The organism is Mesorhizobium sp. L2C066B000 (genome assembly GCF_000502335.1).
GTDB lineage: Bacteria > Pseudomonadota > Alphaproteobacteria > Rhizobiales > Rhizobiaceae > Mesorhizobium.
In genome coordinates, this window is record NZ_AYWZ01000004.1 from 57,672 (window position 1) to 113,945 (window position 56,274).

Annotated in this window: 54 protein-coding genes and 3 pseudogenes (2 of these 57 running past the window's edge); 30 read left to right on the plus strand and 27 right to left on the minus strand. The window is 63.6% G+C overall.

Annotated elements, in window-relative coordinates:
• Both X733_RS153530 and X733_RS153525 read left to right on the plus strand, forming a co-directional pair.
• Positions 1–950 carry the 3' portion of a M23 family metallopeptidase gene (locus X733_RS153530; protein ID WP_023818541.1) on the plus strand. The gene continues 1,447 nt to the left of window position 1, outside the view, so only the last 950 of its 2,397 coding nucleotides appear in the window; its start codon lies beyond the left edge, outside the window; it ends in the stop codon at positions 948–950.
• A gap of 265 nt (positions 951–1,215) precedes the next feature.
• Complete coding sequence (locus X733_RS153525; RefSeq protein WP_245274414.1) at positions 1,216–2,829, plus strand: caspase family protein; 1,614 nt, start codon at positions 1,216–1,218, stop codon at positions 2,827–2,829.
• Positions 2,830–2,917: 88 nt separating this feature from the next.
• On the opposite strand, the gene X733_RS153520 is transcribed toward X733_RS153525, so the two are convergent.
• Positions 2,918–3,454 (minus strand): OmpA family protein, encoded by a 537-nt coding sequence (locus X733_RS153520; RefSeq protein WP_023732205.1) that lies wholly within the window; start codon positions 3,452–3,454, stop codon positions 2,918–2,920.
• 229 nt (positions 3,455–3,683) lie between these two features.
• On the opposite strand from X733_RS153520, the gene X733_RS153515 reads away from it, so the two are divergent.
• A complete protein-coding gene (locus X733_RS153515; RefSeq protein ID WP_023732206.1) occupies positions 3,684–4,247 on the plus strand; it encodes a hypothetical protein in 564 nt (187 codons plus the stop codon).
• 58 nt (positions 4,248–4,305) lie between these two features.
• On the opposite strand, the gene X733_RS153510 is transcribed toward X733_RS153515, so the two are convergent.
• From X733_RS153510 to X733_RS153500, 3 genes are all read right to left on the minus strand, one after another.
• Positions 4,306–5,562 (minus strand): caspase domain-containing protein, encoded by a 1,257-nt coding sequence (locus tag X733_RS153510; protein ID WP_031193225.1) that lies wholly within the window; start codon positions 5,560–5,562, stop codon positions 4,306–4,308.
• A 44-nt stretch (positions 5,563–5,606) separates the two neighbouring features.
• Entirely contained in the window at positions 5,607–6,713 is a 1,107-nt protein-coding gene (locus tag X733_RS153505; RefSeq protein ID WP_023818544.1) for an OmpA family protein, read from the minus strand.
• Between the two features lie 139 nt (positions 6,714–6,852).
• Positions 6,853–7,494 (minus strand): ThuA domain-containing protein, encoded by a 642-nt coding sequence (locus X733_RS153500; RefSeq protein WP_023818545.1) that lies wholly within the window; start codon positions 7,492–7,494, stop codon positions 6,853–6,855.
• Between the two features lie 257 nt (positions 7,495–7,751).
• Between X733_RS153500 and X733_RS153495 the strand changes: the two genes are divergently transcribed.
• Positions 7,752–8,396 carry a YjbE family putative metal transport protein gene (locus tag X733_RS153495; protein WP_023667912.1) on the plus strand — a complete coding sequence of 215 codons (645 nt, stop codon included), beginning with the start codon at positions 7,752–7,754 and terminating at the stop codon, positions 8,394–8,396.
• Between the two features lie 13 nt (positions 8,397–8,409).
• Here the strand turns inward: X733_RS153495 and X733_RS153490 are convergent, their stop codons facing one another.
• A complete protein-coding gene (locus X733_RS153490) occupies positions 8,410–9,795 on the minus strand; it encodes an FAD-binding oxidoreductase (protein WP_023818546.1) in 1,386 nt (461 codons plus the stop codon).
• 226 nt (positions 9,796–10,021) lie between these two features.
• On the opposite strand from X733_RS153490, the gene X733_RS153485 reads away from it, so the two are divergent.
• Positions 10,022–11,086, plus strand: a complete 1,065-nt coding sequence (locus X733_RS153485) for a LacI family DNA-binding transcriptional regulator (protein WP_031193226.1) — start codon at positions 10,022–10,024, stop codon at positions 11,084–11,086.
• On the opposite strand, the gene X733_RS153480 is transcribed toward X733_RS153485, so the two are convergent.
• The 3 genes from X733_RS153480 to X733_RS153470 all read right to left on the minus strand — a co-directional run bounded on the left by X733_RS153480 (position 11,067) and on the right by X733_RS153470 (position 14,234).
• Entirely contained in the window at positions 11,067–12,005 is a 939-nt protein-coding gene (locus X733_RS153480; protein WP_245274415.1) for an alpha/beta hydrolase, read from the minus strand. The two genes, X733_RS153485 and X733_RS153480, sit on opposite strands and share 20 nt — an antisense overlap.
• 64 nt (positions 12,006–12,069) lie before the next feature.
• Positions 12,070–13,218: a Gfo/Idh/MocA family oxidoreductase gene (locus tag X733_RS153475; protein ID WP_023818549.1), complete on the minus strand. Its 1,149-nt coding sequence runs from the start codon at positions 13,216–13,218 to the stop codon at positions 12,070–12,072.
• Between the two features lie 254 nt (positions 13,219–13,472).
• Positions 13,473–14,234: a DeoR/GlpR family DNA-binding transcription regulator gene (locus X733_RS153470; RefSeq protein ID WP_023818550.1), complete on the minus strand. Its 762-nt coding sequence runs from the start codon at positions 14,232–14,234 to the stop codon at positions 13,473–13,475.
• Positions 14,235–14,397: 163 nt separating this feature from the next.
• Here X733_RS153470 and X733_RS153465 point away from each other — a divergent pair, with 163 nt between their 5' ends.
• The 9 genes from X733_RS153465 (at position 14,398) to X733_RS153425 (ending at position 23,252) form a co-directional block, all read left to right on the plus strand.
• Positions 14,398–15,198, plus strand: a complete 801-nt coding sequence (locus X733_RS153465; RefSeq protein ID WP_023682642.1) for a class I fructose-bisphosphate aldolase — start codon at positions 14,398–14,400, stop codon at positions 15,196–15,198.
• Positions 15,199–15,201: 3 nt separating this feature from the next.
• Positions 15,202–16,152 (plus strand): PfkB family carbohydrate kinase, encoded by a 951-nt coding sequence (locus X733_RS153460; RefSeq protein ID WP_023818551.1) that lies wholly within the window; start codon positions 15,202–15,204, stop codon positions 16,150–16,152.
• Positions 16,153–16,241: 89 nt separating this feature from the next.
• The gene (locus tag X733_RS153455; RefSeq protein ID WP_023686996.1) at positions 16,242–17,387 is read left to right on the plus strand and encodes an ABC transporter ATP-binding protein; all 1,146 of its coding nucleotides are present in this window, start codon (positions 16,242–16,244) and stop codon (positions 17,385–17,387) included.
• 115 nt (positions 17,388–17,502) lie between these two features.
• A complete protein-coding gene (locus X733_RS153450; protein ID WP_023818552.1) occupies positions 17,503–18,750 on the plus strand; it encodes a sugar ABC transporter substrate-binding protein in 1,248 nt (415 codons plus the stop codon).
• 140 nt (positions 18,751–18,890) lie between these two features.
• Entirely contained in the window at positions 18,891–19,787 is an 897-nt protein-coding gene (locus X733_RS153445; protein WP_023818553.1) for a sugar ABC transporter permease, read from the plus strand.
• A 4-nt stretch (positions 19,788–19,791) separates the two neighbouring features.
• A complete protein-coding gene (locus tag X733_RS153440; protein ID WP_023818554.1) occupies positions 19,792–20,634 on the plus strand; it encodes a carbohydrate ABC transporter permease in 843 nt (280 codons plus the stop codon).
• Positions 20,635–20,672: 38 nt separating this feature from the next.
• Positions 20,673–21,494, plus strand: a complete 822-nt coding sequence (locus X733_RS153435) for a sugar phosphate isomerase/epimerase (protein WP_023818555.1) — start codon at positions 20,673–20,675, stop codon at positions 21,492–21,494.
• A gap of 4 nt (positions 21,495–21,498) precedes the next feature.
• Entirely contained in the window at positions 21,499–22,224 is a 726-nt protein-coding gene (locus X733_RS153430; protein ID WP_031193227.1) for a ribulose-phosphate 3-epimerase, read from the plus strand.
• Positions 22,224–23,252, plus strand: coding sequence for an ROK family protein (locus tag X733_RS153425; protein ID WP_023818557.1), 1,029 nt, complete (start codon positions 22,224–22,226; stop codon positions 23,250–23,252). Before X733_RS153430 ends, X733_RS153425 begins: the two co-directional genes overlap by 1 nt.
• 77 nt (positions 23,253–23,329) lie before the next feature.
• Here the strand turns inward: X733_RS153425 and X733_RS153420 are convergent, their stop codons facing one another.
• The 3 genes from X733_RS153420 to X733_RS153410 form a co-directional block, all read right to left on the minus strand.
• Complete coding sequence (locus X733_RS153420; protein ID WP_023818558.1) at positions 23,330–23,665, minus strand: hypothetical protein; 336 nt, start codon at positions 23,663–23,665, stop codon at positions 23,330–23,332.
• Between the two features lie 78 nt (positions 23,666–23,743).
• Positions 23,744–24,019, minus strand: a complete 276-nt coding sequence (locus X733_RS153415) for a hypothetical protein (protein ID WP_023729215.1) — start codon at positions 24,017–24,019, stop codon at positions 23,744–23,746.
• 96 nt (positions 24,020–24,115) lie between these two features.
• Positions 24,116–25,027 (minus strand): LysR family transcriptional regulator, encoded by a 912-nt coding sequence (locus X733_RS153410; RefSeq protein ID WP_023818559.1) that lies wholly within the window; start codon positions 25,025–25,027, stop codon positions 24,116–24,118.
• A gap of 102 nt (positions 25,028–25,129) precedes the next feature.
• On the opposite strand from X733_RS153410, the gene X733_RS153405 reads away from it, so the two are divergent.
• The 3 genes from X733_RS153405 to X733_RS153395 all read left to right on the plus strand — a co-directional run bounded on the left by X733_RS153405 (position 25,130) and on the right by X733_RS153395 (position 27,327).
• Entirely contained in the window at positions 25,130–25,768 is a 639-nt protein-coding gene (locus tag X733_RS153405; protein WP_023818560.1) for a DsbA family protein, read from the plus strand.
• A gap of 52 nt (positions 25,769–25,820) precedes the next feature.
• Positions 25,821–26,429: an NAD(P)-dependent oxidoreductase gene (locus X733_RS153400; RefSeq protein ID WP_023738386.1), complete on the plus strand. Its 609-nt coding sequence runs from the start codon at positions 25,821–25,823 to the stop codon at positions 26,427–26,429.
• Between the two features lie 166 nt (positions 26,430–26,595).
• Entirely contained in the window at positions 26,596–27,327 is a 732-nt protein-coding gene (locus X733_RS153395) for an SDR family oxidoreductase (protein ID WP_023818561.1), read from the plus strand.
• On the opposite strand, the pseudogene X733_RS1000000167925 reads toward X733_RS153395, so the two are convergent.
• Both X733_RS1000000167925 and X733_RS01000000166150 read right to left on the minus strand, forming a co-directional pair.
• A pseudogene (locus tag X733_RS1000000167925) lies at positions 27,278–27,755 on the minus strand (LysR family transcriptional regulator substrate-binding protein). The gene X733_RS153395 and the pseudogene X733_RS1000000167925 overlap by 50 nt on opposite strands.
• Before the next feature lie 56 nt (positions 27,756–27,811).
• Positions 27,812–28,402, minus strand: a pseudogene (locus X733_RS01000000166150) (LysR family transcriptional regulator); the annotation flags it as partial.
• Between the two features lie 180 nt (positions 28,403–28,582).
• Here X733_RS01000000166150 and X733_RS153390 point away from each other — a divergent pair.
• The gene (locus tag X733_RS153390) at positions 28,583–29,491 is read left to right on the plus strand and encodes a dihydrodipicolinate synthase family protein (RefSeq protein WP_023818562.1); all 909 of its coding nucleotides are present in this window, start codon (positions 28,583–28,585) and stop codon (positions 29,489–29,491) included.
• Positions 29,492–29,659: 168 nt separating this feature from the next.
• Here the strand turns inward: X733_RS153390 and X733_RS153385 are convergent, their stop codons facing one another.
• Complete coding sequence (locus X733_RS153385) at positions 29,660–30,052, minus strand: serine protease (protein ID WP_081740637.1); 393 nt, start codon at positions 30,050–30,052, stop codon at positions 29,660–29,662.
• Between X733_RS153385 and X733_RS153380 the strand changes: the two are divergent.
• The 3 genes and pseudogenes from X733_RS153380 to X733_RS1000000167930 all read left to right on the plus strand — a co-directional run.
• Positions 30,009–31,052: pseudogene (locus X733_RS153380) on the plus strand (ABC transporter ATP-binding protein); the annotation flags it as partial. The gene X733_RS153385 and the pseudogene X733_RS153380 sit on opposite strands and share 44 nt — an antisense overlap.
• The gene (locus tag X733_RS153375) at positions 31,052–32,938 is read left to right on the plus strand and encodes an ABC transporter ATP-binding protein (RefSeq protein WP_023818565.1); all 1,887 of its coding nucleotides are present in this window, start codon (positions 31,052–31,054) and stop codon (positions 32,936–32,938) included. The pseudogene X733_RS153380 and the gene X733_RS153375, both read left to right, overlap by 1 nt.
• Positions 32,939–33,299: 361 nt before the next feature.
• The gene (locus X733_RS1000000167930; protein ID WP_023667887.1) at positions 33,300–33,464 is read left to right on the plus strand and encodes a DUF3309 family protein; all 165 of its coding nucleotides are present in this window, start codon (positions 33,300–33,302) and stop codon (positions 33,462–33,464) included.
• Positions 33,465–33,804: 340 nt separating this feature from the next.
• Here X733_RS1000000167930 and X733_RS153370 read toward each other — a convergent pair whose 3' ends face one another.
• Together X733_RS153370 and X733_RS153365 are read right to left on the minus strand one after the other, a co-directional pair.
• Positions 33,805–34,986 carry an MFS transporter gene (locus tag X733_RS153370; RefSeq protein WP_023804414.1) on the minus strand — a complete coding sequence of 394 codons (1,182 nt, stop codon included), beginning with the start codon at positions 34,984–34,986 and terminating at the stop codon, positions 33,805–33,807.
• A 102-nt stretch (positions 34,987–35,088) separates the two neighbouring features.
• Positions 35,089–35,316: a hypothetical protein gene (locus X733_RS153365; RefSeq protein WP_023692229.1), complete on the minus strand. Its 228-nt coding sequence runs from the start codon at positions 35,314–35,316 to the stop codon at positions 35,089–35,091.
• A gap of 255 nt (positions 35,317–35,571) precedes the next feature.
• Between X733_RS153365 and X733_RS153360 the strand changes: the two genes are divergently transcribed.
• Together X733_RS153360 and X733_RS153355 are read left to right on the plus strand one after the other, a co-directional pair.
• Entirely contained in the window at positions 35,572–37,089 is a 1,518-nt protein-coding gene (locus X733_RS153360; protein WP_031193231.1) for a winged helix-turn-helix domain-containing protein, read from the plus strand.
• 552 nt (positions 37,090–37,641) lie between these two features.
• On the plus strand, positions 37,642–39,138 hold the full coding sequence (locus tag X733_RS153355) for an aldehyde dehydrogenase family protein (protein WP_023818567.1): 1,497 nt from the start codon (positions 37,642–37,644) through the stop codon (positions 39,136–39,138).
• A 25-nt stretch (positions 39,139–39,163) separates the two neighbouring features.
• On the opposite strand, the gene doeB is transcribed toward X733_RS153355, so the two are convergent.
• The 10 genes from doeB to X733_RS153305 all read right to left on the minus strand — a co-directional run bounded on the left by doeB (position 39,164) and on the right by X733_RS153305 (position 49,257).
• The gene (gene doeB, locus X733_RS153350) at positions 39,164–40,168 is read right to left on the minus strand and encodes a N(2)-acetyl-L-2,4-diaminobutanoate deacetylase DoeB (RefSeq protein WP_023818568.1); all 1,005 of its coding nucleotides are present in this window, start codon (positions 40,166–40,168) and stop codon (positions 39,164–39,166) included.
• Between the two features lie 5 nt (positions 40,169–40,173).
• Positions 40,174–41,352, minus strand: a complete 1,179-nt coding sequence (gene doeA, locus X733_RS153345; RefSeq protein WP_023818569.1) for an ectoine hydrolase DoeA — start codon at positions 41,350–41,352, stop codon at positions 40,174–40,176.
• 129 nt (positions 41,353–41,481) lie between these two features.
• On the minus strand, positions 41,482–42,474 hold the full coding sequence (locus X733_RS153340; RefSeq protein WP_023749144.1) for a cyclodeaminase: 993 nt from the start codon (positions 42,472–42,474) through the stop codon (positions 41,482–41,484).
• 232 nt (positions 42,475–42,706) lie between these two features.
• Positions 42,707–43,693, minus strand: coding sequence for a hydroxyectoine utilization dehydratase EutB (gene eutB / locus X733_RS153335; RefSeq protein ID WP_023818570.1), 987 nt, complete (start codon positions 43,691–43,693; stop codon positions 42,707–42,709).
• Positions 43,694–43,698: 5 nt separating this feature from the next.
• Entirely contained in the window at positions 43,699–44,478 is a 780-nt protein-coding gene (gene eutA, locus X733_RS153330; RefSeq protein WP_023818571.1) for an ectoine utilization protein EutA, read from the minus strand.
• 8 nt (positions 44,479–44,486) lie between these two features.
• On the minus strand, positions 44,487–45,146 hold the full coding sequence (gene ehuD, locus X733_RS153325; RefSeq protein ID WP_023818572.1) for an ectoine/hydroxyectoine ABC transporter permease subunit EhuD: 660 nt from the start codon (positions 45,144–45,146) through the stop codon (positions 44,487–44,489).
• A gap of 34 nt (positions 45,147–45,180) precedes the next feature.
• Complete coding sequence (gene ehuC / locus X733_RS153320) at positions 45,181–45,840, minus strand: ectoine/hydroxyectoine ABC transporter permease subunit EhuC (protein ID WP_023667875.1); 660 nt, start codon at positions 45,838–45,840, stop codon at positions 45,181–45,183.
• A 206-nt stretch (positions 45,841–46,046) separates the two neighbouring features.
• Positions 46,047–46,898 (minus strand): ectoine/hydroxyectoine ABC transporter substrate-binding protein EhuB, encoded by an 852-nt coding sequence (gene ehuB, locus X733_RS153315; protein WP_023818573.1) that lies wholly within the window; start codon positions 46,896–46,898, stop codon positions 46,047–46,049.
• A 63-nt stretch (positions 46,899–46,961) separates the two neighbouring features.
• Positions 46,962–47,747: an ectoine/hydroxyectoine ABC transporter ATP-binding protein EhuA gene (gene ehuA / locus X733_RS153310; protein ID WP_023682675.1), complete on the minus strand. Its 786-nt coding sequence runs from the start codon at positions 47,745–47,747 to the stop codon at positions 46,962–46,964.
• Between the two features lie 124 nt (positions 47,748–47,871).
• Entirely contained in the window at positions 47,872–49,257 is a 1,386-nt protein-coding gene (locus tag X733_RS153305; protein WP_023818574.1) for a PLP-dependent aminotransferase family protein, read from the minus strand.
• A gap of 82 nt (positions 49,258–49,339) precedes the next feature.
• Here X733_RS153305 and X733_RS153300 point away from each other — a divergent pair, with 82 nt between their 5' ends.
• From X733_RS153300 to X733_RS153285, 4 genes are all read left to right on the plus strand, one after another.
• A complete protein-coding gene (locus tag X733_RS153300) occupies positions 49,340–49,828 on the plus strand; it encodes an Lrp/AsnC family transcriptional regulator (RefSeq protein WP_023818575.1) in 489 nt (162 codons plus the stop codon).
• A gap of 129 nt (positions 49,829–49,957) precedes the next feature.
• Complete coding sequence (locus X733_RS153295; RefSeq protein ID WP_023732238.1) at positions 49,958–51,451, plus strand: NAD-dependent succinate-semialdehyde dehydrogenase; 1,494 nt, start codon at positions 49,958–49,960, stop codon at positions 51,449–51,451.
• 32 nt (positions 51,452–51,483) lie between these two features.
• Positions 51,484–52,863: an aspartate aminotransferase family protein gene (locus tag X733_RS153290; RefSeq protein ID WP_023695233.1), complete on the plus strand. Its 1,380-nt coding sequence runs from the start codon at positions 51,484–51,486 to the stop codon at positions 52,861–52,863.
• A gap of 8 nt (positions 52,864–52,871) precedes the next feature.
• The gene (locus X733_RS153285; RefSeq protein WP_023695232.1) at positions 52,872–53,975 is read left to right on the plus strand and encodes an alcohol dehydrogenase family protein; all 1,104 of its coding nucleotides are present in this window, start codon (positions 52,872–52,874) and stop codon (positions 53,973–53,975) included.
• A gap of 12 nt (positions 53,976–53,987) precedes the next feature.
• On the opposite strand, the gene X733_RS1000000167940 is transcribed toward X733_RS153285, so the two are convergent.
• Positions 53,988–54,164: a hypothetical protein gene (locus tag X733_RS1000000167940; RefSeq protein ID WP_023818576.1), complete on the minus strand. Its 177-nt coding sequence runs from the start codon at positions 54,162–54,164 to the stop codon at positions 53,988–53,990.
• A 178-nt stretch (positions 54,165–54,342) separates the two neighbouring features.
• On the opposite strand from X733_RS1000000167940, the gene X733_RS153280 reads away from it, so the two are divergent.
• The 3 genes in view from X733_RS153280 to X733_RS153270 are tightly spaced (at most 1 nt apart) and all read left to right on the plus strand, a layout consistent with a single transcriptional unit that may run on beyond the window.
• Entirely contained in the window at positions 54,343–55,014 is a 672-nt protein-coding gene (locus X733_RS153280) for an amino acid ABC transporter permease (RefSeq protein WP_023695231.1), read from the plus strand.
• The gene (locus tag X733_RS153275; protein ID WP_023818577.1) at positions 55,014–55,685 is read left to right on the plus strand and encodes an amino acid ABC transporter permease; all 672 of its coding nucleotides are present in this window, start codon (positions 55,014–55,016) and stop codon (positions 55,683–55,685) included. The genes X733_RS153280 and X733_RS153275 overlap by 1 nt, the downstream gene beginning before the upstream one ends.
• 1 nt (position 55,686) lies before the next feature.
• Positions 55,687–56,274, plus strand: the 5' portion of a protein-coding gene (locus X733_RS153270; protein WP_023699816.1) for an amino acid ABC transporter ATP-binding protein. It continues 147 nt past the right edge of the window; only the first 588 of its 735 coding nucleotides appear in the window; its start codon is at positions 55,687–55,689; the stop codon falls past the right edge of the window.

Here is a 56,274-nt window from a genome sequence, read left to right on the forward strand (position 1 = left end):
CGATCCTGGGCGTTGTTCGCATCCATAAGGGCGTCGACTGGGCAGCACCCGTGGGGACGCCGATCGCCGCAGCCTTCGACGGCGAGATCATCTTCCAGGGCGACGGCGGCGGCTACGGCAATGTGGTCAAAATCGCCCATGGCGGCGGCCGCGAGACGCGCTACGCGCATATGTCGAAATTCGCCATTGCCAGCGGTGTCGGCACCAAGGTGAAGGCCGGCGACATCATCGGCTATATCGGCACCACCGGCCTGTCGACCGGGCCACATTTGCATTTCGAACTCTATCAGAGCGGTCAGGCGATCGATCCGCTCGGAACAGTGACCGCTGCAATCGCCGTCACTTCCAGCGATCCCGCCGTCGAAACGCTGACCGACCGTATCGTCCACGTCGAATCGGGCGGTAGCGCGCGGGCCAAGAACCCGCTGTCTTCGGCAACAGGCGCCGGCCAGTTCATATCCAAGACCTGGATCCGGATGATGAACACCTATCGTCCCGAACTGGCGCGCTCGCTGTCGACCGCAGACCTGCTCGCTTTGCGCTACGACGCCACCATCTCGCGTGAGATGGTGCGCAATCTGGCGCGCGAGGGCGAAGCCTATCTCAAGGCGCGCGGCCATCAGATTACCGCCGGCCGGCTCTATCTCTGCCATTTCCTCGGCATGGAAGGCGCACATCAGGTGCTGGCGTCGCCGGGATCGGCGCAGTTGAGCGCCGTGCTCGGCTCGTCCGTTATCCAGGCCAACCCGTTTCTTGCCGGCAAGACCGCCAGCTACGTCGTCGACTGGGCGGAACGGAAGATGGGCCGCAAATTGCCGACGCCCGCCACCACCGATGCGGGCCAGCAGACGACGACGGAAGTCCGCCAGACATCGCCGGAGTTCGAAAAATACAAGCAGGCGATAACGGCACTGGTCGGCTCGATCCAAAATACTCTTGAGCCGGGCTAGAGCTGGCAGTTCGCCCCGGCTTTCGCCAAGCCGATTGGTTCTGAGGCCGGCGAATGGTATGTTTGCGGATATTTGGGAAGGTTTTTGGGTCCTTGTGAACCAAAACTGTGGCTGGGATCACATACGCCCAACAGCCATTTTGGCAGAAGCGATACAGTCGCTGGTGAAATTTAGCATGCGCAGCCATCAATAACGCGCCCCATTGGGGCGGAGGGCCGATCCCATGAAAGCGTTTGCCGTCCTTTTGAGCGGATTTTTTCTGTTAATGCTGACCGCGCTTGGCACCGTCCAGGCGGCGGCGCCGGATGCCGGGGGCGTCAAACGCGTCGCGCTGGTCATCGGCAACAGCAAATACGTCCATGCCGTCGAATTGCCCAATCCGGCCAATGACGCGCATCTCATCGCATCGACGCTGCGCAATGCCGGCTTCGAGGTGATCGAGGGCGTCGACCAGGACAATGCCGGCATGCACAGCCTGATCAGCAAATTCACCGAGCAGTCCTACGATGCCGACCTCGCCGTCATTTTCTATGCCGGCCACGGCATGCAGGTCGACGGCAAGAACTTTTTGATCCCGGTCGACGCCGAACTGACGTCACCTGCCTATCTCAAGACCCGCACCGTCCAGATCGACGACTTCATGGCCGCATTGCCACCCGACCCGGCGGTCGGCGTCATCATCCTCGATGCCTGCCGCGACAATCCGCTGGCACGCACACTGGCGGCCGCGATGCCGAAGACCCGCTCCACCGCACTGGGCACCGGCCTGGCGCCGATCGACCCTAAATCAGAGGGCGTCGGCACCGGCGGCATCCTGATTGCCTATGCCACCGACCCGGGCGCCATCGCCTTTGACGGCAACGGCGTCGACAGCCCCTACTCGACCGCGCTCGCCCGGCACCTGACCGAACCCGGCGTCGAGATCCAGAGTGCGCTGACGCGGGTGCGCGGCGAAGTGGCCGAGACCACGCAAGGCCGCCAGCGGCCATGGCACAACGCATCGCTGGGCCGCGAGGTTTTCCTTGGCAAACCGGCCGCCGAAGCCGTGCCGGTGGCAAAACCGGCCGCCGACGACGCGAACGCCGCGACAGCGCCCGCCCCCACTCTCGTCACCAGCGAACCGCCTTCGTGGGAAGTCGAGCAGCGGCTTTGGGACGAGGCCTCGAAGCGCAACACCGCGCCATTCTACGAAGCCTATCTCGAACAGTTCCCGAATGGCCGCTTCGCCACGGTGGCGCGGCTCAACATCGATGCGCTGAACGATCCGAAAGCCCAGGAACGGGAAGTCGCCGCGCTTGCTGCCGAAGAAGCGAACTCGGGTTCTGCCGTGCGCACCTCGGTAGGCATTTCGGACGACATGAAGAAGGTGCTGGGCACCGAGGCGACGGAGAACGCGATCGGTCTCGATCGCCAGGGCCGCATCGACCTGCAATTGCGCGTCGAGGCGCTGGGCAACGAGCTTGGCCGCGTCGACGGAAATATCGGCGCCAAGACCCGGCAAGCGATCGGCGACTGGCAAGAGGGGAACGGGCTGCCTCCGACCACTTTCCTGACGCGCGAGCAACTGGCGTTCCTGGTTATCCAGACGGATCCGATGATGGAGGCCGTGCGTGCCAAGCATGAGGCCGACCAGGCCGGCGTGGACAAGCCGAAAAAACAGGTGGTGCAGAAGGCCCGCACGCTGAAGCCGGTGGCGGAAAAGCCACGCAAGAAGCAGTACGCCCAGAAGCCGCGCCGACAACAGCAGTTCGTGCAGAAAAGGCGCAACCGGGAGGTCGTGCGCGAGGATGAGCCGCCGCCGCGGGACAACAATGATTTCCTGACCAAGGCGCTGATCTTCGGCACCGGCGTAGCGGTCGGCGGCGTGCTCAAGAACTGATCGATCATGTCAAACAATAAAAACGCCGCGTGTCCGTTGGACGCGCGGCGTTGTGTTTGACGACGGCCGGAAGACGCAGCCGGCGAAGCTACTGCGCCTTGATCCGCATCTCGACCCGCCGGTTGACGGGATCGTAGGGATCGGGATTGCGTGGATTGGCCTCGCCGAGACCGACCGCCTTGATGCGGGTGGATTCGATGCCGTTGGATTCGAGGAAGGCGGTGACCGATTGCGCCCTGCGCTGCGACAGCCCCTCATTGTAGGTCGCCGAGCCGGATGCGTCGGTATAGCCTTCGACGACGAAGGACAGCTTGCTCAGCCGATCGTCCTTCAGCGCCTTGGCGAATTCGTCGAGTTCGCTGCGCGCCTTGGCGTCGAGCTCGGACGAATCCAGGCTGAAATTGATCAGCATATCGAGGCCGGTCTTCTCCGGAGGCTTTTCTTTCTGGCCGGTCTTGCTCTTGCACTCGTCCTCGGTGCCGACACAAATCCCGCGTGCCGCGCCGTGATCGATCGTGCCGGCAAAGAACTTCACAATGTCTTCCGATTTCTGAAGTGGGTCGGCATAGACGTGGGTCGAGAAAAGCACGGTCGCCAATGCCAAGACTGAAATGTGCCGCTGCATAACGGTTACTCCCGTTTCGAGCATCCGATTTTCACTCAGGCCCGATCCATGGATCCGGGCCAACTCTTCCTGTTCGACAATGATCTGTCGAGATCACGGTCGGCTGTGGAATATACCAAACCGTGAGGCGTTTGTCTGTGAACAACGTCATGGACATGTGGTGGTCGACAGACTTGACCCGCGCCTCGCAGGCGGGTTGAGTGAGGGCTTGGGGAGGATAACAGCAGCGATGGTCAACGGGCTTCGATTCCAGACCGCACGCGATCTCTTCGCCGCGACCACGGCTGTCGCCCGGGACATGACGGCCGTTCCGACCGACCAACCCTCGCTCGAGTTCTGCCGCCGGCTGATGGCCGGGCGCATCCCCGAGGAAGCGATTACCTTTTGCGCCTATCTCCTGCCTGACCGGGCCGCAATCTGGTGGGGCCATGAGTGCCTGGGGCATCTGACCGAGCTGCTCGAAGAGCAGGACCTCGCAACGCTGGCACTGATCCAGGAGTGGGTCGGCGACCCCAACAATGCAAGCCGCCGGGAGGCTGTCGCCGGGGCGGCGATGACGCAGCAGCACACGCCTGCCGGCTGGATCGCGCTCGCGGCGCAACGGCATATCAATGGCCTGGCGGCGCAGGCCAACGGGTCGAGGCTGCGGCCGCTGCCGGCTGCGCATGCCGTCAATGCCGGCATACTGGCCGGACTGGCGCGGGTTGCGGTGGCGGACCGTTTCTCCGTGCTCACCGCCTTTGTCGAGATGGGCATCCATCTGGCCGAAACCGAGGCGCTGCGCCGAGCCTGATTGCTCTGGATCGTGATGAGATTTCATTGAAATCTGATCCAACCCATTGTTGGCGGTCTCATTTGCAGCCGTTTTGCGCCCATTTGCCGAGTGCCACCTTGAAGCGCGTGCCCAGCGGGTGTTGCAGGCGCAACACCGAGACATCATTGGTGACGTAGGTCTTGGCCTGGTCGCACAGCCGCTCCTCGGTCCATTGATGACAGTTGCTGCACTGGTTGTCCCAGACGGACTTTTCCAGGCCCTCGACCGGACTGAAGTGCGGCTTGCCCTGGATGAGTTGGGCGATGCTCTTGCCGTCGATCGCCGGGTCGCCGAAATTGACCGGAACGTCGAAAAGGACTGGCGCGTCCGAGCCCAGCTTCGGAATTTCCTCACGCAGCTGTTCCAGCGCCTGCTCGCCGGCGTCCGTACCCGGCGGATTGGCGGCCGCGCCGGTGCGCGCCTGCGTATCGCCTTCGGGCGCAGCCGCGCCGGAATCGCCGACGATCAGCGGCGCCTTGAGATCGACCTTGTGAAGCACGACATCGGTGGCCAGCGAAACGTTGATCCAGGGCCGCTGGCGTCCGGCTGTGGCCTTGAACAAATCCGACGTAACCCGGTTCATCGCTTCGGTGATCGAGACGTTGACCTCGCCGATATGGGCAAGCAGCGCCGCCGAAAATGGCGAGTGCTCGCCCGGTCCGTCATAGGCGAGCTGGTTGGGACTGGCAGCGAAGGCGACCAGCGTGCCGGCGCCGCCATTCTCGATCGGTATTTCGGCAAGGCCGCTGCTTGCCGTGCTGTCGCCGCCAGTCTCCTTGGCAAGCACATCGGCGAGCGGGTTGTCGCGGCAGGCGTCGAGGAACACCAGCCTGATGCTGGTCTCGCGCGACATCTGCCGCAGGATGAAATCCACCTGCACGGCTTCGAAGTCGAGCGAGGTCTCGTCCTCCAGCGCCGCATCGACAGGCAGCAGGTAATTCCTGCCCGAGACCTGCAGGCCATGACCGGCATAGAAGAACAGCGCGATATCGGCGCCACGCACCTGCCGCGCGAATTGCGCGATCTTTTCCTGCGTCTGCGCCTTGGTGAGATCGAGGCCGGAGACGATTTCGAAGCCCAGCCCCTTCAGGCGATCGGACATTGCCTGCGCATCGTTCACCGGATTGGGCAGCACCGGCGCGTTCCGGTAATGGGAATTGCCGAGCACCAGGGCGATGCGGCGTTCGGCACTGGCCGCGGTCATGGTAATGGTCATGGTCAACGCAAGCGCCAGCACGGCGAGGCCGATGCCGCGCATGAAGTTGCCGCAACTTGCAATGATGTCCAAACGCACCGGATTCCTTTTCGGTTGACGGGCCTTCTCAGTTAAGGACCGGCTCAGTTGGAGAGCGGCGTGGCGGAGAACTCGATCCGCCGGTTCAGCGCCTTGTTCTTCGGCGTATCGTTCGGCGCCACCGGCTTTTCCTCGCCATAGCCGGAAGCCGTGATCTGCGCCGATGGAATGCCCGCAGCGATGATCGCGTCGGCGACCGCCTTGGCGCGCCGTTCCGACAGGTTCTTGTTGGCCGTCGGCGAGCCGTCGGAATCGGTATGGCCCGAAACCTCGACCTTCAGTTTCGGACATTTGCCGACGACGCCGACCACCTCGGCCAGCAGTGGGCGGCTCTTTTCATCGAGCCGAGCGCTGGCTGGGCGAAAATAGACGGCGCCGGTGCGCGACAGCACCTCGAACCTGTTCAGGCATTCATCGTCGCTGAAGGACGTCTTGCCTGCATCTGTGGCGACCGGCCCGGCATCGGCTGGGGCTGCGGCCGCGACGGCAGGCGTGGCCGCAGGCTTGGCGCCGTCAGCGGTGAAGACGAAGTCGAACGACACCGAAGCCGTCGGGACGATGCTGCTGACATTGGCCGCCTGCTGGAGTTTTTCGATGTTGGGCAACAGGCCGAAATCCTCGACATGCACGGCGACCGGCGCCTCCGAGGCGATCGACACCATGCTGTCGGTGATCATGGTGACCACGACATTGGCCTCAAGGTCCTTGTCGACGCCGTGCAGGCCCAGGCGAAACGGGATATGCGCGCTCATGCGCCGTTTGGTGGCGAGATCGGCAAAAGCGGCGGGATCGACTTTCGCCGTCACTTCCGCCGTCGGGAATTTAAAGGTTTCGAAGAACAGGAAGCGCATGCGGACATTGCGAAGGTCGATGCCGGTGTCGACCGAGTTGAGGTCGAACGTGACCTTGGCGGCGCCATCCGATGTCAGCGTGCCCGAGAGGTTCCTGATCTTGTTGGTTTCGACAATGGTGTTCTTCTTCACCGATTGATAGGTGAGTGTCGAATTCGCCGGATCGAGCGTCCAGTTCGGCTGCGCGTTGGCCACCTGCGGCGCAAGCAGCAACAGACCGAACACCACGACCACCAGAGCCGGCGGACGCCAGCGCTGCGACGGCTTTCCATGCCTTACTAATCCGACGACCCCGAACATGCATGCCCCCCGTGACAACACATTTCAGTTGCGATGACGGCGGTCGAATGCCGTGACCTCAGCCAGCATAGTGCGTTAGCCGGGGCTTAGCGAGTAGCGGAGGCGTAATATCGCCGTTGCTTGCTTGGACAGGCCCCGGTTACCGGCTGGCCCACAGCACCCCACGCTCGAAGATGGTGCGCATTTGCGGCACGGAAAACTCATCCGCGGTGTGGCCGAGCGCGCTGAAGAAGACGCGGCCCTTGCCGTAGCGGCGCTTCCAGACCACGGGCATGACGACGCCGTCGATGAAATCGAGATGCCCACCGCTGAACGTCGTCGTCGCCAGCACCTCGTTGCTCGGGTCGACATGCATGTAATACTGCTCGGAATGGTAGGCGAAACCCTCGATACCCCTGACGATCGGATCGTCGCTGATGATGTCGACACGGTAGTCGATGATGTCGCCGGGGTGCGCGACCCATTGGCCGCCGGTCATGAACTGATAGTTCGGCTCGTTGCGAAAACTGTCGCCCATTGTGCCGTGGAAGCCGGCAAGGCCGGTTCCGCCGCTGACGGCGGCGGTGAGGTTTTGCAGCTCCGGTTTCTGGATCGTCGACATGGTGATCACCGGCACGACCAGATCGATGACCGGGAGCTGCGGATCGGCGAGCGCGGATGTGCCCTCTTCTATCCGCACCTCGAAGCCATGCCCGGTCAATATCTCGCTGACGACAGCGGCGCTGCGGGCCGGCGTGTGACCCTCCCATCCGCCCCAGAAAATCAGTGCCGTCTTGCTCATGCTCGTCTCTCCTTTGGTCGGCAATATTGATAGGCAAGCGGAACGCTTTTGTCTTCCCTTCCATGATGGGCATTCTGGGACGGGCATTTCTGGTCGGAAATCACGACCCGGCGATGAATTCCGTGGATGAGGACCGATTGGCCGCGCTGGCGTCTTGTTTCAATGCCGGGCTGCACTCAAATCAGCTGTCTTCGCGTTTGCGCAGACATCGGTCCGATCCGCCGCAACCAGCCGGAGCCTTCCGGGGAGACCGCTCTATGAGTTTCGACCAGACGACTGTCGCCGCCTATCTGGAAGTCATCACCATCAACCTTGTGCTGTCTGGCGACAATGTCGTGGTGATCGGCATGGCGGCCGCAGGCCTCGCCAAGGCGTTGCGGCAGAAGGCGATCATCGCCGGCATTGCCGCGGCGGCGGTGATCCGCGTCGTCTTTGCGGTGATCGCGGTGCAACTGCTGGAAATTCCGGGGATCATGCTGGTCGGCGGCATGCTTTTGTTCTGGGTGTGCTGGAACATGTTCCAGGAGTTGCGCTCGGCCGGCGACGGCGAGGACGTCGACACTGAAGCCGTAGCACTTGCGACGGCGCGGCCGGCCAAGGCGCTGCGCACCGCGATCCTGCAGATCGTCGTCGCCGATGTCTCGATGTCGCTGGACAATGTGCTGGCCGTGGCGGGCGCCGCCGCCCACGACATGAATGCGCTGGTGTTCGGTCTCATCCTGTCGGTGGTTCTGATGGCGGTGGCCTCGACGCTGGTGGCGGCGCTGCTTGCCAGGTATCGCTGGATCGGCTGGCTCGGTCTGGCAATCATCGTCTATGTCGCGGGAAATATGACTCTGGACGGCGTCGAGCAGATGAGAACGGTCGACTTACACGCGCTGCTCTCGCCAGTTGCAAGCTAGATTCTCCTGGCGATCAAATGATATCGAAAATCCGCCCTGGGTTGAGAATGTTGTGCGGATCGAACGCCACCTTCAGCCGGCGCATGGCTGATATTTCGGCGTCGCTGCGCACGAGGTTCAGCCATTTCTTCTTGTCGAGGCCGATGCCGTGCTCGGCCGAGACGGCGCCACCGCATGCCGCCACGCCGCGATAGATGATCTCATAGGCGGCCGCCGGTTCCGTGGTGTCGACCTGATAGTGCAGATTGCCGTCGCCGAGATGGCCGAAGACGTAGATCTCGGCGCTGCTGTCGACGGCGTGGATCGCGGCTTCGGCGTTGCGCAGGAAATCCGCCATGGCCGCCAACGGGATGCTGATGTCGACGCCGATCATGCCCTCGATCGCAAACAGGAAGCGGTTGGCCTCTTCGCGCACATCCCATAGCGCACGGAATTCGCGTGGCGACTGCGAGACGACCACGTCGTCGACGATGCCGTCCTCGACCGCCTGCATCAGCACCGAAGCGAAACGCTCGCCGTCCAGCTCGGCCTGGCTGCCCTGGATCTCGGCCAGCACATAGACGGGCGCGCCGACAGGCAGCGGCGCCGGCGCGGCCATGCCGGCAATCATGGCGCCGTAGAGCGGCGAGAAGTTTACCTCATAGGCTGACAGCAAGGGCCCGAGCCGCTGCTTGAGCAACCCCAGCAACGCAATCGCCGCCTCCAGCGAGCCAAGGGCGCAAAAGGCGGCAACCTCGGTGGCGGGCTTGGGATGCAGCCGCAGGCAGGCGCGAGTAACCACGCCCAGCGTGCCTTCGCTGCCAATGAAAAGCTGGTTGAGATCGTATCCCGAATTGTCCTTGGCCAGGCCACGCAACGAAGTCAGGATCGAGCCGTCGGCAAGCACGGCCTCCAGCCCCAGCACCTGGGCGCGGTACATGCCGTAGCGCAGCACGCGAATGCCGCCAGCATTGGTGGCGATGTTGCCGCCGACCGTCGCCGTGCCGCGCGCGCCGATATCGACGCCGAACATCAGGCCGGACGCATCGGCCGCTTCCTGCACCATTTGCAGCGGCGCGCCGGCTCCCGCGATGATGGTTGCCGCGGCGCCGTCGGGCGCTTCGACCGCGGTCATGCGCTCCAGCGACAGCACCGCTTCGCCCGGCTGCACGCGCGCGCCGCCGGCCAGCCCGGTGCGGCCGCCATGGACCACCAGCTTCTGGCCGATACCACTGCATAGGCGCAGGATTTCGGCGACGTCGGCGGCGTTGCGCGGGCGCAAGACCAGTTCGGGCTGGCCGCCGCCCTTGCCGGAGAGGTCGTCGCTGTAGCGCGGATCGATAGCATCGCCGATCACAACCGCGGCGGCATCGAGCCGACGATAAAGCTGGGAAAGAAGCCGATCGATCTGTTGTGTCATGGTGCCTGGACTGTTTCAGCGCTCTTTGTGACCGAGACTTTGATGCGCGACAATTTTCGCGTCAATTGAACAAATTTACGCACGGTATAATCTGTCATTGCGCGTTGAACCCACTGACGTTTCCTGTAAATTTCGTCTGCCGTTGCGTGGCAGACGCGCCGGCTGCAGGACCGTGGGCAGCGTCAAGGGATGACCGAGGTTCTGGCGCGTGCCAGACGAGGATTGAATGCCAATGACGCACAAGACGATGGAGGATTTCGCCCGCTCCTGCGGCGTCTCCAGGCCGACGCTGTCGAAATATTTCGACGATCCGACCAGCGTCAAGCCGGCAACGCGCAAGCGCATCGAAGAGGCGTTGCGGTCGTCCGACTACCAGCCCAATCTGTTTGCCCGCAACCTCAACCGCAAGCGCACCCGCGCCATCGGCATTGTCGTACCGACGGTCACCGACCCCTTCTATTCCGAAATGGTCAGCCGCATCGAACTTCGGCTGCGCGACGAGGGCTACTGGCCGATCGTCATCTCCTCGCATGGCTCGACCGAGCTCGAAATGGAGGCGACACGTACCATCCTGTCGCTGAAAGTTTCGGGCGCGCTGATCGCGCCGCTCGGCTTGCGCTCGGACCGGCGCACGCTGGAGAAGCTGACCCAGACAATGCCGGTCGTCTATTTCGATACCTATCTCGAAGGCGGCACGCCCTTTGTCGGCAACAACAATGCCCAGAGTGTCTCGACCATCGTCGACTATCTCTGCCGCTCCGGCGACGCCCCGGTCTATTTCGATATCCCGCATGTCAATCACAACTCGCCGGAGCGCCTGAACAGTTACGTCGCCGCCATGCATCAGCTCGGCCAGGAGCCGGTGGTTGTCGGCAACACCCGAGACTACACATGGGATTTCGAGCGCATCGGCTACGAGCAGATGGAACAGATGCTCGGGGCCAGCGGCCTGCCGGGCAAGACCGGAGGTCTGCCCGGCAAGACCAGAGGTCTGCCCGGCAAGACCATACTGTGTGCGAATGACCGCCTCGCCTTCGGCGTGATGGCGGCAGCCTTCGCGAAAGGGCTCAAGATCGGCCGCAAGGCCGATTGCGACCTGCGTATCGCCGCCCATGACGACCATCCGCTGAGCCGCTACACCTGCCCCGCACTGACCACCATCGCGCAGGATTTTGCCGCCATGGCGGGGCGCAGCGTCGAGACATTGCTCGCTTTGCTCAACGAGGATAGGGCGAACGTCGCGCCGAAGGTCAGCCTTGACGCCGCCCTGGTCATGCGTCAGTCCGCTTGAAATTTCCAAAGGCGGGATCGAAGCTGAGCCACGCGGCAATGGCGGCGGCAACCGCCTGTCTCGCTGCCGGGCCGTGACGGCCCATAGAGACGAAGCCGTGGATCTGACCGGGCCAGTGTTCCAGCACGACCGGCACGCCGGCCTCCTGCAGACGCCTGGCATAGGCCTCGCCCTCGTCGGCGAGGATGTCGTGACCGGCGATGGCGATGAAGGCGGGCGGCGCACCGGCGAGGCTTTCCGCCTTCAGCGGTGAGATGCGCCAGTCGCCGACGTCGGCGGCGTCGCGGATGTAGTGATCTCGGAACCAGGCCATGGTCGAGGCGGTCAGGCCAAAGCCTGCGGCGAAGCGGCGATAGCTGTCGGCCGTCTGCCCGGCATCGGTGTTGGGATAAAACAGCAGCTGCGCTGCCGGCGGATTTTTGTCCCCCCGCGTGAGCAGGCCGAGCACCGTGGCGAGATTGCCGCCGGCGCTGTCGCCGGCAACCGCGATGCGGGCAGCGTCGATGCCGAGTTCGTCCGCCGCGCTTTGCATGAAGTTGAGCGTTGCGCGGCAATCCTCTATTGCCGCCGGGAATTTGTGTTCCGGCGCCAGCCGGTAGTCGACGGAAACGACGACAGCGACTGCCTCGTTGGCGAACCAGCGGCAGATCTCGTCATGCGAGTCGAGATTGCCGATTACCCAGCCGCCGCCATGGAGATAGAGCAGCGCCGGAGCGCCTGCCGAAGGCGCGCCCTGCCCGCGATAGATCCTGAGCCTCAGCGGACCGCCGGGTCCTGCAATGATGCGCTCGCTGATCGACGCGACCAGCTCGCGCTCGCCTTGCAGGGTCGGGAAGCCTTCATTGTAGGCACGGCGCGCCTGCTCAGGCGTTCCCGTTTCGAACGGCGGCGCGCCGGCCTGGCTGCCGAGCTCGAGCACATGCCGGGCCTCCGGATCTAGGGGCGACGGGGACGGTGGCGATGGCGTCACGGGCGAACCTCCGTCAGGCAAGCAGGGTTGCGGCTTCGTCTTCGCCAAGCAGCGGCGGCTGGTCGCCCGTGCCGTTGACGGCAACCGAGCCACGGCTTTCGCCCGAAGCCAGGATCGCCTCCATGATCTCAAGCACATGCAGCGCCAGCTCACCGGAGGCGCGCGGCTTTCTGCCCGCGGCCAGCGCGCGCGCCAGATCGGCGACGCCGAGCATGCGGTAATTGGCGCGGTCGGGCGCGGAATAGGGCCAGTTGCGGTCGCCATAGAGTTCGCTCTCGCTGGCGAAATCGGCCCAGTCGGCGCCACGCTCCGACAGCGAAACGGTGCCGCCGAACGTGTCGGGGTCGGGCAGCCTGAGCGAGCCTTCGGTGCCGTGCAGTTCGATCGGATGGTTGGAGTGTTTGAACACGTCCCAGGAGGCGCCGAAGGTGACGGTGGCGCCGGAACGGAATTCGAGCAGCGACACTATGTTGGTCGGCGTGCCGACCTTGAATGTCGTGTTCTTGAACGGCCCGTCGGCCGTGATCAGCCTCTCCTCCTGGCCGTGCGTCGCCATCGCCATGACGCGCTCGACCGGTCCGAGCAGGTTGACCAGCATGGTCAGGTAGTAGGGACCCATGTCGAACACCGGACCGCCGCCGGGCTGATAATAGAATTGCGGATTGGGATGCCAGTGCTCCATGCCCCGTCCCATCATGAAAGCGGTGCCGGTCACCGGCTTGCCGATCGCGCCGTCATCCATCAGCCGGCGCGCGCGGCGGCCGGCTGCACCCAGGAATGTGTCCGGCGCCGAGCCGATCAGCAGGCCGCGCTTCGCAGCCTCGGCGACAAGGCGGCGGCCGTCGGCGGCAGAGGTTGCCAGCGGCTTTTCGGTGAAGACATGCTTGCCAGCCGAGAGCGCTGACAACGAAATGTCGAAATGCGCCGCGGGGATTGTCAGGTTCAGCACGAGGTCGATATCGGGGTCGGCCAGCAGCGCGTCAACGCCCAGGGCGCGGATGCCGTATTCCCTGGCGCGCAGCTCGGCCATGTCAGCGGAAATGTCGGCGCAGGCGCGTAGCTCGACACCACCGAAGAGCGCTGCATTGCGCAGATAGGTCATCGAGATGTTGCCGCAGCCGATGACACCGATGCCGAGCTTTGTCTCTGATTTTCCGTGCATTTCCAGCTTTCCTCCCAAGCCAAGGGCATGCTGCGCAACCGTTGCAGTTCCCACGACCCCCCGCAATCCGCTATACAGGACTTTAAATGTTGACGCGCGTAAAATTTTTATAGAGCTTATGAGAATTCTGGCGTGCACTGGGAGGCCGCCAGCGTGAGGAGGAGAACATGACCGGCATGAAAAACGGCCGACGGCCGCTGCGAAGCCCGTGGGTCATGCGCGCTTTCCGTCGCGCATCAGAGACCGGGATGGGTTCAGGCATAGATCACCTTGGCCCCGATCCTATCAAGCTCGCTGCGTATTGGACCGGGCAGGCCATGGTCGGTGATCACCACATCGACGGCCGACAGCGAAAATGCCTTGGACGTCCCGCTGACGCCCCATTTGCTCGAATCGGCGAGCAGGACAACGCGCCGGGCCATGCGAACGAGGTTTCGCTTCGTTCGCGCCATGTCTTCGTTCACGTCGACCACATCCAGTGACGAGTCTATCGCATGCGCTCCAACAAAGACCTGATGCGCTACCAGGCCGCCGAGAGCCGTATCGGCATCGGTGATCAGCGTGCTCACCGTGTCGGGATAGACCCGGCCGCCGATCATATGAACGTCGAGCCCGGGACGATGCATAAGATGCTGCACGATGTTCATGGCCGTGGCCGCGACCACGACATTGCTGAGCGGCGGTAACTGCATGGCAAGCTGCATCAAGGTCGAGCCACCGTCGAAGATGACCGACTGGTTGTGCTCGAAAAGGTCGAGCGCCGCCCGGGCGATGCGCTTCTTTGCGTCGAGGTTCGTTTGCATCCGCCGCGCGAACGCGGCCGTCGTCGAATCGGTGGTCCGGGTCACCGCCCCTCCACGGGTCTTGGTCAGCAGTCCCTTGCGGTCCAGTATTTCGAGGTCGGAGCGCACCGTGACCTCCGACACGCCAAACCCGTCCGACAGGTCCTTGATGCGAACCTGTCCGCTGCGTTGCACCTCGCCCAGGATCGATTGGCGTCTCTGCTCCGACAACATTGCCCTGCCCTTGCCTGCCTGCGCCGAGCAATCGCGCCGGCCTCGGCTCACCTTACCGAAAAATATGGAGATTCGAAAGCTTTCGAAAGATTGTTTTTCTTTTTTCTTTCGGAAACACTGGATCGAGCATTTTTAAATCAACCGATCAGGGAATTTTGGACTCATGAGCCTAGGAACCAAGGTGCGCCTCGCGCGCCTCTTCTCGCATCCATCGGGGAACCTTTTTGGCGGCGCGGTCGACCACTTCGTCGGCTATGGCGACGTGCGCAAAGGCGGCCTTGCCGACCTGCCGGGTGCGCTCGCACGCGTCATGGCGGGCAAACCCGACTACGTCAGCATCCAGCCTGGCACCGCGCGCCATCTGTGGCCGCAATATGCGGGCAAAGCTTCCCTGGTGATTCAGGCGGGCTGCTTCACCGCGGACGATCGCATCAGCGAGTTGATCGCAACGCCCGAGGACGCGGTGCGCGCGGGGGCCGATGCGTTGGCCGTGGCCATTCCGGTGCGCGGCGCGACGGAGGGCAAATACATACGCTGGCTGACCGATTCGGTGAATGCAGCGGCCCGCTACGGCATGCCTGTGGTGGCGCATATCTACCCTCGCGATTTCACCGACGGAGCAAAGATCGTCTTCACCCCCGACGAGATCGCCTATGCGGCGCGCATCGGTTACGAGTCCGGCGTCGACGTGATCAAAATCGGCTACACCGGCGATTTCGAGTCGTTCCGGGAGACCGTCCGGACCTGCCCGGTGCCGGTTGTCATCGCGGGCGGTCCAAAGACCGATACGCTGCTCGGCGCGCTTCAGCAGACGGCGGACGCCATCCGTGCCGGCGCGCACGGCGCCGTGGTCGGCCGCAATCTCTGGGGGCACGGCGATCCGGAGAAGGCAGCGCTTGCCTTTCGCGGCGTCATCCATGACGGCCTTTCGGCGCAAGACGCCCTGGCGAAGGCGGGTGCCTGAACGATGCCCACCATCCCCTCGATCCTCGGCTTCGGCGCTATTGCGATCGACGACATCGTCTACGTCGATCAGCCATTGTCGGCGGGCAAGGGTAAGGTTCTGCAAAGTACCCGCGCCTTCGGGGGAAATGTCGCGACGGCGCTGGCCGCCGTCGCGCGGCTCGGCGGAACCGCCGGGTTCGTCGGATGGCTGGCCAGTGCCGCGGACGACGCGGTGCAACTCGATCTCGTGGCGAGCGGTATTGAAACCGCATTCGCGCCGCGCCATCCCGACGCGCGCCCGGTGCACTCGCGGATCACCGTCGGCTCGGACGGGGAAAGGTTCATCGCGTATGACGACGATGCGATGCTGGGCACCGCTCCGGACTTTCCGGACGATATCCTCAGCCGCGCGACCGTCCTGATCGTCGATAGCTATGCGACCGGGTCGCTGGATGTCGTGGCTCGGGCTCGCGATCTCGGCCTTGCGATCCTCGGCGATATCGAATGGAGCAACGGCCCCGCCACGGAGCGGCTGATCGCGCTCTGCGACCATCTCATTCTTCCACTTAGCTTTGCACGGACTGCCACGGGGCGCCGATCGCCTGCCGAGATGCTCGATGCCTTGTGGTTGTCATCGCGATCCGCCGTGGTTCTGACCGATGGAGGCAGGGGTGTGTACTATCGCGGCCGTGAACAGACAGGTCTCTGGCACCTGCCCCCGCACCGGGTTGCGGTCGTCGACTCCACAGGCGCGGGTGACTGCTTTCATGGCGCCTATGCCCATGCGTTGACGCGCGGAGCCGACACCGCGGGCCGGATCGCATTCGCGGCCGCGGCGGCGGCCGTTTCGATAACGGGGCGTGGCGGGCGCGAGGCGCTTCCGACCGAGGACCAGGTCACGCAACTCCTGGCATCGGCGAACGCGCCGTCAGCAGTCGACCTGAAAAATGCGCATGTGGATGCTGGAGCATGACCTGAAACGATCCGGCGAAACATTTCGCAGGCGAACACAAGCCCAGGAGAATCATAAAAATCAGGGCTTATACTTGTGGAGGGAGGAATATGGCAGAAGTCATTCTTGAGAAGATCTGCAAAACCTACGGCAACAGTTTTCGCGCAATCGACCAGTTGAACCTGTCGGTCAAGGACGGCGAGTTCTTGATCCTCGTCGGGCCTTCCGGCTGCGGCAAATCCACCGCGTTGCGAATGATCGCGGGGTTGGAAGACATCACCAGCGGCAGCCTTCGGATCGGCGGGGTCGACGTCGTCGACATGCCGCCCAAGGACCGCGACATCGCGATGGTGTTCCAGAGCTACGCGCTCTACCCGCATATGACGGTATCCGAAAACATCGCCTTTTCGATGCGGCTGGCAGGCAAGCCGAAGGCCGAGCGCAAGAAGCGCGTGGACGAGATCGCCAAAACTCTTCAGCTGACGTCTTTGCTGGACAGCAAACCCGCGAACCTGTCAGGCGGGCAGCGTCAACGGGTTGCCATGGGCCGCGCCATGGTGCGCGAGCCGGCCGCCTTTCTCATGGACGAGCCGCTTTCCAATCTGGATGCGAAACTGCGTGTGCAAATGCGCGCCGAAATCACCAGCCTGCAAAAGCAGCTCGGCGTCACGACCATTTACGTGACCCACGATCAGATCGAAGCGATGACGATGGGCGACAGAGTCGCGGTGTTGAAAGGCGGTGTGCTGCAGCAGGTCGACACACCCAAGAGGCTCTATGAATCGCCGGTTAACGCCTTCGTTGCCGGCTTCATCGGCTCTCCTTCGATGAACCTTTTCGAGGCGACCCTGAAGGGCGGCGAGCTCGCTTTTCGCGACTTCGCCGTCCGGCTGCAGGATGCAGCCTTCGTGCGCAGGCCGGCCTTGAGGTCGTATGCGGGGCGCAAGGTCGTGTTCGGGATCAGACCGGAGGATCTTTATGACAGCAGCCTTGAATCCGGTCGCAAGTATCAGACGATACCGGCCAGGGTGACCTCGATCGAGGAACTCGGCTCCGAACAGATCGTCCACATGAACATCGACGCGGTCCGGGTGGACTCCGGCGATCCGGATGCGGTGGATGATTTCGGCCTGGCGTCGAACGCGGTGGCGAGGTTCGAGCCGATCAGCGCCGTCCGCTCCGGCTCGGAAATCCGGTTGGCCGTGGATGATGCCAAGTTCCATTTCTTCGATCCCGAAACGCATCTGGCGATCTGAAGATCTGCGGAAGACCGCGGGCGGGAGCGAGGTGCCTGCGGAAGATACAAGAAGGCTTCTGAATGAACAGACGATCGTCCGCATTGTGCGGCCGATCTTGAAGAAGGAGGAGAAAATGATGTTTCGGATACGACCCGCGATGCTGAAAATAGCCGCGGCCGCATGGTTGCTTGGTGCAACCGGCGCCATGGCGGAGACGACGCTGGAATTCACCCAATGGTGGGAGCCCGAATTGCCGGCGGGATCGCTCAGGGCAATCATGAACGACTTCGAGGCTGCAAACCCCGGCATCAAGGTGACGCTGGTCAGCGGTCCCTATGCGACCACGCGAGACCAGATCTCGGTCGGCGCCGCAACCGGAACGCTCAGCGACGTCGTCGGTCTCGACGGCGCCTGGGTGAACAATCTGAACGCGCAGGGTGCGCTAGCCGACATGAACCCGATGATGGATGCGAGCGGGTTCGACAAGACCCAGGTCGCGGATATCATCAAGGTGGACGGCAAGGCGGTGATGTTTCCCGTGGCTTCGTTCGTCTATCCGGTCTTCGTCAATCTGGACCTCGCCGCCCAGGCAGGCGTCACCAAGCTGCCGTCGACCCGCGCGGAGTTTCTCGAAGCCGCCAAGAAGATGACCCATGCCGACAAGAACCAGTATGGCTGGGTGCTGCCGCTGTCGCTGCAAACGCCGTCCGGTGTCCAGAACGACCTGATGTCGTGGGTCTGGGCCTCGGGTCAATCGATGATGGTTGAAGGCAAGCCGGCTCTCGAGGGCAAGCCGGTCGTCGATATGCTCACCTTCGTCAAATCGCTGAACGACGCCGGCGTCATCTCGCCCGGCATTGCCACTAAGACCGAGCAGGAAAAGGTCGAGGAATTCGTCAACGATCGGGTCGGAATGATGATCGACTCGCTCGCGCATGTGAATCTCATCCGCAAACGCAATCCCAAGCTGAACTTCGACCTCATCCCGGTCCCAGTCGTGGCGGACTACAACGGCAAGCGCGGCCTTCCCTATGCCTCCTGGGGCATCGGCATCTCTGCCGCCTCGAAACATCAGGATGAAGCCTGGAAGCTCGTCCAATATCTGATGAGTGAAAAGGTGAATGCCAAGCTCGTGTCGCTTGCAAACGCCTTCCCGGGGAACGTCAACGCCAAGCCCGATTTCGTGACCTCGGACAAGGCTTTCGCCAAGGCTTTCGAAATCTTCAAGACCGGCTATCTCGCCAACGAGTTCACGGGCCTGCCGGTGGCTGAAGACCTGATGACCCAGTTCGACGTGGAGGCTCAGAAGATGCTTGCCGGCGAGCAGTCTCCGGAACAAGCCGCAACCAACGCTCAAAAGGGCTGGATGGCGAAATTCTGAGCGGCCCATTGCCCGTTTGCTATCGTCCACCGGGTGGCCCGGCCTCGGCCAGGCCACCCGTCAACAACGGATCGGCAATTTGAGATGGACCTGTTTTTGAAGCGCACCTTCCTCTTGAAGGCACATCCCAGGGGTCGCACATGACCGGGCAGAAGCGCTCCCACCATCGACTGAAACGAGCGGTCGCACCCTATCTCTATCTGTCACCCTCGCTCCTCATAATCGGCCTTCTGATGCTGCTGCCGATGGTGACGGTGATTGGCTATTCGTTCCAGAACAGCGCGGTGCTGCGTCGCGACCCGTCCTTTGCCGGATTGAAACACTACCAGGCGATCTTTGCCGATCCGGTGTTCTGGGCCTCGCTGTGGCACACGCTCTACTTCACCTGCATGAGTGTCGTCTTCCATATGACCATCGGCATGGTCTTCGCACTCATGCTGAACAGCGACCGCATCAATCCGACTCTGCGCAACATTCTGCGCGTGCTCTATATACTGCCCTGGCTGTTCACCGCGGTGATTATCGCGGTGATCTGGCGCCTGCTGCTCGAGCCGAACGGTGTCGTCAACAGCGTTCTCATGCAGATGGGCATCATCGGTTCCAAGGTCGAGTGGTTTTCCTCGCCCGCGACCGCGCTGCACGCCGTCACCTTCGCCAATATCTGGGCGGGCTACCCGCTTTTCATGGTCAGCCTGCTCGCAGGCTTGCAGGGCATTCCCAAGGATTTCTACGAGGCCGCCGATATCGACGGCGCGAAGGCCTACCAAAAGCTGATCTTCATCACCATTCCGCAGCTGATGCCGATCATCATCAGCATCTCGCTGCTCGACTTCATCTGGACCATGCAGGTCTTTCCATTGATCTGGATAACGACGGGTGGCGGTCCGATCTACTCGACCGAGGTCCTCAGCACCTACACGTACAAGCTGGCGTTTTCGAGCTACAACCTGTCGCAGGCCTCGGCGAGCGCCGTGGTCATCCTGCTGATCTCTCTCGGCCTGACGCTGTTCTACATCCGCTATCAAAAGGCTCGGTAGTCACATGAGGAAAAGGCACACGCCGAAAGACAGGCTGATCACCGCCGCGCTTCATGTCGCGCTTGCCGCAGGGCTCTTTTTCGCTGCCTTCCCGATCTACTGGATGCTGAGCAGCTCGTTCAAGTCGAATACCGAAATATTCGCCCTGCCACCAACCGTCCTGCCGAAGGCCTTCACACTGGAAGCGTATGCGGCCATCCTTGGTGATCCGGTAAAGCTGCGCTTCTTCTTCAACAGCTACTTCGTGGCTGGAGCGGTGACCGTGCTGACGGTGCTGATCGCCTTGCTGGCGGCCTATGGGTTCAGCCGTTTCAATTTTCGCGGCAAGGGCAGCCTCAACACGCTCATCATCAGCACGCAGACGATCCCGCCGATCACGCTTTTGATCCCGTTCTTCGGGCTTGTCGTCTCGTATGGCATCTTCGACACCTATGTCGCGCTGATCCTGACCTATCTGGTGTTTACGCTGCCTTATGCGATCCTGCTGATGACGGGATATCTGAACACCTTGCCGCGCGACCTCGATGAAGCGGTGGCTGTCGACGGCGGCACCAGTTGGACCGCACTGTGGCGGGTGATCGTTCCGATTTCACTGCCTGGTATCGTGGCGACGTCGGTCTACACCTTCCTGTTGTGCTGGAACGAATTTCTCTTTGCGCTGACACTGACGAAGTCGACGTCCATGCGCACCGTCCCGATCGGCATCCAGTTGTTGATGGGGCAACACGCCTTCGAATGGAACCAGATGATGGCGATGAGCGTGCTCGGCTCGCTGCCGCTCCTGGTCATCTACCTGGTTGCCCAGAAGTTCTTCCTCGCCGGCATGACCGCAGGCTCAGTCAAGTAGGATGTCCCTCCAACGAGGTGGAATCAAGGAATGAAAGGATGACCGTGAAAGACCTGAAAGTCGGCTGCCAGACCTTTACCTGGGAAATGCTGGGCGACCGCTTCGCCGGCGGCCCGGACGATCTGCTCAAGGCGATCGCCGATGGCGGCTATGCCGGCATCGAGATCACCGACACGATGATCGGCCGCTATGCCGGCAAGCCAACGGAGTTCGGCGCCGCGCTGAAGTCATCCGGGCTGACGCTCGTCTCCTTCGCCTTCGGCTCCAAGAGCGGTTTCACGCTCAGGGATGAGATCGGCGCCGAGCTCGATACCGCCAAACGCTGGATCGACTTCGCCGCCGCCTTTCCCGGCGCGCTGGTGTCGATGGGCTCGGCCACGATCGTTTCCGACGGGCCGCGCGACGACAAGTTTGCCATCGCCGCCGGGGTCTACAACAAAGCCGGCGAGCTCGGGCGCGAGGCCGGCGTCCAGGTCGCGGTGCATCCAAGCTCGCATCACAACACGCTGCTGTTCGACCGCGCCGACTACGACCGCATCTTCGGGCTGCTCGACGCCTCGCTGGTGGGCTGGGTGCCCGACACTGGCCACATCTTGCGCGGTGGCCAGGACATGGCGGATACGCTCACCACTTATCGCGACCGCATCCGCTATGTGCATCTGAAGGATGTCGACGCGAATGGAACCTGGGCGATGCTCGGCAAGGGCGTCTGTGACACGGCGAAGGTGATCGAGATCGCTGGTGCTGCACCCAATTTCAACGGCTGGCTGGTGCTGGAGGAAGAGTCCGAAACGGCCGCCGCCGACCCTGCCGGCGCCGTCAAAACCAACCGCCAGACAATGCGCGGCTACGGAGCCTGAGACGATGACGACGAACAAGCCCCTGTCCGGCCCCGCCGCAATTGCCGCCCTGCCGCGCAACCGGCTTATCGGCGAGTTTTCGCTGTGGTCGGCCGACCTCGCCAATATGGAGCGCGATTTGAAGCGCATCGAGACCCATGCCGATGTCCATCATATCGACGTCGCCGATGCCCGCTTCACCCCTGGCTTCCTGTTCTTCCCGGACCTGGTGGCGCACATCGCCAAGCTCACCGCAAAGCCTATCCATGTCCATTTGATGGTCGAAGCCGAGATCGTCGAGGAACAGACGCGCCAGTTCATCGAGGCCGGCGCCGACCTGATCAGTGTGCACGCCGAAAACGGCGAGACCGGTCTGCGCGCCGCGAAACTGGCGCGTGAACTCGGGGCCGAGGCCGGCGTGGTGCTGCGGCTGGAAACACCGGTCGCGGCCGTCACGCCCTTCCTGCCGGAAGTGGCGTTCGTGACGCTGCTCGGCACTTCCATCGGCGTCAAGGGCCAAAGCCTGTCGGAGCAGGCGTGTCCGCGCCTGATCGAGGCGCGCGTGCTGATGCGCAAAGCCGGCCGCGAGGCCGACATCGTGCTCGCCGCCGATGGCGGCATCCGCCACGAGACCGTGCCCTCACTGCGCGCCGCAGGTGCGGAGACCGTGGTGCTGGGCTCGCTGGCCTTCGGCGATCCCGACATTGCCCGGCGCATGGCCTGGCTGCACGGGCTGGAGGTCGCCGCCTGATGACCAAGCTTGCGCTGGCCTTCGATCTCGGCGGCACGGCGCTGCGCGGTGCGCTGGTCGAAAGCGATGGCCGCATCGTCGCGCATGCTTCAGCGCCGACGCTTGCCGGTGCGGGATCCGAGGCGGTGATCGGCCAGATCGTCGCTCTGGCAGGCACGCTGCTTAGGGAACACCCGCAGGCAAACGTCGCCGGCATCGGCGTCGGCGCGCCGGGACCGCTCGACCCCAAGGCGGGCATCGTGATCGCGCCGCCAACGCTGGCCGGCTGGCATGATGTGCCGCTGATCGACATTCTGGGGCAGCATTTCGGCCTGCCGGTGCGGCTGGAAAACGACGCCAATGCGGCGGCGCTCGGCGAATGGCGTTTTGGCGCCGGACGCGGCAGCGGATCGCTGGTGTTCGTGACCGTATCGACCGGCATTGGCGGCGGCGTTGTCGCCGATGGCCACATCTATCACGGCAGGCGCGGACTGGCGGCTGAGATCGGCCACATGACCATCACCGGTGAAGGCGACCGCTGCTTTTGCGGCGCCATCGGCTGCTTCGAGGCCGTTGCCTCCGGAACCGCGCTCGGCCGCCGCGCCACGCGACTGACCGCGCCGGGCGACGGCTCGCTCTTACGACGGCTGTCATATGACGGCGACGTCTCGGCCAGGCATGTCGTAGAGGCTGCCAAGGCCGGCGACGCCAACGCTCTCGACCTGATCGAGGCGGAAGCACAATGGCTGGGCATCGGCTTCACCAACCTGCTTCATCTCTATTCGCCCGATCTGATTGTCATGGGAGGCGGCCTTTCCAACGGGTTCGACCTTCTGGCACCGTCGATCAGAGCGGTCATCCAGCAGCGGGCGATGCCGGCCTATCGCGACGTGCCGATCGTGCAGGCTGAACTCGGCGACCGCGCCGGGCTGATCGGCGCCGCCAGCCTGATCCTGTGGGAAGGCGAACCGGGTGCGCCGCTGGCGATGGCGCAGGACGACAAGGACAGAGGCGCGACCGCCGATGCCACGGAGGCACGCCATGGCTGAACTCGAGCTGCGCGGCGCGCGCGAAGATGGTGAATGGTCCAGTTTGAATGCAGCGCCAAGGTCCCCGAAGAGGACCCCTACCCTTCGCGATTCCAGCTGGCGTATTTTCGGATCGTTTGCCGCTTGTCTTCCGACAAGCCAACAAGGAGATTCTCCTCGAGATAGGCTTGCCGGATGAGATTGGTGAAGACCTGTATTAGCTGTGAATACTGATAGTCGAACATCTGGTCGATCTTCCGTCGCTGCTGCCGCAGAAAGTCTTCGACATCCCATATTTCGGAAGGCGTTGCCGCAACGTGGGCCCTGCTCTTGAGTTCAGCCAACGTCTTGTCGAGCGTCACCTTCAGCGCTGCGTCATAGGCAGTGCGGGCGACTTTCTTTTCGGACGGAGACCATTTCTCACCAGCGGTCATCGACTGTCTCTATCGTGTTCGCGGCGGCGTCAGCCGGTAAAACCTGCGACGCAGGACAACCCCGCCGTTGGGACCAATCTACTTTCCGCAATGGTGATCGTTGACCTTGTTCAGCGCATTCGCGTCCGGCCCGACCCGGTCGTAAGAGCACGGGCCGGCCGCCGTGGTGATCAGCATTTTGTCATAGTAGCGCGGGCCGCCGAACAGGGCGTAGATGAGGTCGCGATGGGCGGGGACGTAGCGTTCGGGTTCTGGCTGACGATGGCGATGCTTGTCCTTGGCGACAGCCGCTGTGGACAGGCTGCAGCCGACAGCGAGAGCGAGCATGCAGGTCGCAAAGATCTTGGTGGTCATCGGCAGTACCCCTTCTGACGGTTCGGAATCGCAGCATATCCAAAAGCGCCTGCCGAACAAAGGTTCCCTCGCCGGCGTTGCCGGCCGGTGCCGAAATCAGCCCGCACTGCGCGCGCGCCGCCGTTCGGCTGCAACCAGGAGGTCGACGAAAGCGCGCACCTTGGCCGGCCTGAAGCGCGCCGGCGGGAAGACGGCATGGATGCCACCGGACGGCAAGGTCCAGTCCGCGAACACCCGCACCAGCCGGCCGCGCGCAATGTCGTCGGCGACACTGTAATCCGGAAAGATGCCGAGGCCGATGCCGGCCAGCACGCAGGACAGCACGCCTGGTGTCTTGTCGCAGCTGACGACGGGGTTGAGTTCGGCCAGCACCGTTTCCGTGCCCCTCGAGAACAGCCATTGGCCGACCCCGCGCAACTGGGCGTTGCCGACCCAGGGCAGCGACTTCGCCTGCCTGGGGCTGGCTTCCCCAGGCAGCCTGGCGGCCAGTTCCGGGCTGGCGACGACGAATTGCTGCAGGCTGCCCAGCCGCCGTGCCAGATTGCTGGAATCGGCAAGCCAGCCGACGCGGATGCCGAGATCGATCTGCTCGTCGACCAGGTTGCTGACCGCATCGTCGAAGATCGTCTCGACCCGCATTTTCGGATATTTTCTGAGATAGGCGGCGATGGTCGGCGCCACGACCTTCTCGCCATAGTCGAGCGGCGCCGTCAGCCGCAGCGTCCCCGTCGGCTGCGCCGCGCGCTGCGAAATGTCGCCATAGGCTGCCTCCGCCTCGCGCAGGATGATCGCGGTCCGGTCATAGAACAGACGACCCTCTTCGGTCGCCGTCACGCGCCGGGTCGTGCGCCGCAACAGCGTAGCGCCAAGCTCTTCTTCGAGCTTGCCGACCTGATGGCTGACCACAGCCTTGGCAACATCGAGACGGTCGGCAGCGGCCGTGAACGAGCCGGTCTCCACCACGGTGGCGAAGTAAACGAGCCGGTTGAGATTGAGGAGTTCGGTCACAGGCCGCTCATTGTCTGATTTTATCAGACAGTTTGTATGATTGATCGCTATTTTTCGCAAGCGGTCCAGCTGTCATCTATCGGGCAACAGAATGAGGCCGCCATGACCAATGCAACCCTAACCTATCTTTTCGACCCGCTCTGCGGCTGGTGCTATGGCGCCACGCCGATGCTGGATCGACTGGCCGCCGGCGGGACCGCGCTCCAACTGCTGCCGGTGGGGCTTTTCTCCGGTGCCGGCGCGCGGCCGCTGGATGCAGGTTTTGCCGCCCACGCCTGGGACAATGACCAGCGCATCGCGCGGCTGAGCGGACAGCGCTTCAGCCAGGCCTATCTCGACAATGTGCTCAATGTCAGCGGCACCTTGCTCGATTCTTCCGCTGCCACCATGGGCGTCAACGCCGCCGGGCTGGACGACTGGCGCCAGGAACTTGCGGCACTGAAGGCGATCCAGCATGCCCGCTATGTCGACGGTCGCGATATTGTGACGGTTGACGGCGTCGCCTCGGTACTGACCGACGCCGGCATGAGCGACGCGGCAAAGCTCTTGAAGGCGCCGACGCAGCCGTTTCTGGCGAAGCATGACGACTTGGTCAGCCGCGGGCGGATGTTGTTCCAACGGCTGCATGCCAATGGCGTTCCCGCGCTGGCGGTGATCGGCCAAACGGCGCCGCGCCTGATCGGCGCCAACGCGCTGTTCGGCAGCTACGACAATCTCGTCGCTCACATCGAGGCGGCGTAGTCCCAGAAATTCTCCCCAGACGAAATTCTCCCCAGACGAAAGGAAAATCCCCATGAAAATCGCACTTATCGGCGCGTCCGGCCAGGTCGGCTCCCGCCTGCTTAAGGAACTCTCCGATCGCGGGCACAGCATCACCGCCATTGCCCGGCATCCAGACAAGATCGCGGCACTTCCGGGCGTGATTGCCAAGAAGGGCGACGTCTTCGACAAGGATGGCCTTGCCGCCCTGATCAAGGGTCATGACGCGGTGATCTCCTCGGTGCATTTCCTCGACAGCGATCCCGATACGCTCATCGCAGCCGTGCGTGCTTCCGGCGTCAAACGCTACCTCGTCGTCGGCGGCGCCGGCAGCCTTGAGGTTGCGCCCGGCAAGCGCCTGGTCGACACGCCGACCTTCCCTGATATCTACAAGGCCGAGGCGCAGAAGGGCGCCGACTTCCTCGACACGCTGCGGACGGTCGACGATCTCGACTGGACCTTGCTGTCGCCTTCGGCGCTGTTCGTCGCCGGCGAGCGGACCGGCAAATACCGCATCGGCAAGGACACGCTGCTGACGTCAGACAAAGGCAGCAGCATTTCCTTCGAGGACTATGCCATCGTCATGGCCGACGAGATCGAAAAGCCGGCGCATATCAAGCAGCGCTTTACCGTCGGCTACTGAGCGCACTTCATTGACAGGCGGGCCACTCGACGGAGTGGCCGGCGCCGGTTCCTATCGACGATAGTGCCATCGGAGCCTCCGATGGCACTATCGCTTTCTTCCGTTTCCACTCCTGCCGCCGGTCTGCGAACTCTCGCCCGGAGCGGTTCAGGACAGGAACGGAAACATGGCAGACATCGCAAAATCGAAAATCATTATCGTTGGCGGCAGCTCCGGAATGGGGCTGGCGTTGGCAAGGCGGTGCCTGGTCTCAGGCGCCGAAGTCATCATCGTCGGCCGCAGTGAAGCCAGGCTCAAGCGTGCCGGCGAGGCGCTGCAGAACCCTTCCGGTTTGAGCGCCGTCGCGGCCGATATCGCCAGGGAGGATCAGGTCGCTGACCTGTTCAAGCGAATTGGCCGGCTCGACCATATCGTCAGCACCGCCGCCGACATCGAAGGCGCCTATGAGTTATTGCCTTCAGTCGACCTGAAGGCGGCGCAGCGGGTCGTCGAAAGCAAATTCTACGGGCCGCTGCTGCTCGCCAAGCATGGCGCGCCGCAGCTTTCGGCCAACGGCTCCATCACCTTCACCTCAGGCATTGCCGCCTACCGGCCGGCGGCGCGCGGCTCGGTCGTTGCCGCTGTCAACGCTGCGCTGGAAGGGTTGGTGCGGGCGCTGGCGGTCGAACTGGCGCCGGTCCGTGTCAACGCCGTCTCGCCGGGCTGGGTCGACACGCCGATCTGGAGTTTTGTGGCCGGCGACAAGAAGGGCGAGACGCTCGATGCAATGGCCAGGCGCCTGCCGGTCGGCCGCGTCGGACAGCCGGACGACATTGCCGATGCCATCGCCTTTCTGATGGGCAACGGTTTTACGACAGGGACGGTTCTGCATGTCGAGGGCGGTCACCGGCTGATCTGAGCGCAGCGAAATTCCTGGCCGCGGCCGCCAGCAGTTTCAGCGCCGGCGGCTGAACCCGCCGGCGGCGCCAGATCATGACCAGCGACGCCGTGCGGGCCGGACCCGGCCACGGCAATTCGACGATCTCGCCGCGATCGAGCGCGTCGGCAACGGCCAGCCGCGGCACCAGGCCCATGCCGACACCAGTCGCCACCAGGCCCGCAATGGCGCCGATGCTGCCGACTTCGGCGGCAAGTTCTGGCGCTGCCATCTCGGCAAAGGCAGTGTCGAACAGATGCCGGTAGACGCATCCGGTTTTCCGTCACCACGAAACGCATCGCGGCGAGCGCGGCCAGGTCGCTCTGCCCCGATGCGGGCGCATGTTCGGGTGAGGCGACAAGGACCAGCGGCTCGGCCGATATCGTGCGCCGGGCCAGGCGTTCATCCAGACCGCCTTTGTCGAAACAGAAGGCGACGTCGATCTCGCCTTCTTCGAGCTGCCGCAGCAGNGGACCAGCGGCTCGGCCGATATCGTGCGCCGGGCCAGGCGTTCATCCAGACCGCCTTTGTCGAAACAGAAGGCGACGTCGATCTCGCCTTCTTCGAGCTGCCGCAGCAGGGCATCGCTGCCGGCGATTTTGAGCCGCAGACCGATCTCCGGGTGGTCGCCTCGAAAGGCCGCCAGCCATTGCGGAAGTTTGACAGTGGCAATCGTCTCCAGCGCGCCGACCGTAACCGTTCCGGCGGTCATTCCCGTCGTTGCCTCGACCGCAATACGCGCCTCCTCCGCCAGTTGCAGAATCTCTTCCGCATAAGGTTTCAGCGCGTCGCCGGCCGTCGTCAGGTCGAGGCCGTGGCGCGAGCGGATGAAGAGGACGACGCCAAGTTCGCTTTCCAGCGACTGGATCTGGTCGCTGACGCTCGACTGCGCCAGATGAACCTCCCGCGCTGCACGGGTGATATTACGGTGCCGCGCCACGGCGAGGAAGGTCTTGAGCAATCGTGGGTGCATGCCGTTTCCGGATCTGTCTCTGTTCGACATTTCGGGCTTGGCTGGTCCACTTGCAACCCTGGTCCATTTGCAACCCCGGTCCATTTGCAACCCATTGACGCCGGCGTCATCTGGTTGCGGCAGACCGAAGGGCCAGAATTTCGCGGCAATGACCCGCAAGTTTTCCCACGGCCGGCGCGGTGGCCCAAGAGATCGCCTCTGGCAGATCGCATCGCACGTATGCTCTATGCCAAGCTGATTTCCAGCACCGATGGAAGGACCGACATGCCCCGCCCGCAAGGAACCATCGCCCCGATCCTGACGCCGTTCGAGAACGATGGCCGCATTGCCCGTGACCTGTGGATCTCACATGCCAAATGGGTGCTGGGCCAGGGCGCCCATTTGCTGTCGCCGTTCGGCACCACGGGCGAGGCACTGTCGCTCTCGCTCGACGAGCGCATGCAGGCGCTGGAATGGCTGGTTGCATCAGGCATTTCGCCGGGGCGCATGATGCCCGGCACCGGCGTCACCGCACTGCCCGAAACCGTCGAACTGTCGAAGCACGCGGTCGGCCTCGGCTGCGCCGCCGTGATGGTGCTGCCATCGTTCTTCTACACGGCCGCCGGGGACGATGGCCAGGCGCGCTACTACAGCGAGCTGATCGAAAGGGTGGCCAACCCGGCGCTGAAGATGATCCTCTACCACATCCCGCAGAACTCCGGCGTGCCGGTAAGCCCTGCCCTGACCGCCCGGTTGAGCGCGGCGTTTCCAGAGACGGTCGTCGCCTACAAGGATAGCGCCGGCGACTGGAACAACACGGCGGCGGTGATTGCCGCCGCACCCGACGTCGCGGTGTTCCCCAGCTCGGAGGCGCAACTGACCAAGGGGCTCGCCAGTGGTGCTGCGGGCTGTATCTCCGCGACCGTCAATCTCAACGCTGCGGCCATCCGCGCCCTCTACGACGCGACGATCGCTGGCCAAGACGTCACGGAAGCGGACGCCGCGATCAGGGCGTTCCGCAAGGTGATCCAGGATGCAGGCCTGATCCCGGCAATGAAGGCCGTGCTGGCGGTGCGCTCCGGCGACAAACGCTGGCTGAACCTGCGCGCCCCGCACCAGAATGCAACGCTGGAAAGCGGCAAGGCGCTGCTCACGGCGCTCGGTCCCGCAGCCGATCATATTGGCCGCAACTGAGGCTCAGCACAGCGTCGAACCGCCACCGAGCGCCACGACAGCCAACGTCCGTCCCGATTTCGTGGAGTAACGTGCCGAGTGAAGCCCGGATTGTCTCCTCACAATGGAGCCGCTTTGTTCTACACAAACCGAGGCAGGATTCGCGCAACGGCATGACAACCGGATCGCTTATCCCAGGCCAGCTTTGAAAGCCCGGCAGATCGATCCCATGGAGATGCCTTCATTGGCAGAATAAACCCCCGCCTTGCCGTCTAGCGGCGATGCGTTCTCGACATATTTGTGATGGATGCCCACGACTTTCCAATTGCGATTGAACACCGGGCTGCCTGAGCTGCCATTGTCGGTCGGCGATCGATAGTGCATGCGCTGCGGCTTTGCTTCCGCCAGAGGCTCGAACGCCACAAGCCGGCCGTCGAGGAACGAAAAAGAAATTTCCTGCCCCAACGGATGGCCAATAACGACCGCGGTTGGATCGGGCGGCATCACCAACGGCAAATCCACCACTTCCAAAGGATCGATGTCGGATACCAGCGCCATGAATTTTTCCTTCCTGGCGGCCATGGGCCTGGTGCTGTGGTTCGGTGGCCAGAAGGTGATCGCGGGCCAGATCAGCGTCGGCACGCTGGCGCAGTTCCTCACCTTCATGACCATCCTGCAGATGCCGGTGCGCCAGCTCGGGCTGATGGTCAACTCGTTCGCCCGCGCCTCGACCTGCGGCACAAGGCTGTTCGAACTGCTTGACGCCGAACTTGACATCGAGGATGCGCCTGATGCCAAGGATCTCGTGGTCACCGAAGGCTTGCTGCGCTTCGACAATGTCGGCTTCCGCTACGCGGGCGCCGGCGGCCGGCCGGCACTGTCGGGCATTTCCTTCGAGGCCCGGTCCGGCGAGACCGTCGGCATTGTCGGCCCGCCGGGCAGCGGCAAGTCGACCATCGCGCATCTGATCCCGCGCTTCTACGATGTGACGTCAGGCGCGATCACCATCGACGGGCAGGATATACGCGAGGTCACGCTGCAATCGTTGCGCAAGGCGGTCGGCGTCGTGCAGCAGGACGCCTTCCTGTTCACCACCTCGATCGAAAACAACATCGCCTATGGAAATCCGTGGGCGCGCGAGACCCGCATCGGGCAGGCGGCTGAATACGCCCAGCTGCACAATTACATCATCGGGCTTCCGGCCGGCTACACCACGGTCGTGGGCGAGCGCGGCTCATCGCTTTCCGGCGGCCAGCGGCAGCGCCTGACCATCGCCCGCACCCTGATGCTGCGGCCTTCGGTGCTGGTCTTCGACGATTCCACCGCGGCTGTCGACGCCGGCACCGAGCAGCGAATCCGCACCGCGATGAAGCGCTTCGCCAAGGACCGCGTGACGCTGATCATCTCGCACCGGCTGAGCTCGCTGATGCATGCCGACCAGATCCTGTTCGTCGAGAATGGCCGCATCGCCGAGCGCGGCACGCACCAGGAATTGCTGGCGCTGGGTGGACGCTACCGCGCGCTTTACGACCTGCAGCTGCGGCCGGACGACGATTTGCCGGTGGCGGTGGGAGCCGCATGATGTCGACACAGAACGACGACCAGAAGGAAGACACCAGCCGGCGGCCCACCAGGGCCGTCGTCGGTTCGCACCGCGACGAGGAAGAGGTCTTCGGCAAGGTCTACGATCCGCGTATCGTGCGCCGCATCTGGAGCTTCGTGAAACCGTATCAGGGCCGGATCTTCATCTCGGTTGCCGCCGTGCTGGTGTTCACGCTGACGCAATTGGCGATCCCGCTGGTCATCCGTTACGCCATCGACCACGGCATGGCCGCTGGCAAGGCCGACAGCTCCGTCATGAACTGGGCGATCGGCGCCTTCGCTCTGATCATCCTGATCAACTATGGCGCCAGCTATGTCCAGGAAAGTGTCGTCGGCAAGGTGGCCGAGAATGTGCTGTCGGATTTGCGCCGCGCCATGTTCAGCCATCTGCAGCGCGTCTCGCTGAGCTTCATGGACAAGACCGAAGTGGGACGGCTGATGTCGCGCCTGCAGGGCGACGTCAATTCCATGCAGGAATTCCTCGAGACGTCGGTCATGTCGGTGGGCGACATCGTGCTGCTGTTCGGCATCGTGAGCGTTCTGTTGTGGCTCGATTTCCGGCTCGGTCTGCTGACGCTGTCGACCATGCCGGCGCTGTTCATCGTGCGCCTGTTCTGGCTGCCGCGCGCCAAGGTCGCCTTCATGGCCGCGCATGAGACCAACTCGATCGCCAATGGCGCGCTGGCGGAAGGCATCCATGGCGTGCGCACTGTGCAGAGTCTCGAACGCCAGCACGTCAATTTCGACCTCTATGACGAGAAGGTGCTGGCCAATCTCAGGGCTCACCTGACCTCGGCCAAATATGCGCAGGTGATGGTGCCGATCGTCGACACGCTGACCGGCATTGCGATGGCGACGGTCATCGTCGTCGGCGGTTCGATGGTGCTGTCGCACAGCCTCGACATCGGCGTCATGGTGGCGTTCCTGTTCTACATCCAGCGCTTCTTCGACCCGATCCGCTCGCTCACCATGCAGTACAGTGTCATGCAGCGCGCCATGGCGTCGGGCCAACGCATCTCCGAAGTGCTGGACGTGCCGGTCGACGTCAGCGACAAACAAGGCGCGGTGGCGCTGACGCGCGACATGGACGGTTCGGTCGAGTTCAGGAACGTCACCTTCGGCTACCGGCAGAACCAGCCGGTGCTGAAAAACATCTCCTTCCGCGTCAATCCGGGCGAGACGGTTGCGCTTGTCGGCCCGACCGGTTCGGGCAAGTCGAGCTGCATGGCGCTGGTGCACCGCTTCTATGATGTCTGGTCGGGCGAGGTGCGGGTCGGCGGCCACGACGTGCGCGACGTGACGCAGGATTCGCTCGGCGACCAGGTGGCGATGGTGTTGCAGGAGCCATTCCTGTTTTCCGGCACGGTGCTGGAGAACATCCGCTACCACAAGACATCGGCTACCCGCGAAGAGGTTGTGCGCGCCGCGCAGGCCGTCGGCGCGCACGACTTCATCGAGCATTTGCCCGATGGCTACGACACCGAGCTCGAACAGCGCGGCGGCAATCTGTCCCTCGGCCAGCGCCAGCTGATCAGTTTCGCCCGGGCGCTGGTCGCCGACGCCAAGATCCTGGTGCTCGACGAGGCCACGGCGAGCATCGATTCCTACACCGAGATGCTGATCCAGAAAGCGCTGGTCACGCTGCTGGAAGGCCGCACCGGGCTGGTCATCGCGCACCGGCTGGCGACCATACGCGGCGCCGATCGCATCATCGTTCTACAGAACGGCGAGATCGTCGAGAGCGGAAATCACGAGCAGCTGATGGCGGCCAAGGGCCTCTATGCCAGGCTCTACAACATGAACTACGCATCGTTCGACGATATTGCCGAGGAAGACATAGGCGCGCCGGCCGGCAAGGCGACGTGAGCTGCTGCCGGTTCAGCTCGACTGGGAATGGTGCGGGGCCAAAACTCGTCGTCGACCAATTCGGCTTCAGATGACGACACGTTTCAGCTCGCCTTCCAGCGTAAGCCCGGCGTCAAGCCTGCCGCGCGTTCAGGTGGAGGAGCGGCCGGCCGCCTAAAGGGCAATCCCGCGTAAATTCTGAATTCTACGCGCCGCCTGGCGCGATGCACGCGCAGCTTGCGCCTGAACCTCAGCAAACGCCGTGATGATGGCTTTCGTTCCTTAGCCGTCGGATGAAAATCGCCGGGGAACAGGAAGGCTTGCTGGGAGTTTAGTTCTTCGAGCCGCGCCGTGAACGGCGCGGCAGCGAAGGAGACGGCATATGGGCCTGGGTACCATTCTTATTATCATCCTGATCATCGCGTTGCTCGGCGGCTTCAGCGGCCTCGGCGGCGGCCCCTTCTACGGCACTGGTTACTATGGCGGCGGTGGCCTCGGGCTGGTGCTGATCATCGTGATCATTCTGGTTGTTCTCGGGCGAATATAGCGTCGCCATTGGCGGCCGCCGAGTTCTACGGCGGCCGCGTTTTCGCCTGACATCGAGGTTTGAAGACATGGCAGCTGAAGACATTGCTGGTCCGGAAACACTGGGCCGGCCTCGGCGCGAGCGAGAGCGAACGCGACGAGCTGGGATATCCTAATGGTGGCACGATCCGAAGGCGGCGGGCGTAAGCTGCAGACCCCGACACCCGCCTGGCGGCCGTGGCGTTCATCGAGGCGGATCGGACGCTTCGAGGAACCCAGGACGGCGACGAGGCGGGTTCGGCCTTTCTCGCTCTTGTCGACAAGGGCAGCATCGGCCCGAAGGCCGCAATGGCAGGCACGCCTTACGCCTGAACGCGGTCAACCCGCCGTAACTCCGCCAGCAGAAACACCACCAGCACGCAGCACAGCAGGCCAAGCGACGATGGCAGTCCCTGATGTCCGGTCAGTTGCATCGCCAGCCCGGCCACGGGTGAGCCGACGATGCCGCCTACCCCCCATACGAACGCGAAGGCGGCATTGCCGGCGATCAAGGCTTGACCGGTGAAACGCTCGCCGAGCTGGATCAGCGACAGCGTGTAGATCCCGAACGAGACCCCGCCCCAGACGAAGAAGAGCGGCCAGATAAGCCACGTAGCGAAGAGCAACGGCAACAGCAGGCAACCGGCCAGGCAAGCCAGGACACAGAACAGCATCATCGGCTTCGAGCCAAACCGTTCGGCGGCGCGCCCAAGCACGACCTGCAGCACGGCATTGCCGGCGATGAAACAGGTGATGAGCGAAGCGATGCGCTGCTCAGTGCTGCCGAGCGCGGCACCATAGACCGCGAACAGCGAAAGCAGGACTTGCTCGAAGGCGGCAGCCGTGAAGACTGCGAACAAGAGCAGCGGCGCCAGCGCGAAGAAGCCGCCGACCGACACCGCTTCGCCCTCACGCGGCATGTCGGGCAGGCGCGGCGCGACGGCAAGCACGATCAGGCCGCAGACAAGGAAGGCCGCGCTGCCGATGATGAAGGGTGGCCATCCTTGCGTGCCGACCAAGCCTAGCGACAGCGGGCCGAGGCCAAAGCCGGCGGAAACGATGGAGGAGTATAGGCCCATGATGCGGCCTCGGCGTGCGGCGGGTGTGATCGAGACCAGCCAGGTTTCACTGATCACGTAAAGCGGATTGGCAAAGAAGCCGAGCAGGAAGCGCAACGGCATCCAGGCCCATACATCCTGCGTCCAGGCAATCGCGATCAGGACGGTTGCTGCCAGGATCGAACACACAACCGCAAAGCGCGCCGCGCCCACCCGCCGGACCAGCGCCGGCGTGAAGAGCGACGATATAATGAAACCCAGAGGCGTCATCGCGGCCGAGAGGCCGATAAGGCCCGGTGTCGTCCCTTGCCGTTCCAGGATGAAGCTGAGCAGCGGATACGTCAGCCCCTGTGCTATGGCGAACACCGTAACTGTCGCGATGATGCCGGCCATCGCGGCCCATGCGATGTGGTTCTCCGGCGGTGACGTCGCGTCTTCGGCGCTCATGCCGACTTCGAAGCAGGATCGGCACGTTCCGGCAAGGGCAAATGCCGGCAAAGTGCCGCGGCACGCCCAAACAGGCGGTCGGGTGTTATCCGCGACATCAGCTCACACTTGCCAGAAGCGTTTGACGATTTCGGCCTCGACCTGGCGTCTGGTCAGACCGATATCGTCGATCAGGTGCGGATTGGCCTCCGCCATCTGCTTGAGGTCCCAGCGAAAGCGTATCCGCTCGCGCCAGGCCGCGATCATGCCCCGCGGGCCTGTCGGACGCCGGCCCGATGACACCGCCTTTTCCGGCAAGGCTGCACGAGCAGAAGCAAGGGTATCGTTCATGGCAACCTCCATTCGGTTTGAGGGGCGACAGCCCTCTGCTTGAAAGAGGTTGAATTCTGCCGCATGCGGACGGCGCCGTAATTAAGCCCGGCCAAATAGTTCTCAAAAGTTCCAAACCGGCTAGAGCACCTCGCCGTTTCATGGAAACGGCGAGGTGCTCAACTCTTTGTTTTGACGCCATACGTCCGTGAAGCGCTCCGCCGCGCTTTCCCGTGGGAAAACCGCCTTCACACCTTTCCTGGAATTGCTCTATAGATGCGCGTTATGCAGGGATCGCGCTTTGCCTTTGGTCCGTTCGTGCTTGATCCGGGTGCGGGAACGCTCCTTCGGGACCAAGTTCCCGTCGCCGCCGGCCACCGCGGACTGCAGCTGCTGGCGGCGCTCGTCGCCCGGCCCGGCGAGATCGTGGCCAAGGCCGAGTTGATGGATGCGGCATGGCCAGGCACCGCCGTTGAGGAAGGCAACCTCACCGTCCAGATTGCGCAATTGCGCAAGCTGCTGGGTCCGGCCACGAACGGCGGAGAATGGATATCGACCGTTCCGCGCGTCGGCTATCGCTTCGCCGGCGCCATCGAACAGCTCGGCGACGAGAAGCGACAGGCTTTGCCGCTGCCCGCCAAACCGTCGATAGCCGTGCTGCCCTTTGCCAATTTCAGCAACGACCCCGAGCAGGAAGCCTTCGCCGACGGGTTGACCGAAGACCTGATCACCGACCTGTCGAGGATCGGCGGCCTATTCGTCATCGCGCGCAACTCGACCTTTGCCTACAAGGGCAAGGCGGTGGATGTGCGCGAGGTCGCCAGGGAACTTGGCGTGCGCTATCTCTTGGAGGGCAGCGCCAGACGCGCCGCCGGGCGCGTGCGCATCAACGCCCAGCTGGTCGACGCGCTGAGCGGCGAGCATTTGTGGGCAGACCGCTTCGATCGCGGCCTGGAAGATATTTTTGCCGTTCAGGACGAGGTGACGGCCAAGATCGTCGAGGCGCTGCTGGGCCGGCTGCGCGCGCCGCTGCCGCGCAACCGGCCCCGAAATCTCGAGGCCTATGATCTGTGCGTGCGAGCCCGCAACCTGATCGACGTCTCGCCGGAGACGGCGCGCGAAGCGCATCTGTTGCTGACGCGCGCGCTTGCGCTCGATCCGGACTATGCCGAAGCCTATCGCTGGCTTGCCATGAACCACTGGATGGGATGGGTGCATTGGGGAGAGCCCATTGAGCCTGCCCGCGGCCTTGCCCTGGAACTGGCGCGCAAGGCTGTGGCGATCGATCCCAACGATGCCGGCTGCCACTGGGTGCTTGCCAACCTGCTTGCCTATGAGCGCAGATTCGACGAGGCGGATGTGGGATTTGCCAAGGCGTTCGAACTCGACCCGAACGAGGCCGATGCCTGGGCGACATTGTCCGACATCGCGATCCTGGCCGGGCGCGTCGAGGACGGCCTCGACTATATCAGCAAGGCGTTCCGGCTGAACCCGTTTCCGGCAAGCTGGTACTACCTGACGCTCGGCCAGGCGCAATATGCGGCGCGCGACTATGAAGCCGCGGTCGAGACGACGCGCCGGGACGAGACGTATCGGACAAGCTCGCGCCGTTTCCTTGCGGCAAGCCTTGCGCAACTCGGCCGGATCGACGAGGCGCGCGCCGAGGTCGACTTGTTCCTTGTCGCGAACCCACATTTCACCACCCGCCACTGGGTCGAGACGGAGCCGTTCCGCGACACTGCCACGCTCGACCATTTCGTCGATGGCTTCCGAAAGGCCGGCCTTCCGGAGTGACGGACCGGCGTGCTCGATCGATGCCAGGCACCGTCGGTTGCGGATCAATCCTGCCAATGTTTGCACGTCGCGAGGCCGCTCGACCGATCTTGCTTCCGCGAGCAGTCATCCAACAGCGATTGCAGCGAAGCGGCGCGCGAAACCTCTGTCACGGTGAAGCCGGCTGGAACGGCCACGATCGATCCGGCCACGGGTGAGCGCTGGGTGGCGGCTGGCGACTGCCTGTTGCGCTCTCGTCTGCAATGCCGGCATCACGGTCGCCGTGGGCAATGATCGGCTTGCCTCATTGAGCTTTTAGCGACGCGCTCCGACAACTCGCGATGATTTTTCTAGATGCCGGATGATTTTTCTAGATGCCGTTTGTCGAAGCATGATCTTTTCCGAAAGCCGGTTCCCAATTTTCGGGATCATGCTCTAGCGGCTGTCTGTTTCTTGTTGCTCGCGTGATCGGAAGTCACGCGCACAACCTGATTATCTGAGCGCCCTGTAGCTTTCCTTGTTTGAGGCCGGCGGCGGGAGTAATAGTCGCCACGGAATTGCGAGGAGGAAAAGTTGACGCTGAACTTCGACCCGAAGGCGAAGGCCACGGCGTTGTACCATGGCGAATTCCGACCGATGTTCATTAGCGGCAAGTGGGTCGCGGCGCAGTCCGGCCAGGGCATGCAGGCACTCAATCCGGCAACAGGCGAGGTGCTGGCGACAGTGCCGCGCGGCGGGGCTGCCGATATCGACTCGGCGGTGGCCGCCGCGCGCGCGGCCTTCGAAGGCCCATGGTCCAAATTCTCGCCCTACGAGCGGCAGTGCGTGCTGCTCAGGATCGCCGATCTGTTCGAGACGCATTGGGAAGAGCTCAGCGTTTCCGACACGCTCGATATGGGACTGCCGATCACGCGCACGCTCGCCAACCGGCGCCGCGTCATCGGCATGCTGCGCTTCTATGCCGGCATGGCGACGGCGCTGCATGGCGAGGCGATCGACAATTCGATTCCCGGCGAGATCGTCACCTTCACCCGGCGCGAGCCGGTGGGCGTCGTTGGTGCGATCATTCCCTGGAACGCGCCAACCGCCGCCTCGATCTGGAAGATCGCGCCGGCGCTGGCGACAGGCTGCACCATCGTGCTGAAACCGTCCGAGGATGCGTCGCTGACGCCGCTGCTGATCGCGCAACTGATGCAGGAAGCCGGCGTGCCCGACGGCGTCGTCAACGTCGTCACCGGCACCGGGGCCGAAGCTGGTGCGCGGCTCGCCGAACATCCAGACGTCAACAAGATCGTTTTCACCGGATCGACGCTGACCGGCCAGGCCATCGCGCGGGCAGCCGTGGCCAACCTCAAACGCGTTTCACTGGAGCTCGGCGGCAAGTCGCCGATCATCGTCTGCCGCGACGCCGACATCGACAAGGCTGTTCCGATCGCGGCGATGGCGGTGTTCGTGCATTCGGGCCAGATCTGCATTGCCGGCTCGCGGCTGTTCGTGGCGCGCGAAATCCATGACGAGTTCGTCCGCCGGCTCGCCGATTTCGCCGGCAGACTGCGGATCGGCCATGGCATCGAGGCAGAGACGGAAATCGGACCGCTCATCAATGCCAGGCAGGCAGGCAAGGTGGAGGGCTATATCAGGGCCGGCAGCGACGAAGGCGCCGAACTGGTCGCCGGTGGCTCGCGGCTGACCGGCGAGCTCTACGATGGCGGCAACTTCATTGCGCCGACGGTCTTCGGCGCCGTGTCGGACCAGATGACCATCGCGCGCGAGGAGATTTTCGGCCCGGTCATTTCGGCGATGCCCTTCGACACGCTCGACGAAGCGGTGGCGCGTGCCAATGCGACGCCCTATGGCCTGGCCGCCGGCATCTTCACCACGCATCTGGGCACCGCGCACAAGCTTGCGCGCCGGGTCAAGGCCGGCTCGGTCTGGGTCAACATGTACCATGCCATCGACCCGGCGGTGCCGTTCGGCGGCATGAAGATGTCGGGTTATGGCCGCGAGGGCGGCATCGAGCATCTGCACGAGTATCTGGAGACCAAGTCGGTCTGGATCCAGACCGACTGATATTCGCGCGGCGTACTCTGCGAAATCACGATGAAACCACAACGGCCAGGACGGCGGCGCAGTCACCGGCTTTGACCAGGCCGGGGAAATGCCGCGCCGCCAGAATGCCGGACATTTTTGCCCGGATTTCCTGCGGAGCGATGCCGGTGCGGCCGGTGGAATGGATGCGCGCCAGCACCGAGCCTTCTTTCACAGGCTCGCCGAGATCGACCATGGTCTCGATCATGCCGTCCTCCTCGGCGAAGGAGAAACAATCGCCTGACGGCATGTCGAGCCACTGAGTTCTGCCCTTCTCGACCGCACCATCAACAATGCCGGCATGGCGCAGCACATTGCTGATGCCGCGCCGCGCGATCCGCACAGTCTGTGCGCGCGAGGTGCCGCCGCCGCCAAGCTCGGTGCTGACGAAGACCTTGCCCATTTCCTCCGCCGCCGTGTCGTACATGCCGACGGAGTCGATCTCGATCATGCGCATCGAGAACGGGGCAGAGAACGCCGCGACCGCATCGAAGGCTTTCTGCTCCAGCGCCTTGTCGGGCACCGTGTGGGCGGCACAGAAGGGCACGAAATCCAGTGTCTTGCCACCGGAGTGGAAGTCGAAGACGAGGTCGGCGCGGGGCAGCAATTCGCGCTGGAAATAGTCGGCGATCTTTTCCGTCACCGTGCCGTGGGGACGGCCGGGAAAGCTGCGGTTCATATTGCCCTTGTCGATCGGCGATGTCCGGGTGCCGGCGCGAAAGGCCGGATAGTTCATCGCCGGCACGATGATCACCGTGCCGCTGACCTGTCTGGGATCGAGCGTGCGGGCGAGATCGTAGAGCGCCAGCGGCCCCTCATACTCGTCGCCATGGTTGCCGCCGGTGAGCAGGGCAGTCGGCCCCTTGCCGTTGCGGATGACGCAGATCGGGATCATCACCGAGCCCCACGCCGAGTCGTCGCGGCTGTAGGGCAGGCGCAGGAAACCATGTTGCACGCCGTCCTTGTCGAAATCGACGGTCGGGGCGATCGGGGAAGGGCGGAGGCTAGGCATCGGGCTCAATTCTTCACCACCAGTTTGCGCGGTACATTGGCCAGGCACTCTACACCGGTTTCGGTGATCAGGATGGATTCGGTGATTTCCAGTCCCATGGTCTCCAGCCACAGGCCGGTCATGAAATGGAAGGTCATGCCGGGCTTGAGTTCGGTGCGGTCGCCGGGGCGCAGGCTCATGGTGCGCTCGCCCCAATCCGGCGGATAGGACAGGCCGATCGAGTAGCCTGTGCGGTTGTCCTTGACGATGCCGTATTTCTTCAACACGGCGAAAAAAGCGTTGGCGATGTCCTCACAGGCATTGCCGGGCTTTGCCGCCGCAAGCCCCGCCTCCATGCCTTCCAGCGTCGCCTTCTCGGCATCTAGGAATTCCTGCGTCGGCTTGCCGAGAAAGACGGTGCGCGACAGCGGGCAATGGTAGCGGTTGTAGCAGCCGGCGATCTCGAAGAAGGTGCCCTCGCCCGACTTCATCGGCTGGTCGTCCCAGGTGAGATGCGGCGCCGAGGCGTCGGCGCCCGACGGTAGCAGCGGCACGATCGCCGGATAGTCGCCGCCGATGCCGTCGACGCCGCGCGTGCCGGCATCGTAGATCTCGGCGACCAGATCGCATTTGCGCATGCCGACCTGGATCTTGTCGACGATGCGCTGGTGCATGGCTTCGACGATGCGGGCCGCCTTGCGCATATAGTCGATTTCAGTCGGGCTCTTCACCGCGCGCTGCCAATTGACCAGCGCTGTCGCGTCGACGAAGCGGGCGTTGGGCAGGTGCTTCTGCAACGCGGCGAAGGCGGCAGCCGAGAACCAGTAATTGTCCATCTCGACGCCGATGGTCAGCTTGCCCCAGCCGCGATCACTGAGCACTCTGGCCAAAAAATCCATCGGGTGGCGCTCGGTCGACTGCACGTAGTGGTCGGCATAGCCGACGATGTTGTCATGCGCGAGATAGGCGGTGCGCTTGGCGCCATTGGCATCCTGGCCGCGACCGTACCAGACCGGCTCGCCCGATGGTGGCACGATCACCGCCTGATGCACATAGAACGACCAGCCATCATAGCCGGTCAGCCAGGCCATGTTGGATGGGTCGCTGATAACAAGCAGATCGACGCCTTTCCCCTCCATGGCTTTTCGCGTCTTGGCGAGGCGATCCGCAAATTCGCCACGCGAGAATTTTAGGTTCGGCTGCATTGTTCTTGGTCCTCGTTTGTTAGGCCTGGAGCCTGTTTCAACTTTGTTGGAAACAGGCTCGTCGTTCTTGTTTGAACGTGATCTCTGGGAAAAACCGGGTTCCACTTCCGGATCACGCTTTGGCCAGCATCAGCTTTCAAAAATGGTTCCGGCATTGGCCGCCCGCGCCCGGTTGCGAGCGAGCGTGGCGATCGCCGTATCCTGCACGCCGGTGCCGGTGAGGTCGGCGATGGTGATGTCGCTGGGTGAGCGCCTTCCGTGCCGTTCGCCGGCGATGATCTGGCCGAGTTCGGTGACCGCGGCATCGGCTCCCATCACGCCCGATGCGATGGCGTGATGCAGTTCTCCCAGACGCCGTGTCTGCTTGGCGCTGTCGGCGACATAGAGATCGGCCATGCGCAGGATCGCCGGCGCGATCTCGTTCTTGTGTTCGGCATCCGAGCCCATGGCGGTGATGTGCTGCCCGGCAACGACAAAGCCGGCCTTGATCAGCGGCTCGGTCGACGGCGTGGTGGTGACGATGATGTCGGCGCCGATGGTTGCTTTGGCTGCATCCGGCTCGGCGCGCACGAGAATGCCGAGCTTTTCGCGCAGCGCGCCTGCGGCCGTCTCCGCCTTGACCGCATCGCGCGCCCAGATACGTGCCTCGGCGATCGGCCGCACCAACATGAGCGCTTCGAGTTGCAGCCCGGCTTGCACGCCGGCGCCGAAGATTGCGGCGACGGACGAATCCGGCCGCGACAGATGCTTCGCCGCGACGGCGCCGGCAGCAGCGGTGCGGACATCTGTGAGATAGCCATTGTCGAGCAGCAGCGCCTCGACCACACCGGTTCTTGCCGAGAGCAACACCATCATGCCGCCCCCGCTGGGCAGACCGAGCTTCGGATTGTCGAAGAAGCCGGAGCTTATCTTAACGGCGAAACCGTCTATTCCTGGCACATAGGCGGACTTCACATCCACCTCGCCGCGCTGCTCGTGAATGTCCAACCGCAGAATCGGCGGCATCGCCACCGGCAATGTGGCGAGCGCGCGGAAAGCGTTTTCGACGCAGGCGACCGCGTCGAGATCGAGCGGCACGATTGTGCGCAGTTCCTTCTCGGTGAGGATGGTCATCGGACTCATGTGTCGCGCTCCGTACTAGCGCGCACCACGAAGGATAGTGTTCCGTCACACCCCCCTCTGGCCTGCCGGCCATCTCCCCCGCAAGGGGGGAGATTGGACTGCACTCCTGCCTTCGCCAATCTCCAGCGCAGCAAGAATAGCGACCGCATCGAAGCTGCCGATCTCCCCCCTTGCGGGGGAGATGTCCGGCAGGACAGAGGGGGGTGGGCGGGAATTCGGCGTGGGAGAGTTTTCATGCCGCGCGCTCCGCGATTGCGTCACCGCAGACGATCTTGCGATGCGTGTTCATGTCGATATTGCGGCCCGAGAGAAGAACGACCATCGGCCCGGTCGCCCTGACCTTGCCGGCGAGTAGCGCAGCGATGCCGACCGCACCGGCGCCTTCGACGATCTCGCGCTCTTGTTCATAGGCATGTCGGATGCCGGCGGCGATCTCGTCCTCGGTGAGCAGGATGACGTCGTCGAGCAGATCGCGGCACATGGCGAAGGTCAGCCGGTTATCGAGACCGATGCCGCCGCCGAGCGAATCCGCCAGTGTCGGCAGTTCTTCAACCTCGACCGGCCGGCCGGCGTCGAGGCTGGCCTTCATCGCAGCGCCACGTTCCATCGAAACGCCGATCACTTTTGTCCTGGGGCTAGTGCCTTTGATAGCTGCGGCGATGCCCGAGGCCAAGCCGCCACCGGAAAGCTGGACGAGGACGAGAGCGGCATCCGGGACCTGCTTGATCATCTCCAGTCCAAGCGTGCCCTGCCCAGCGATGATGGCCGGGTGGTCGAAGGGCGGCAGCATCACCAGTCCCTCCTGCGCCACCAGCCGTTCGACCTCCTGCTGCGCCTCGTCCTGACTGTTGCCGATGATGCGGACATCCGCGCCAAGCCGACGGATTTCGTCGAGCTTGTTGCCCGGCACCAGTCGCGACATGCAGATCACCGCACGCATGCCTTCGAGCTTCGCGGCATGGGCCAGCGCACGGCCATGATTGCCGGTCGACGCCGCGACCACGCCGCGCGCCTTCTCCTCGGCGCTCAGCGAAGCAACGGCATTCGAGGCGCCGCGCAGCTTGAAGCTGCCGGTGGTCTGGCGGTGTTCAAGCTTGAGGTGGACGGGGATGCCCAGTCGTTCGGAAAGGCTGTGAGATAACCCTGTCGGCGTGCGTTCGATTTTGCCGGCAATTCGCTCCCGGGCGGCACGAATATCGTTAAGGGTGACTGTCGTCATGATCGTCAATCGCGCGGCAAAGGCAGCGTCATCAGACGGCCAAATTCGGGATGCGACGTCCCGTCGCCACACAACCGCAAACAGTTCCAGGCGCTCGCCTGGTTGCTGGTGACGACCGGGCGAGCGATCGCCTGTTCCATGCCGGGAACCGCGAGCGCTCCGCGCAATGCGGTGCAGGACACGAACAGTGCGTCGGCCTCAGCGTGTGTCGCCTCTCGTGCGAGATCGACAATCGCTGCCGGCGCAATGCGCGCCATCTCGCGATCGTCCTCGAAGCCGAGACAGGTGAAGCTGACGATCTCGAAGCCGCGCTCGGCGAAATACGTCGCCATCGGCCTGGAGGTTTCGACGGTGTAAGGGGTGAGGATGCTGATCTTTTTCGCGCCCAGCGCCTGCAGCCCGCGCACGCCGGCCATCGGCGGCGTGACCACGGGAAAACCCGGCTTGGCAGACTGGATCGCGGCCTCGATCTCGGCGTCGCCAATCACCACCGAGGCCGAGGTGCAGGAGTAGCAGATCGCGTCGAGGTTTTCGTCGGGCAGGATCAACGCAGCACCCGCCGCCAGCTCGGGCTGCATCTTGCGTAAATTCTCGGGCGTGGTCGGATTCTTGTAGGGAATGCGCGCGACATAGACGCCGATCCGCTCGCTCGCCACCATGCGGCGGAAATCGGGCTCGCTGGTGTGGTCGGTGGCAAGGATGATGAGGCCGACGCGCTTTTCCAGCGGGCGCGCATCGAGCGCCGGCCTTGTCGGCATCAGCCTGATCTCGGGCAGCGGTTTCATCTTGAGAATTACCTTTCGATCTTGCCGTAGCGATGTTCCAGCCAGCGCAGCAGCACGACCGAGAAGAGGCTGATGACGAGGAAGAAAGCGCCGACCAGCGTGATCGGCTCAATGTAGCGGTAGTAGGTGTTGGCGACGCTCTTGGCCTGGTTCATCAGCTCCAGCACGGTGATCGCCGATAGGAGCGGCGTCTCCTTGAACATGGCGATGAAATAGTTGGCCAAAGCCGGGATCATCGGTGGGATCGCTTGCGGAATGATGATGTTGGTCCAGGTCTGCGTGGCGCTCAGATTGCAGGCCTTGGCCGCCTCCCACTGGCCGCGCGGCACGTTGTCGATGCCGGCGCGATAGACTTCCGCCGTGTAGGTGCCGTAGTGCAGGCCGAGCCCGATGACGCCGGCGACCAGCGGCGGCAACAGGATGCTGAAATCCGGCAGGACATAGAAGATGAAATAAAGTTGCACCAGAAGTGGCGTGCCGCGGATGAATTCGGCCGCCCAGCCGACGGTGCGCGACAGGACCTTGTTGGGCGAGCGTCGCGCCAGCGCGATGCCCAGACCCACGATAGCGGCCAGCACGGAGCCGAGCAGCGTTGCCAGGATGGTGATCTTCACGCCCTGCATCAGCGTCGGCAGGATCTCCCAGACGAAGTTCCAATCCCAATCCATCAGGAGGCCCAATTTATCAGAAGGGCATTGGCCATCAGACGCGCACCCCGTCGAGGCCGCGCGCCATGCGGCGTTCCAGAGAACGCACGCCCCAGGAGATGATCAGCGCCAGGGCGAAATAGATGATCAGGATGGTGGTGAACGGCGCCAGCGTGTTGCCGGTCTGCGAGCGCACGACCTGCGCCTGAAAGGTGAGATCGGCGAGCGAGATCAGCGACACCACGGAGGTCGCCTTGAGCAGTTCGATGGCATTGTTGCCGAAGGTCGGCAGCATGACCAGTAGCGCCTGCGGCAGGATGACATGGCGCATACCTTGCCAGCGGCCGAGGTTGAGCGCGATGCAGGCTTCATATTGTTCGCGGCCGACCGACTGGATGGCGCCGCGTACCACCTCGGCCGCATAGGCGCCGACATTGAGGCCCAGCGCCAGCACACCCGCCTGCAGCGGGGTCAGTTCGAGGCCGATCAACGGCAACACGAAATAGGCAAAGAACAGCTGCACGAAGATCGAGGTGCCGCGGAAGAATTCTATATAGGCGGTGGCCAGCCAGCGCAGCGCAAAGAAGCGCGACACGCGGCCCATGCCGGCGAGGAAGGCCATGATCAGGGCGAGCACCGACCCCATCAGCGTCAGCTCGATGGTGACAAGCGCTCCCTGCAATATCAGGCCGAGGTAGCCGGACCACTGGGTCATTCGGGTTCCAACGTTGGCGGTTAGCTTCCTTCTCCCCGTTCACGGAGAGAAGATGCCAGTCCACCCTCCGAAGCTGCAGCGCAGCTGCTGCGGAGGACGGGCAGGCAGATGAGGGGCAGCGCTAAATTCTCAGAACCTGGCGCCGCCCCTCATCCGGCCCTTCGGGCCACCTTCTCCCCGTGAACAGGGAGAAGGCAAAAACGGCGCTATTTCGCCGCGCAGAGCTTGTCCCGCGTGGTCGACATCGCGGCTGCGGCCGAGAAGCCGTAGGGCTCGATGATCTTGGCGAACTCGCCGGATTTCTTCAGCTTGGCGAGCTCGACATCGAAGGCATCGCGCAGGGCCTCATCGCCTTTCTTGAAGGCGGCGCCGTCGCAATAGACCGGCGCGCCGACCACCGGGGCGATGACTTCGAGGTTCGGATCGTTGGCTTTCTTGACGAGGTCGTTGATCGACAGGACGGGAAGCGAATAGGCATCGATGCGACCGTCCTGCAGCATCTTCAGGCCGCTCTGGCCGTCCGGCACGACGATGACGCGCTCGCGCGGCACGCCGGCGTTGAGCGCCAGCTTCTCCTCGGTGCCGCCACCGGGCGCGCCAATGGTGGCCGATGTGTCCTTGGCGACGTCCTCGTAGCTCTTGAAGCCCTTCGGATTGCCCTTCTTCACCAGCATCGCCTCGGCGTCGCACAGCACCGGCTCGGAATAGACGACCGCCGCGCAACGCTCCGGCTTCATGAACAGGCCGGCGGTGACGACGTCGAAGCGGCCGGCCTGCAGGCCGGGGATCATCGCGCCATATTCGGAGATCGAAGCGACGATGTCGCCAACGCCAAGACGCTTGAAGACCTCGCGGGCCACGTCCGGCGCCGCACCTGAAACCTTGCCGTCGGCGGCGACCGCAGTGTAGGGCGGCTCGTTGGCGATGGCGACGCGGGCAAAGCCCTGCGCCTTCAATTGCTCGAGCTTGCCGTCATCGGCCGAACCGGTGCTCGACGCGGCGAGCACCGCCGTCAGTGCGAGACCGGCGACGCCGGCCAGAATGCCAAGTTTCTTCATTGTTCCCAACTCCTTGTTGTCTTCTTGGTTTTGTCTGGGGCGGTCTTCCGCCCCGCAAAGCGGTCAGACACGATGTCCGGCCGCGATGATCTTCTTCAGGAAGCCTTGCGTGCGCTCCTGCTTTGGATGGCGGAAAATCTCGTCTGGTTTGCCCTCTTCGACGATCTTGCCGCGGTCGAAGAACAGCACGCGGTCGGCGAAGTCGTGGGCAAAGCCCATCTCGTGGGTGACCAGCAGCATGGTCATGTCGGTCTCTGCGGCGAGCTTGCGCATGACATTCATCACCTCCTCGACCAGCTCCGGATCGAGGGCCGACGTCACCTCGTCGAACAGCATGATCTTCGGCGACAATGCCAGCGCACGGGCAATCGCCACGCGCTGCTTCTGGCCGCCGGACAGCTGCGCCGGCATCGACTTCGCCTTGTCGGCCATGCCGACCATGTCGAGCAGTTCCATGGCCCGCTTTTCAGCGGCGGCGCGAGGCGTGCCCTTGGTCAGCATCGGCGCCAGCGTGACGTTATCCATGACGCATTTGTGCGGAAACAGATTGAACAGCTGGAAGACCATGCCGATCTTCTGCCGCATCTTGGTCAGGTGCCGCTCGTCGGCGGGCAGCAGCTGGCCGTTGCGCTCCATGTGGTAGAGCTGCTCGCCATCGATCTGGATATGGCCGCCGTCGATCTTCTCCAGCGTCATCAGGATGCGCAGGATCGTCGTCTTGCCCGAGCCGGACGGGCCGATCAGCGCCAGCTTCTCGCCGGGCATGACCTGCATCGACAGGCCGTCCAGTACCTTGAACGAGCCGAAGCTCTTCGAAATGGCGTCGACCTTGATGATGGGTGAGGACAAATGAATTTCCCCTGCTGGAGAAGCCTGTGCCCTTAACGATGCGGAACGCGCCAAATCATGTCAATTGGGAAAATAAAATCATGACAATATTTCCGGCACTGCATGATTCCAGAGCAATTCCCGCTTAGATTGCGAGCAGCAGATGCTCCGGATCGCCAAGCAGCAACTTGGTGACAACGCCGAGGCCGGCGCGCAGTTCCCCCTCGGTGGTCGAGCCGAGCGAGATGCGCACCGCCGGATGCCAGGGCGCATCCGAGATGCGGAAGGAGGTGCCGGGCGCGATCGCCACGCCTTGCAGGCGGGCCTGGGCGACGAAGCTTTCCTCGGCACGGTCCGCGGGCAGTTGCAACCAGACATGCAGCCCGTCGCGCCTGGCGCGATAACCAACCCCGCCCAGCACCTCGGCTGCGATGTCCTGGCGGCGGCGCAATGCCGCGCGCTGCCAGCGAACGAGTTCCATCGCCGTGCCGTCGGTCACCCATTTGGTGGCGATCTCGGCCACCAGCGGCGTCGCCATCCAGTTCGACACCAGATGCCGGTTGGCAACGGCGGCGACATAGCGGTCGGGCGCCGCGAGATAGCCGATGCGCAGGCCAGGTACGGTGATCTTGGTGAAGGAAGTGACGTAGAGCGTGCGCTCCGGCGCAAAGGCGGCGACCGGCGGCGGCCGGTCCTCGACCAGCGGACCCAGCACATCGTTCTCGATGATGGCGATGTCGTGCTTGCGCGCGACCGCGGCGATCTCTTCGCGCCGCCGAGCGTCCATCAGCGTCGCCGTCGGGTTGATCACCGACGGTTGCACGAATACCGCGCGAATGTCGGTGAGCCGGCAGACCTCGTCCAACGCCTCCGGGATCAGGCCATTGCCGTCGATCGGCAGGCCTTCCAGGTTGAAGCCGAGATAGCGCGCCAGCGGCACCAGCGTGTGGTGGCCGATAGCCTCGGTGGCGACAGTCGATCCCGGCGGCGCAACGCTCATCAGCGCCACGGTCATCCCGGCGGTCGCGCCATTGGTCAGGCTGATATTCTGTGCGGAGGTGTCGAGCCCACACAGTTTCAGCCATTCGACAGCCACCGCGCGGTGACGCGGGAACACCATGTTGGGCCGGAACGACAACGCCGAACTGGATGGCAGGTTTTCGGCCAGCCAGCCCAGCGCCTGCTTCAGCCGCTCCAAATGCATCGGCTCGCAGACCGGCTTCAGGATTGACAGATCGATGACCTCGCCGAGGCGCTCCGGCAGATAGGGCGGCTCCGGGTCGCGGCGCTGCGTCTGGACAAAGCTGCCACGGCCGATCTCGCCCGAAATCAGGCCGCGCCGGATCAGTTCTTCGTAGGCGCGGCTGACCGTCTGCACCGACAGTTTTAAATCGTCTGCCAGCCTTCGATGCGTTGGAAGCCGCGCGCCGTTGGCCAGCCGCCCGTCATGAATGGCGCGGGCGAACTGGTCGGCCAGCGTTTGATAGGCTGGCCGGCGGATGAGCGCAGGGTCGGGTTGCCATAATGTCATGACTTAATAGAGATCGAAATCAGTGCAATTGACAATCGAAATAATGCGCCGTCATGGTGATGCCGACAAAAAGCGGACGCCGATGACATCGAAACTCGACGCGGTCGACCTCAGGATACTCGACGCCATCCAGCGCGACGGGCGCATCACCAAGCTGGCGCTGGCCGAACAGGTCGGGCTGTCGCCGACGCCGTGCTGGATGCGGCTGCGCAAGCTGGAGAAGGCAGGCATCGTCTCGGGCTACCACGCCAGGATCGCCATGCGCGTGGTGGCGCCGGTCGCCACCGTGTTGATGGAGGTGACGCTGGCCAGCCATCGCCAGGCCGATTTCGACCGCTTCGAACGCGTCATCCGCGACATCCCCGAAATCGTCGCCTGCTGGTCGGTGGGCGGCGGCGTCGACTATGTGGTCAAGGTGATGACGCGCGACATCGACGCCTATCAGCGGCTGGTCGACGACCTGCTGGAGCGCGAGATCGGCATCGACCGCTACTTCACCTACATCGTCACCAAGACGGTGAAGGACGAAATCGTGCTACCGATATCCGACCTGTTGCCGGCGTCGGCATAAGCCCGGAGAGAATGTCTGTCGGGACGGCACAATAGAGAAAGCCTCTCTCCTTCAGGGCGTCGAAACAGTCTCTCTGTCTGTATGTGACGGATAGTCTTCCCGCATCGTCCGAACCGGGAGGCCTCGACCATGTCCGCGCATTTTGCCCGCTCGCATCGCCATGAGGCGCTCGACCGCCTCTCCGACCGCCGGCTGCTGCGCGAGCTCGCCTATGTCGACGGTCACTGGACGGCAAGCGGAGCGGCGAAGAGTTTCGAGGTTACCGATCCGGCGACCGGCACCACTGTCGCATTTGTCGCGGCGCTCGATGCCGGGCAGACGACCAAAGCAATCGACGCCGCCGCACGTGCCTTTCCGGCTTGGCGTTCGTTGCTGCCGCAGGAGCGGTCCAAAATTCTGCGAAAATGGTTCGAGCTGATCATTGCAGCCAAGGATGATCTGGCCCTGCTGATGACACTGGAACAGGGCAAGCCGCTGCAGGAATCGTTTGGCGAAATCGACTACGCCGCCTCCTTCGTCGAATGGTATGCCGAAGAGGCAAAGCGCCTCAACGCCGAGAGCGTCACCAGTCATCTGCCTGATGCCGAAATGATGGTGCGGCGCGAGCCGCTCGGCGTTGTCGGCGTCGTCACGCCCTGGAATTTTCCGGCGGCGATGCTGACCCGCAAGGCGGCCGCCGCACTCGCCGCCGGCTGCACCATCGTCGCACACCCATCCTCGGAGACGCCGCTGTCGGCGCTGGCGCTGGCTGAACTCGGCGAGCGCGCCGGCCTGCCCGCCGGCGTCTTCAATGTCATCACCGGCAAGGCTGCTGCCATTGTCGGTCGCATGTGCGAGGACCCGCGCGTTCGCGCCATAAGCTTCACCGGCTCGACCGAGATCGGCCGGCTGATCGCGGCGCAAAGCGCGCCGACGATGAAGCGGCTGGTGATGGAGCTTGGGGGCCACGCGCCGCTGATCGTCTTTGCCGATACCGATCTGGACAAGGCGGTGAGCATCGCCATCGATGCCAAATTCGCCACCTCCGGCCAGGACTGCCTCGCCGCCAACCGCATCTACGTCCAGCGCCCGATCTACGATCGCTTCTGCGCCGCTTTTGCCAGGCGTATCGAGGCGCTGCGCACCGGCAACGGCCTTACCGACAAGATCGACATCGGGCCGCTGATGCATGAGCGTGCCGTCGCAAAGGTCGAAGAGCAGGTCGCCGATGCCATCGCTCGTGGCGCGCGCTGTCTCACCGGCGGCAAGCGGCATCAGGCCGGGCCGCTGTTCTACCAGCCGACGCTGCTGGCCGATGTCAGCGACGAAGCGCTGATCATGCGCGAGGAGACCTTTGGGCCGGTCGCCGCCGTCACGCCGTTCGACAGTGAGGACGAAGTGATCGCCCGTGCCAACGCCACAGAATATGGCCTGGTCGCCTATATCGTTACCGAGAACGGCGCCCGCCAGCAGCGCCTGGGCCGCGCGCTCGACTACGGCATGGTCGCTATCAACCGCGTCAAGATCACCGGCGCGCCGATCCCATTCGGCGGCGTCAAGCAATCCGGCATCGGCCGCGAAGGCTCGCGCCATGGGCTCGAAGCTTTCGCCGATCTGAAGTACCTCTGCCTGGACGTCGCATAAGTCCGTCCGGCCATCTCTCAAGGAGTCAAAAAATGCTCGACCAATCCAACGAACTCAATGCCTGGGATCGCGACCACTTCTTCCATCCTTCGACCCATATGGGCACGCATGCGCGGGGTGAATCGCCGACCCGCATCATGGCCGGCGGCGAAGGCGTCACCGTCTGGGACAACAATGGCAGGAAGAGCATCGATGCCTTTGCCGGTCTCTATTGCGTCAATGTCGGCTATGGCCGCCAGAAGATCGCCGACGCGATCGCCACCCAGGCGAAGAACCTCGCCTACTACCACGCCTATGTCGGCCACGGGACCGAGGCCTCGATCACGCTGGCCAAGATGATCATCGACCGCGCGCCGAAGGGCATGTCGAGGGTCTATTTCGGCCTCTCGGGTTCGGATGCCAACGAGACCAACATCAAGCTGATCTGGTACTACAACAATGTGCTGGGACGGCCGGAGAAGAAGAAGATCATCTCGCGCTGGCGCGGCTATCACGGCTCGGGCGTGATGACGGGATCACTGACCGGGCTCGACCTGTTCCACAACGCTTTCGACCTGCCGCGCGCGCCGGTCCTGCACACCGAAGCGCCCTACTATTTCCGCCGCGCCGACCGCTCGATGAGCGAGGAGCAGTTCTCGCAGCATTGCGCCGACAAGCTTGAAGAGATGATCCTGGCCGAAGGTCCCGAAACCGTCGCCGCCTTCATCGGCGAGCCGATCCTCGGTACTGGCGGCATCGTGCCGCCGCCGGCCGGCTACTGGGAGAAGATCCAGGCGGTGCTGAAGAAGTATGACGTGCTGCTGGTCGCCGACGAGGTGGTGACGGGCTTTGGCCGTCTTGGCACCATGTTCGGCTCCGACCACTATGGCATCAAGCCGGACCTGATCACCATCGCCAAAGGTTTGACCTCGGCCTATGCGCCGCTGTCGGGCGTTATCGTCGCCGACAAGATGTGGCAGGTGCTGGTGCAGGGCTCCGACAAGCTCGGTTCGCTCGGCCATGGCTGGACCTATGCGGCGCATCCGATCTGCGTCGCCGCCGGCGTCGCCAATCTCGAACTGGTCGACGAGATGGACCTGGTGACAAACGCCGGTGAGACCGGCGCTTATTTCCGCGCCGAACTGACCAAGGCTGTTGGCGGCCACAGACACGTCGGCGACGTGCGCGGCGACGGCATGCTGGCGGCGGTCGAGTTCGTCGCCGACAAGGACGACCGGGTGTTCTTCGATGCTTCGCTCAAGATCGGGCCGCAGGTGGCGACAGCACTTGCCGCCAGCGGTGTCATCGGCCGCGCCATGCCGCAGGGCGACATCCTTGGCTTCGCGCCGCCGCTCTGCCTGACGCGTGAGGAAGCCGACATCGTCGTTTCGAAAACCGCCGATGCCGTCAACAGCGTGTTTGCCAACCTCTGAGATCGACGATGAATGCCATGACCAAGACCCTCCCCGCCACCATGGCCGCCGTGCTGCTCACCGGGCATGGCGGACCGGAAAAGCTCGTCTATCGCACCGATGTGAAAGTGCCTGTGCCTGCCGCCGGCGAGGTGCTGGTCAGGGTCAGCGCTTGCGGTATGAACAACACCGATGTCTGGGTACGCCAGGGCGCCTATGGCACGGAGGAGGACGCTGCCGCCGTGTCGACGTGGCGGCGGCAAGGCAACACGCTTACCTTCCCGCGCATCCAGGGCACCGACACGGTCGGCACCATCGCTGCCGTCGGCGAAGGCGTTTCCCCGGGCCGTGTCGGCGAACGGGTAATGGTCGATTTTTCGATCTACAACCGCGACGACGATTCCCTCGCCGACATTGACTATATGGGCCACGGTCGCGACGGCGGGTACGCCGAGTACCAGACGGTGCCGGGCGAGAATGCGCATTTCGTCGATACTGACATGAGCGACGTCGAACTCGCCACCTTCTGCTGCGCCTACCTCACCGGCGAACAGATGCTGGAGCGCGCCGGGCTGAAAGCCGGCGAACGCGTGCTGGTCACCGGCGCCTCGGGCGGCGTCGGTTCCGGCATCGTGCAGCTGGCGCGGGCGCGCGGCGCCATTCCCTACGCCGTCGTCGGCAAGGGCAAGGAGCAGGCGGTGCGCGACATCGGCGCCGAAGCGGTTATTACCCGTGGGGTTGCCGATCTTCCCGCCGCCGTGAATGAAGCCACTGGCGGCCAGCCGATCGATGTGGTCGCCGATCTCGTCGGCGGCGCGATCTTCAACGACCTCTTGCGCATCCTGAGGCCCGAAGGCCGCTACACCACCGCCGGCGCGATTGCCGGTCCGGTCGTGCAGCTCGATCTCAGGACCATGTATCTCAAGCAGCTGCAACTGCACGGATCGAGCCAGGGGACGCGCGCCGACTTCCGCCGCATCGTTGGATACATCGAAGCGAAGAAAATCCGGCCGCTGGTCGGCGGTGTCTACAAACTGTCCGATTTCCACAAGGCGCAGGCCGACTTCATCGCCAAGGATTTCGTCGGCAAGCTGGTGGTTGTGCCGGACGCCATGTGGAACATCCGCGCATAACGGCTCCCAACGTCAGAGCGCGTCGTAAACGGCATCAATCAACACCTTGCGGCGTGGATCGACGTCGTCGAAACCCAGCATGCGGTTGGTGACGTAGCCGAATCCGACACCGGCGCCGGGATCGGCAAAATCGAGGGCGCCGCCCCCAGCCGCCATGGCCGAGGGATTGCGGCGACGCCCGGCTGGCATAGGCGGCGTCCTCGAGCTGAAAGCCGGCGGCGAATTGCCGGCGCTTGAGACATAGCGCGCATGAGGCGAACCGGAATCATCGCAACGAATGCAAGCCACAGGCCAGCAACCAGACCCTGCATCTTGACAGACGAGGCGAAAGCCAAAAGAGTGAAACCGGTTTCACTGGGGACCGCCGGTGCATTTCGATCTGTCCATTCTGCTCCCGCATCTGGGTTTTCTGGCGCGCGGCGCCGAACTTACGGCGGCGGCTTGCGCGCTGTCGCTGGTGGGAAGCGTCGTCATGGGCGCGTTGGTGGCGATCGCACGCACCTCCGCCTCGGCACTGCTTCGACGGATCGCCTTCGTCTACGTCGATCTCTTCCGCAATGTGCCGTTCATCGTCCAGCTGTTCTTCTTCTATTACGGCCTGCCCGAGCTCGGCATTTACATCGACGCCTTCACCACCGGCGTCGTGGCGCTTTCCATTGCCGGCGGCGCCTATGCCTCCGACATCATTCGAGCCGGCATCCTCGCCATCGACCAGGGCATCATCGACGCCGCTGAAGTGAGCGGCCTGTCCAGGCGCAAGATCTTTACCCGCATCGTGCTGCCGATTGCGCTGCGCACCTCCGTGCGACCGCTCGGATCCGTGCTCATCAACATGATCCTTACGTCCTCGATCCTCTCGACCATCACGCTCAACGAGCTCACCGGCTCAGCCCAGATCGTGGTCTCGCAGACCTATCGGCCCTTCGAGGTCTATGTGGTGCTGCTCTGTGCCTATGCGGCCCTGACTTATCTGGTTTCGCTGGGCGTCACCCTGCTCCACCGCCATCTCAATCGGGACATGATGGAGGCGGTCGGCTGATGCGGTTCAGCGACTTCACCTCCTACGACCTGATCCTGCTGGCGCAAGGTCTCGGCACCAATATCGCGCTGTTTCTCGTCACCTCTCTGATCGGACTGCTGATTGGCCTGAGCTGGGCGCTGGTGCGGTTCTACCGTGTGCCGGTTCTGGCCCAGATCGTCACCTTCCTGTCGGAGCTGTTGAAGAACTCGCCGGTGTTGGTGCAGCTGTTCCTGGTGTTCTTCGGCCTGCCGGCGCTGTTGCATATAAGGGTGACGCCGGTCACCGCAGCGACCATCACTCTGTCGGCGAACACCGCGGCATTCGTCTATGTCATCGCGGTCTCGGCGATCGAGTCGATCGAACGCGAGCAGGTCGAGGCCGCGCGTGTCTTCGGCCTGACCCGGTGGCAGGTCCTGCGCCATATCGTTTCACCCCAGGCTGCCGCCTTCGCGGTCGGCCCGCTCGTCGCGCTGCTGGTCAACCAGCTTCAGGTGACGTCGCTGATTTCTGTCATCGGCGTCGTCGACCTGACCAAGATTGGCCACATCCTCAACATGCGAACCTTGAAGCCGTTCGTGGTCTGGACCGTCGTCGGGCTGCTCTACTATGGCGCGGCAAAGCTGGTCGCCCTGCTTGGCGAGCGTCTTGAAAACCGCCTGCGGGCGCACAGCGCCTGGCGGGGGCTTTAACATGCTCAAGATCGAAAACGTGCACAAAGCGTTCGGCGAGGTCACTGTGCTGGACGGCGTCGACCTGACGATCGCGCCCGGCGAAGTGGTCTCGATCCTCGGGTCGTCGGGGTCCGGCAAGTCGACACTGATCCGTTGCATCAACGGCCTCGAAAAGCTGAAGTCGGGCCGCATCACGGTCGACGATTTCGATGTCAGCAAGCCGAAGGAGCTGGCCGAGGCGCGCAAGCGCTCAGGCACCGTCTTCCAGCTGTTCAACCTCTATCCGCATATGAGCGCGCTTCAGAACATTACGCTCGCCCCGATCGAGGTGCTGAAGATGCCGCGCCCTGAGGCCGAGGCGCTGGCGCGCAAGCTGCTCGAGTCCGTCGGCCTCGCCGATCGGGCCAACGCCTACCCCGCGCAGTTGTCGGGCGGGCAGCGCCAGCGTGTCGGCATCTGCCGGGCGCTCGCCATGCAGCCGCGCTATCTGCTGCTCGATGAAGTGACCAGCGCGCTCGACCCGGAAATGACTTCCGAGGTGCTGGCCATCCTGGCAAAGCTCGCCGCGCAAGGCACGACGATGCTGTTCGTCACCCACGAGATCGAA

Coding starts and splice junctions, on each gene's coding strand:
- X733_RS153425 (WP_023818557.1), top strand. CDS start 22,224: ATGACCAAGCTTGCGCTGGCCTTCGATCTCGGCGGCACGGCGCTGCGC.
- X733_RS153445 (WP_023818553.1), top strand. CDS start 18,891: ATGACCGGGCAGAAGCGCTCCCACCATCGACTGAAACGAGCGGTCGCA.
- X733_RS153460 (WP_023818551.1), top strand. CDS start 15,202: ATGCCCACCATCCCCTCGATCCTCGGCTTCGGCGCTATTGCGATCGAC.
- X733_RS153505 (WP_023818544.1), bottom strand. CDS start 6,713: ATGTTCGGGGTCGTCGGATTAGTAAGGCATGGAAAGCCGTCGCAGCGC.
- X733_RS153415 (WP_023729215.1), bottom strand. CDS start 24,019: ATGACCACCAAGATCTTTGCGACCTGCATGCTCGCTCTCGCTGTCGGC.
- X733_RS153440 (WP_023818554.1), top strand. CDS start 19,792: ATGAGGAAAAGGCACACGCCGAAAGACAGGCTGATCACCGCCGCGCTT.
- eutA (WP_023818571.1), bottom strand. CDS start 44,478: ATGAAACCGCTGCCCGAGATCAGGCTGATGCCGACAAGGCCGGCGCTC.
- X733_RS153290 (WP_023695233.1), top strand. CDS start 51,484: ATGCTCGACCAATCCAACGAACTCAATGCCTGGGATCGCGACCACTTC.
- doeB (WP_023818568.1), bottom strand. CDS start 40,168: ATGCCTAGCCTCCGCCCTTCCCCGATCGCCCCGACCGTCGATTTCGAC.
- X733_RS153340 (WP_023749144.1), bottom strand. CDS start 42,474: ATGAGTCCGATGACCATCCTCACCGAGAAGGAACTGCGCACAATCGTG.
- X733_RS1000000167940 (WP_023818576.1), bottom strand. CDS start 54,164: ATGCCAGCCGGGCGTCGCCGCAATCCCTCGGCCATGGCGGCTGGGGGC.
- X733_RS153390 (WP_023818562.1), top strand. CDS start 28,583: ATGCCCCGCCCGCAAGGAACCATCGCCCCGATCCTGACGCCGTTCGAG.
- X733_RS153375 (WP_023818565.1), top strand. CDS start 31,052: ATGTCGACACAGAACGACGACCAGAAGGAAGACACCAGCCGGCGGCCC.
- X733_RS153465 (WP_023682642.1), top strand. CDS start 14,398: ATGAGCCTAGGAACCAAGGTGCGCCTCGCGCGCCTCTTCTCGCATCCA.
- X733_RS153515 (WP_023732206.1), top strand. CDS start 3,684: ATGGTCAACGGGCTTCGATTCCAGACCGCACGCGATCTCTTCGCCGCG.
- X733_RS153305 (WP_023818574.1), bottom strand. CDS start 49,257: ATGACATTATGGCAACCCGACCCTGCGCTCATCCGCCGGCCAGCCTAT.
- X733_RS153525 (WP_245274414.1), top strand. CDS start 1,216: ATGCTGACCGCGCTTGGCACCGTCCAGGCGGCGGCGCCGGATGCCGGG.
- X733_RS153485 (WP_031193226.1), top strand. CDS start 10,022: ATGCCAATGACGCACAAGACGATGGAGGATTTCGCCCGCTCCTGCGGC.
- X733_RS153365 (WP_023692229.1), bottom strand. CDS start 35,316: ATGAACGATACCCTTGCTTCTGCTCGTGCAGCCTTGCCGGAAAAGGCG.
- X733_RS153520 (WP_023732205.1), bottom strand. CDS start 3,454: ATGCAGCGGCACATTTCAGTCTTGGCATTGGCGACCGTGCTTTTCTCG.
- X733_RS153405 (WP_023818560.1), top strand. CDS start 25,130: ATGACCAATGCAACCCTAACCTATCTTTTCGACCCGCTCTGCGGCTGG.
- X733_RS153500 (WP_023818545.1), bottom strand. CDS start 7,494: ATGAGCAAGACGGCACTGATTTTCTGGGGCGGATGGGAGGGTCACACG.
- X733_RS153395 (WP_023818561.1), top strand. CDS start 26,596: ATGGCAGACATCGCAAAATCGAAAATCATTATCGTTGGCGGCAGCTCC.
- X733_RS153455 (WP_023686996.1), top strand. CDS start 16,242: ATGGCAGAAGTCATTCTTGAGAAGATCTGCAAAACCTACGGCAACAGT.
- X733_RS153370 (WP_023804414.1), bottom strand. CDS start 34,986: ATGAGCGCCGAAGACGCGACGTCACCGCCGGAGAACCACATCGCATGG.
- eutB (WP_023818570.1), bottom strand. CDS start 43,693: ATGACGACAGTCACCCTTAACGATATTCGTGCCGCCCGGGAGCGAATT.
- ehuD (WP_023818572.1), bottom strand. CDS start 45,146: ATGGATTGGGATTGGAACTTCGTCTGGGAGATCCTGCCGACGCTGATG.
- X733_RS153285 (WP_023695232.1), top strand. CDS start 52,872: ATGAATGCCATGACCAAGACCCTCCCCGCCACCATGGCCGCCGTGCTG.
- X733_RS153360 (WP_031193231.1), top strand. CDS start 35,572: ATGCGCGTTATGCAGGGATCGCGCTTTGCCTTTGGTCCGTTCGTGCTT.
- X733_RS153300 (WP_023818575.1), top strand. CDS start 49,340: ATGACATCGAAACTCGACGCGGTCGACCTCAGGATACTCGACGCCATC.
- X733_RS153430 (WP_031193227.1), top strand. CDS start 21,499: ATGACGACGAACAAGCCCCTGTCCGGCCCCGCCGCAATTGCCGCCCTG.
- X733_RS153295 (WP_023732238.1), top strand. CDS start 49,958: ATGTCCGCGCATTTTGCCCGCTCGCATCGCCATGAGGCGCTCGACCGC.
- ehuC (WP_023667875.1), bottom strand. CDS start 45,840: ATGACCCAGTGGTCCGGCTACCTCGGCCTGATATTGCAGGGAGCGCTT.
- X733_RS153490 (WP_023818546.1), bottom strand. CDS start 9,795: ATGACACAACAGATCGATCGGCTTCTTTCCCAGCTTTATCGTCGGCTC.
- X733_RS153475 (WP_023818549.1), bottom strand. CDS start 13,218: ATGCACGGAAAATCAGAGACAAAGCTCGGCATCGGTGTCATCGGCTGC.
- X733_RS153400 (WP_023738386.1), top strand. CDS start 25,821: ATGAAAATCGCACTTATCGGCGCGTCCGGCCAGGTCGGCTCCCGCCTG.
- X733_RS153420 (WP_023818558.1), bottom strand. CDS start 23,665: ATGACCGCTGGTGAGAAATGGTCTCCGTCCGAAAAGAAAGTCGCCCGC.
- X733_RS153435 (WP_023818555.1), top strand. CDS start 20,673: ATGACCGTGAAAGACCTGAAAGTCGGCTGCCAGACCTTTACCTGGGAA.
- ehuB (WP_023818573.1), bottom strand. CDS start 46,898: ATGAAGAAACTTGGCATTCTGGCCGGCGTCGCCGGTCTCGCACTGACG.
- X733_RS1000000167930 (WP_023667887.1), top strand. CDS start 33,300: ATGGGCCTGGGTACCATTCTTATTATCATCCTGATCATCGCGTTGCTC.
- X733_RS153495 (WP_023667912.1), top strand. CDS start 7,752: ATGAGTTTCGACCAGACGACTGTCGCCGCCTATCTGGAAGTCATCACC.
- X733_RS153385 (WP_081740637.1), bottom strand. CDS start 30,052: ATGGCCGCCAGGAAGGAAAAATTCATGGCGCTGGTATCCGACATCGAT.
- doeA (WP_023818569.1), bottom strand. CDS start 41,352: ATGCAGCCGAACCTAAAATTCTCGCGTGGCGAATTTGCGGATCGCCTC.
- X733_RS153275 (WP_023818577.1), top strand. CDS start 55,014: ATGCGGTTCAGCGACTTCACCTCCTACGACCTGATCCTGCTGGCGCAA.
- X733_RS153470 (WP_023818550.1), bottom strand. CDS start 14,234: ATGTTGTCGGAGCAGAGACGCCAATCGATCCTGGGCGAGGTGCAACGC.
- X733_RS153450 (WP_023818552.1), top strand. CDS start 17,503: ATGATGTTTCGGATACGACCCGCGATGCTGAAAATAGCCGCGGCCGCA.